At 64.8% G+C, this 57,671-nt stretch carries 53 protein-coding genes and 2 pseudogenes (2 of these 55 running past the window's edge); 25 read left to right on the top strand and 30 right to left on the bottom strand.

Features of this window, described 5'->3' with window-relative positions:
• On the top strand, nt 1-469 hold the 3' end of the coding sequence (locus CH293_RS17650; protein ID WP_094720950.1) for a carboxyl transferase domain-containing protein. 5,000 nt of this gene lie to the left of the window's left edge; 469 of the gene's 5,469 nt are visible here — the last part of the coding sequence; its start codon lies beyond the left edge, outside the window; its stop codon occupies nt 467-469.
• Nucleotides 470-686: 217 nt separating this feature from the next.
• Here CH293_RS17650 and CH293_RS17645 read toward each other — a convergent pair whose 3' ends face one another.
• The 9 genes and pseudogenes from CH293_RS17645 to CH293_RS17605 all read right to left on the bottom strand — a co-directional run.
• Complete coding sequence (locus CH293_RS17645) at nt 687-1,907, bottom strand: glycerate kinase (protein ID WP_094720949.1); 1,221 nt, start codon at nt 1,905-1,907, stop codon at nt 687-689.
• Between the two features lie 29 nt (nt 1,908-1,936).
• Nucleotides 1,937-3,436, bottom strand: a complete 1,500-nt coding sequence (locus tag CH293_RS17640; RefSeq protein WP_094720948.1) for an SLC13 family permease — start codon at nt 3,434-3,436, stop codon at nt 1,937-1,939.
• Nucleotides 3,433-4,092 (bottom strand): response regulator transcription factor, encoded by a 660-nt coding sequence (locus CH293_RS17635; protein ID WP_037110440.1) that lies wholly within the window; start codon nt 4,090-4,092, stop codon nt 3,433-3,435. The genes CH293_RS17640 and CH293_RS17635 overlap by 4 nt, the downstream gene beginning before the upstream one ends.
• Nucleotides 4,089-5,567: an ATP-binding protein gene (locus tag CH293_RS17630; protein WP_094720947.1), complete on the bottom strand. Its 1,479-nt coding sequence runs from the start codon at nt 5,565-5,567 to the stop codon at nt 4,089-4,091. The genes CH293_RS17635 and CH293_RS17630 overlap by 4 nt, the downstream gene beginning before the upstream one ends.
• Nucleotides 5,568-5,652: 85 nt before the next feature.
• A complete protein-coding gene (locus CH293_RS17625) occupies nt 5,653-6,015 on the bottom strand; it encodes a hypothetical protein (protein WP_094720946.1) in 363 nt (120 codons plus the stop codon).
• Nucleotides 6,016-6,110: 95 nt separating this feature from the next.
• Complete coding sequence (locus CH293_RS17620; protein ID WP_094720945.1) at nt 6,111-7,007, bottom strand: pseudouridine synthase; 897 nt, start codon at nt 7,005-7,007, stop codon at nt 6,111-6,113.
• Complete coding sequence (locus CH293_RS17615) at nt 7,000-7,842, bottom strand: rhodanese-related sulfurtransferase (protein WP_037110894.1); 843 nt, start codon at nt 7,840-7,842, stop codon at nt 7,000-7,002. Before CH293_RS17615 ends, CH293_RS17620 begins: the two co-directional genes overlap by 8 nt.
• A gap of 94 nt (nt 7,843-7,936) precedes the next feature.
• Complete coding sequence (locus CH293_RS17610; protein ID WP_094720944.1) at nt 7,937-9,607, bottom strand: alkaline phosphatase; 1,671 nt, start codon at nt 9,605-9,607, stop codon at nt 7,937-7,939.
• A 146-nt stretch (nt 9,608-9,753) separates the two neighbouring features.
• Nucleotides 9,754-9,933, bottom strand: a pseudogene (locus CH293_RS17605) (ParA family protein); the annotation flags it as partial.
• A gap of 84 nt (nt 9,934-10,017) precedes the next feature.
• Between CH293_RS17605 and CH293_RS17600 the strand changes: the two are divergent.
• A complete protein-coding gene (locus tag CH293_RS17600) occupies nt 10,018-11,496 on the top strand; it encodes a cryptochrome/photolyase family protein (RefSeq protein ID WP_094720943.1) in 1,479 nt (492 codons plus the stop codon).
• Between the two features lie 35 nt (nt 11,497-11,531).
• On the top strand, nt 11,532-11,999 hold the full coding sequence (locus CH293_RS17595; RefSeq protein WP_037110891.1) for a GbsR/MarR family transcriptional regulator: 468 nt from the start codon (nt 11,532-11,534) through the stop codon (nt 11,997-11,999).
• A 5-nt stretch (nt 12,000-12,004) separates the two neighbouring features.
• Here CH293_RS17595 and CH293_RS17590 read toward each other — a convergent pair whose 3' ends face one another.
• Nucleotides 12,005-13,027: an iron-siderophore ABC transporter substrate-binding protein gene (locus CH293_RS17590; protein WP_094720942.1), complete on the bottom strand. Its 1,023-nt coding sequence runs from the start codon at nt 13,025-13,027 to the stop codon at nt 12,005-12,007.
• 72 nt (nt 13,028-13,099) lie between these two features.
• Between CH293_RS17590 and CH293_RS17585 the strand changes: the two genes are divergently transcribed.
• The gene (locus CH293_RS17585; RefSeq protein ID WP_094720964.1) at nt 13,100-13,921 is read left to right on the top strand and encodes an SDR family oxidoreductase; all 822 of its coding nucleotides are present in this window, start codon (nt 13,100-13,102) and stop codon (nt 13,919-13,921) included.
• On the top strand, nt 13,918-14,418 hold the full coding sequence (locus tag CH293_RS17580; protein ID WP_094720941.1) for an SRPBCC family protein: 501 nt from the start codon (nt 13,918-13,920) through the stop codon (nt 14,416-14,418). The genes CH293_RS17585 and CH293_RS17580 overlap by 4 nt, the downstream gene beginning before the upstream one ends.
• A gap of 29 nt (nt 14,419-14,447) precedes the next feature.
• Here CH293_RS17580 and CH293_RS17575 read toward each other — a convergent pair whose 3' ends face one another.
• A complete protein-coding gene (locus CH293_RS17575) occupies nt 14,448-14,954 on the bottom strand; it encodes a DUF664 domain-containing protein (protein ID WP_170945276.1) in 507 nt (168 codons plus the stop codon).
• Between the two features lie 39 nt (nt 14,955-14,993).
• Between CH293_RS17575 and CH293_RS17570 the strand changes: the two genes are divergently transcribed.
• Nucleotides 14,994-16,058 (top strand): NADPH:quinone reductase, encoded by a 1,065-nt coding sequence (locus CH293_RS17570; RefSeq protein WP_094720963.1) that lies wholly within the window; start codon nt 14,994-14,996, stop codon nt 16,056-16,058.
• Nucleotides 16,059-16,098: 40 nt separating this feature from the next.
• On the opposite strand, the gene CH293_RS17565 is transcribed toward CH293_RS17570, so the two are convergent.
• Nucleotides 16,099-16,578 (bottom strand): phosphoribosyltransferase, encoded by a 480-nt coding sequence (locus CH293_RS17565; protein ID WP_094720940.1) that lies wholly within the window; start codon nt 16,576-16,578, stop codon nt 16,099-16,101.
• An 85-nt stretch (nt 16,579-16,663) separates the two neighbouring features.
• Between CH293_RS17565 and CH293_RS17560 the strand changes: the two genes are divergently transcribed.
• The 3 genes from CH293_RS17560 to CH293_RS17550 all read left to right on the top strand — a co-directional run bounded on the left by CH293_RS17560 (nt 16,664) and on the right by CH293_RS17550 (nt 19,326).
• Nucleotides 16,664-17,296 carry a trans-aconitate 2-methyltransferase gene (locus tag CH293_RS17560; protein WP_094720939.1) on the top strand — a complete coding sequence of 211 codons (633 nt, stop codon included), beginning with the start codon at nt 16,664-16,666 and terminating at the stop codon, nt 17,294-17,296.
• A 10-nt stretch (nt 17,297-17,306) separates the two neighbouring features.
• Nucleotides 17,307-17,666: a VanZ family protein gene (locus CH293_RS17555; protein ID WP_094713714.1), complete on the top strand. Its 360-nt coding sequence runs from the start codon at nt 17,307-17,309 to the stop codon at nt 17,664-17,666.
• Nucleotides 17,667-17,895: 229 nt separating this feature from the next.
• On the top strand, nt 17,896-19,326 hold the full coding sequence (locus CH293_RS17550; protein WP_094720938.1) for a stealth family protein: 1,431 nt from the start codon (nt 17,896-17,898) through the stop codon (nt 19,324-19,326).
• A 1-nt stretch (nt 19,327) separates the two neighbouring features.
• On the opposite strand, the gene CH293_RS17545 is transcribed toward CH293_RS17550, so the two are convergent.
• On the bottom strand, nt 19,328-20,233 hold the full coding sequence (locus tag CH293_RS17545) for a phosphodiesterase (RefSeq protein WP_094653401.1): 906 nt from the start codon (nt 20,231-20,233) through the stop codon (nt 19,328-19,330).
• Nucleotides 20,234-20,423: 190 nt separating this feature from the next.
• On the opposite strand from CH293_RS17545, the gene CH293_RS17540 reads away from it, so the two are divergent.
• On the top strand, nt 20,424-21,218 hold the full coding sequence (locus tag CH293_RS17540; protein ID WP_037106295.1) for an alpha/beta fold hydrolase: 795 nt from the start codon (nt 20,424-20,426) through the stop codon (nt 21,216-21,218).
• Nucleotides 21,219-21,272: 54 nt separating this feature from the next.
• On the opposite strand, the gene CH293_RS17535 is transcribed toward CH293_RS17540, so the two are convergent.
• Nucleotides 21,273-22,370 (bottom strand): acyl-CoA dehydrogenase family protein, encoded by a 1,098-nt coding sequence (locus tag CH293_RS17535; RefSeq protein WP_094720937.1) that lies wholly within the window; start codon nt 22,368-22,370, stop codon nt 21,273-21,275.
• 10 nt (nt 22,371-22,380) lie between these two features.
• Entirely contained in the window at nt 22,381-23,556 is a 1,176-nt protein-coding gene (locus CH293_RS17530) for an acyl-CoA dehydrogenase family protein (RefSeq protein WP_094720936.1), read from the bottom strand.
• Between the two features lie 76 nt (nt 23,557-23,632).
• Between CH293_RS17530 and CH293_RS17525 the strand changes: the two genes are divergently transcribed.
• From CH293_RS17525 to CH293_RS17510, 4 genes are read left to right on the top strand one after another with little or no spacing between them, the layout of a single operon-like run.
• Complete coding sequence (locus tag CH293_RS17525; RefSeq protein ID WP_037106286.1) at nt 23,633-24,199, top strand: histidine phosphatase family protein; 567 nt, start codon at nt 23,633-23,635, stop codon at nt 24,197-24,199.
• Between the two features lies 1 nt (nt 24,200).
• On the top strand, nt 24,201-24,683 hold the full coding sequence (locus tag CH293_RS17520; RefSeq protein WP_094720935.1) for a RidA family protein: 483 nt from the start codon (nt 24,201-24,203) through the stop codon (nt 24,681-24,683).
• Nucleotides 24,684-24,692: 9 nt separating this feature from the next.
• Entirely contained in the window at nt 24,693-26,177 is a 1,485-nt protein-coding gene (locus CH293_RS17515) for an ABC transporter permease subunit (protein WP_094720934.1), read from the top strand.
• Nucleotides 26,174-26,920, top strand: a complete 747-nt coding sequence (locus CH293_RS17510) for an amino acid ABC transporter ATP-binding protein (protein ID WP_094720933.1) — start codon at nt 26,174-26,176, stop codon at nt 26,918-26,920. The genes CH293_RS17515 and CH293_RS17510 overlap by 4 nt, the downstream gene beginning before the upstream one ends.
• Here the strand turns inward: CH293_RS17510 and CH293_RS17505 are convergent, their stop codons facing one another.
• The 5 genes from CH293_RS17505 to CH293_RS17485 form a co-directional block, all read right to left on the bottom strand.
• Complete coding sequence (locus CH293_RS17505) at nt 26,921-28,972, bottom strand: xanthine dehydrogenase family protein molybdopterin-binding subunit (protein ID WP_094720932.1); 2,052 nt, start codon at nt 28,970-28,972, stop codon at nt 26,921-26,923.
• Nucleotides 28,969-29,964: a xanthine dehydrogenase family protein subunit M gene (locus CH293_RS17500; RefSeq protein WP_037106276.1), complete on the bottom strand. Its 996-nt coding sequence runs from the start codon at nt 29,962-29,964 to the stop codon at nt 28,969-28,971. The genes CH293_RS17505 and CH293_RS17500 overlap by 4 nt, the downstream gene beginning before the upstream one ends.
• On the bottom strand, nt 29,961-30,455 hold the full coding sequence (locus CH293_RS17495) for a 2Fe-2S iron-sulfur cluster-binding protein (protein WP_037106272.1): 495 nt from the start codon (nt 30,453-30,455) through the stop codon (nt 29,961-29,963). Before CH293_RS17495 ends, CH293_RS17500 begins: the two co-directional genes overlap by 4 nt.
• A gap of 89 nt (nt 30,456-30,544) precedes the next feature.
• Complete coding sequence (locus CH293_RS17490; RefSeq protein ID WP_094720962.1) at nt 30,545-32,023, bottom strand: carboxylesterase/lipase family protein; 1,479 nt, start codon at nt 32,021-32,023, stop codon at nt 30,545-30,547.
• A 133-nt stretch (nt 32,024-32,156) separates the two neighbouring features.
• A complete protein-coding gene (locus CH293_RS17485; RefSeq protein WP_170945279.1) occupies nt 32,157-33,848 on the bottom strand; it encodes a DEAD/DEAH box helicase in 1,692 nt (563 codons plus the stop codon).
• Between the two features lie 442 nt (nt 33,849-34,290).
• Here CH293_RS17485 and CH293_RS17480 point away from each other — a divergent pair, with 442 nt between their 5' ends.
• Nucleotides 34,291-36,078 carry a long-chain fatty acid--CoA ligase gene (locus CH293_RS17480; protein WP_176460040.1) on the top strand — a complete coding sequence of 596 codons (1,788 nt, stop codon included), beginning with the start codon at nt 34,291-34,293 and terminating at the stop codon, nt 36,076-36,078.
• 43 nt (nt 36,079-36,121) lie between these two features.
• Here CH293_RS17480 and CH293_RS17475 read toward each other — a convergent pair whose 3' ends face one another.
• Nucleotides 36,122-36,736, bottom strand: a complete 615-nt coding sequence (locus tag CH293_RS17475) for an alpha/beta hydrolase (RefSeq protein ID WP_037106262.1) — start codon at nt 36,734-36,736, stop codon at nt 36,122-36,124.
• A gap of 56 nt (nt 36,737-36,792) precedes the next feature.
• Between CH293_RS17475 and CH293_RS17470 the strand changes: the two genes are divergently transcribed.
• Nucleotides 36,793-40,215 (top strand): bifunctional RecB family nuclease/DEAD/DEAH box helicase, encoded by a 3,423-nt coding sequence (locus CH293_RS17470; protein ID WP_094720930.1) that lies wholly within the window; start codon nt 36,793-36,795, stop codon nt 40,213-40,215.
• Between the two features lie 6 nt (nt 40,216-40,221).
• Here CH293_RS17470 and CH293_RS17465 read toward each other — a convergent pair whose 3' ends face one another.
• From CH293_RS17465 to CH293_RS17455, 3 genes are all read right to left on the bottom strand, one after another.
• Nucleotides 40,222-41,196: an ABC transporter substrate-binding protein gene (locus CH293_RS17465; protein WP_255122891.1), complete on the bottom strand. Its 975-nt coding sequence runs from the start codon at nt 41,194-41,196 to the stop codon at nt 40,222-40,224.
• A 135-nt stretch (nt 41,197-41,331) separates the two neighbouring features.
• Entirely contained in the window at nt 41,332-42,525 is a 1,194-nt protein-coding gene (locus CH293_RS17460; RefSeq protein WP_176460039.1) for an alanine racemase, read from the bottom strand.
• 46 nt (nt 42,526-42,571) lie between these two features.
• Complete coding sequence (locus CH293_RS17455) at nt 42,572-43,204, bottom strand: TetR/AcrR family transcriptional regulator (protein WP_094720927.1); 633 nt, start codon at nt 43,202-43,204, stop codon at nt 42,572-42,574.
• Nucleotides 43,205-43,270: 66 nt separating this feature from the next.
• On the opposite strand from CH293_RS17455, the gene CH293_RS17450 reads away from it, so the two are divergent.
• Both CH293_RS17450 and CH293_RS17445 read left to right on the top strand, forming a co-directional pair.
• Nucleotides 43,271-44,566, top strand: a complete 1,296-nt coding sequence (locus tag CH293_RS17450; RefSeq protein WP_094720926.1) for a D-arabinono-1,4-lactone oxidase — start codon at nt 43,271-43,273, stop codon at nt 44,564-44,566.
• A 20-nt stretch (nt 44,567-44,586) separates the two neighbouring features.
• Nucleotides 44,587-46,068 carry a molybdopterin-dependent oxidoreductase gene (locus CH293_RS17445; protein WP_094720961.1) on the top strand — a complete coding sequence of 494 codons (1,482 nt, stop codon included), beginning with the start codon at nt 44,587-44,589 and terminating at the stop codon, nt 46,066-46,068.
• On the opposite strand, the gene CH293_RS17440 is transcribed toward CH293_RS17445, so the two are convergent.
• Entirely contained in the window at nt 46,055-46,996 is a 942-nt protein-coding gene (locus CH293_RS17440; protein ID WP_037106243.1) for an adenosine deaminase, read from the bottom strand. The genes CH293_RS17445 and CH293_RS17440 overlap by 14 nt on opposite strands.
• Before the next feature lie 10 nt (nt 46,997-47,006).
• A complete protein-coding gene (locus CH293_RS17435) occupies nt 47,007-47,798 on the bottom strand; it encodes an enoyl-CoA hydratase/isomerase family protein (protein WP_037106240.1) in 792 nt (263 codons plus the stop codon).
• 87 nt (nt 47,799-47,885) lie between these two features.
• Between CH293_RS17435 and CH293_RS17430 the strand changes: the two genes are divergently transcribed.
• Nucleotides 47,886-49,031 carry an acyl-CoA dehydrogenase family protein gene (locus CH293_RS17430; RefSeq protein WP_037106106.1) on the top strand — a complete coding sequence of 382 codons (1,146 nt, stop codon included), beginning with the start codon at nt 47,886-47,888 and terminating at the stop codon, nt 49,029-49,031.
• A 76-nt stretch (nt 49,032-49,107) separates the two neighbouring features.
• Here CH293_RS17430 and CH293_RS17425 read toward each other — a convergent pair whose 3' ends face one another.
• Both CH293_RS17425 and CH293_RS17420 read right to left on the bottom strand, forming a co-directional pair.
• Nucleotides 49,108-50,556 carry a DHA2 family efflux MFS transporter permease subunit gene (locus tag CH293_RS17425; protein ID WP_094720960.1) on the bottom strand — a complete coding sequence of 483 codons (1,449 nt, stop codon included), beginning with the start codon at nt 50,554-50,556 and terminating at the stop codon, nt 49,108-49,110.
• 227 nt (nt 50,557-50,783) lie between these two features.
• A complete protein-coding gene (locus CH293_RS17420; RefSeq protein WP_019665340.1) occupies nt 50,784-50,987 on the bottom strand; it encodes a cold-shock protein in 204 nt (67 codons plus the stop codon).
• 148 nt (nt 50,988-51,135) lie between these two features.
• Between CH293_RS17420 and CH293_RS17415 the strand changes: the two genes are divergently transcribed.
• Both CH293_RS17415 and CH293_RS17410 read left to right on the top strand, forming a co-directional pair.
• Nucleotides 51,136-51,828 (top strand): GNAT family N-acetyltransferase, encoded by a 693-nt coding sequence (locus tag CH293_RS17415; RefSeq protein WP_094720925.1) that lies wholly within the window; start codon nt 51,136-51,138, stop codon nt 51,826-51,828.
• Nucleotides 51,829-51,832: 4 nt separating this feature from the next.
• Nucleotides 51,833-52,840, top strand: a complete 1,008-nt coding sequence (locus CH293_RS17410) for a glutathione S-transferase family protein (protein WP_094720924.1) — start codon at nt 51,833-51,835, stop codon at nt 52,838-52,840.
• Here the strand turns inward: CH293_RS17410 and CH293_RS17405 are convergent.
• A pseudogene (locus CH293_RS17405) lies at nt 52,822-53,241 on the bottom strand (VOC family protein); the annotation flags it as partial. The gene CH293_RS17410 and the pseudogene CH293_RS17405 sit on opposite strands and share 19 nt — an antisense overlap.
• A gap of 18 nt (nt 53,242-53,259) precedes the next feature.
• Entirely contained in the window at nt 53,260-54,075 is an 816-nt protein-coding gene (locus tag CH293_RS17400) for a helix-turn-helix domain-containing protein (RefSeq protein ID WP_241483641.1), read from the bottom strand.
• 83 nt (nt 54,076-54,158) lie between these two features.
• On the opposite strand from CH293_RS17400, the gene CH293_RS17395 reads away from it, so the two are divergent.
• The 4 genes from CH293_RS17395 to CH293_RS17380 all read left to right on the top strand — a co-directional run.
• Nucleotides 54,159-54,899, top strand: coding sequence for a membrane protein (locus CH293_RS17395; protein WP_037106091.1), 741 nt, complete (start codon nt 54,159-54,161; stop codon nt 54,897-54,899).
• Nucleotides 54,900-54,918: 19 nt separating this feature from the next.
• Nucleotides 54,919-55,788 (top strand): LLM class F420-dependent oxidoreductase, encoded by an 870-nt coding sequence (locus CH293_RS17390; protein ID WP_094720922.1) that lies wholly within the window; start codon nt 54,919-54,921, stop codon nt 55,786-55,788.
• A 98-nt stretch (nt 55,789-55,886) separates the two neighbouring features.
• Nucleotides 55,887-56,933, top strand: a complete 1,047-nt coding sequence (locus tag CH293_RS17385; RefSeq protein WP_094720921.1) for an ATP-binding cassette domain-containing protein — start codon at nt 55,887-55,889, stop codon at nt 56,931-56,933.
• Nucleotides 56,930-57,671, top strand: partial view of an ABC transporter permease gene (locus CH293_RS17380; protein ID WP_094720920.1) — the 5' portion only. Its footprint extends 23 nt past the window's final position; the window shows 742 of its 765 coding nt (coding positions 1-742); the start codon lies at nt 56,930-56,932; the stop codon falls past the right edge of the window. The genes CH293_RS17385 and CH293_RS17380 overlap by 4 nt, the downstream gene beginning before the upstream one ends.

The raw sequence follows: 57,671 nt of genomic DNA, 5'->3' as shown, positions 1-57,671 counted from the left end.
CGGAAGGGCCATCGTCAACTTCGACGGACCCATCGTGTTCTGTGTCGTCTCCCGCTACCACGGTGGCGCATTCGTGGTGTTCTCCGGAGCACTCAACGACAACATGGAAGTCCTGGCAGTCGAAGGCTCCTTCGCCTCCGTCCTCGGTGGTGCACCCGCAGCAGCCGTCGTCTTCACCCGCGACGTCAACGCCCGCACCGCAGCCGACGACGCAGTGAAGGAACTCGAAGCCCGGCTCACCGCAGCCGACACCGACGCCGAACGCGCACACCTACGCGTCGAACTGGCCTCGACCAAGGCCGACGTCCGCAACGCCAAACTCGGCGAAGTCGCGCAGGAATTCGAAGCGATCCACAACATCCAGCGTGCACAGCAAGTCGGATCCGTGGACCACATCGTCCCCGCCGCCGAACTGCGACCACAAATCATCGCAGCCATCGAACGAGGCATCGCCCGCGCACAGGCATAACCTCCAACCCCTGCGCCCCCTGACCAACGGTCAGGGGGCGCAGTCGTATCCGGGCTGCCCTCCATTTTCCGGGCTTTTACGGACCGAACGTGGAGTTCAGTCAGTCAGACTGACCGAACGACGCGTTCGCTCCACCGGGGAGGTGCTGCCAGTCTCACCGGGGAGGTGCTGCCAGTCTCACTGGGGACGTGCTGGCGGGCCCAGGGGTGCGCGGCGGCTAAGCGGCACCCTTGCGTCGTCTACTGCCCGTCCGTGCGGAGACTGCGCCGCCGAGGAGAATCATCCGCATCGTTCGCTCCGCTGCATCGGTGAGCAGGGACTCACCGTTGGCGACAGCTTCGGCCAGGGGCATGGGGACCGTGATGATCGATGCGATTGCAGCGATACCAACGTCGTGGACAGCCGGCGCACCCTGTCCCAGCGATCCTGCCAACGCGATGAGAGGTACGCCGAGTCGTTGGCAGCGTCGCGCCACTTCGGCGGGAACTTTGCCTTTCGGAGTCTGGAAGTCGATCGACCCTTCGGCGGTGATCACCAGGTCGGCCTTGCGAATGCGGCGGTCGAGGTCGATTCCGGACAGTCCCGAATCGAGAAGAGCGTCGAATCGGGACCGGAGGGTGGCTCCGACACCCGCTGCGAGACCCGCGCCCAGCCCGCCCGATGCTCCTGTGCCGAGGCCGGCCCGGATGTCGCCGTCGTGGACTCCGTCGCGTTCGAGGACGTCTGCCCAGTTGTCGAGCGCCTCGGACAAGTGCTCCACCTGCGTCGGCGAGGCGCCCTTCTGCGGACCGAACACACGTGCCACCCCGCCCGGTCCGCACAAGATGTTGTGCGGGTTGCAGGCCAACACCACTTCCACATCGGCGAGCCGCGGATGCAGTCCACTCCTGTCGATCGACACAGCTCGCTTCAGTTCGTTTCCCCCGTAACCGATCTCGATGCCCTCGGCGTCGAGGATCCGGGCACCGAGCGCCTGCAGGGCTCCAGCCCCACCGTCGCACGTACCGGAATCCCCACAGCCGACGAGAATCTGCTCGGCACCGGCGTCGAGCGCGGCCGCGATGAGCTGCCCGACGCCGTACGTCGTCGTCGACCCTGGATCACGCATGTCGGCCGGCACGAGCGAAAGCCCGGCTGCCGACGCCATTTCGACGACTGCGACGCCGGTCGCGGAGCCGCCGAGTGTCGCCCAGTGCGCGGTCACCGTCTGTCCGACGGGTCCCGTCACCACCGCGTCGTGCAATTGGCCTCGCGTCGCGGCGGCCAGAGTGCGTGCAGTGCCTTCCCCGCCGTCGGCGATCGGCGCAGTGTCGACGCGCACCCCGGGCAAGACGCGCCGCACACCTGCAGCGATGGCGGTCGCCACCGACTCCGCGCACAGGCTTTCCTTGAAACCACTGGGAGCGACGAGAATTCTCTGCGGGACGCGATTGGACATGGGGGTTCTCCTCTTGGGACGTGGAACGATCAGGAATGCAGGGACAGCCCGAGTGCAGGCCAGACCCACAACGAGCAGGCAAGGATCAGCGCCACCGATACCGGCGCCAAGGCAGCGGACATACGAAGCAGATGTGATCCGGAGTAGCCGGGGACGGTGTCCGAGGCTGCGAACATCGCAACAGGCTTGGCGGAGCTGGTGAGAGTCAGACAGAATCCTGCCGCGGCGGTCGACGCGAATGCCGCTGCAGCAGGGTCGATTCCGAAGGCAGGTGCGGTGGCGATCACGATGGGGACGAGCACCGCAGACCGAGCCGATCGCGATTGGATCACCAAGTGGGACACCAGTGAGACCAGAACGACGACCACCACGAACGACGTGGCTGCCGACCCGCCCATTCCCCGAACCGGGCCGAACGCAAGGTCGGCGAACCACTGGGCAGCACCGCTGGTGGTCAGGGCGACACCGAGACACAGCGTCGCCGCCATGAAGAGCAACAGCGACCACGGAATGGTCTTGAGCGCGACAGGCAGTGTGGTGGCACCCAGCCGCGGAGCCGCCGCCAGCAGCGCTCCGATCATCGCCACGATCGCCGGGTCGATGCCATGGAGCGGTTCACTCGACCACAGCACGATCACGGCGCCGAGCAACGCGACGAGTCGACGCTGCGGCCGGGTGAGGGGTGCAGCCGAACTCACACCGAATGCGTTCTTGCTCAGCGTGATCGGCTGCTCGCGCTCGGATCGATCGGTGAAAAGCGACAAAGCGATCTCGGCCGCGATATGAGACCACACGATCGCCAGTGGAAGACCCAGGAGCATCCACTGCAGAAACCCGATCCCCGAGCCCGTGGCGGTCCTCAGGATCTCGCTGGTGATCAAATGAGCTCCTGCGCCGAGCAGCGAGCCGACGGCCGAGAACAGGATCACCGACGGAAACACGACAGCCAGGGCCAGAACCAGTTTCGGTCGGTGTCGCAGGACAGCGGCCAACGCCAGGAACACCGGGAGTGCGAGAGCAGCCCGACCCGACGTCGCCGGAATCGCATACGTGGTGACGAGCAGAACGATGGTCACGAGGTGGACGAGCTGACGCGGAGTGTGAGCCGCGGACAACACCCGAGCGGCGACCCACGACGCCAAGCCGCTCGCCGTGACCGCAGCGGCGATGACGAAAGAACCGACCAACAGCCAGATCACGGTGTCGCCCAGCGTGCCGGTGAACGTCTCGGCGTCGACCGGACCGGTCAGGACGAGAGTGAGTGCCGCGCCGAGAGCGACGTACGTGTCGTCGACCGGCGCGAAGATCCACATCCACACAGCGACGAGGAAGACCAGCACCGTGACCGTTCCATCGAACGAGAGGTCTCCCGCCACACCGGCGAACACCACACGAACACAGAGCAGGAAGACGACGGCACCGCTGAGCGCAACGGGCAGCGTCGGCGCGGGGATCCGCAATTTCGGACGACTGGGCCCGGTACGGCCGAGCTTGATGGGCGGTGTTGTCGCGAAACGTGTCTCGGTCATCGCAATCGATATCCCATGCCGCGCACTGTCTCCACCCGCTCGGCACCGATCTTCGAGCGCAGCGCCCGAACGTAGACGTCGACGACGTTGGACGCAGGATCGAAATCGTAACCCCACACCTGACCCAGAATCTGCTCTCGCGAGAGCACCTGATCGGCGTGTCTGAGAAAGACCTCGAGCAGCGCGAACTCGCGTGCCGTCAGATCGACCACCCGCTCACCGATCTGCGCTCGGCGAGAACGTAGGTCCAAGCTCAGATCACGCAGCACCAGCGACGACTCTGCACCGATCGACACGTCGTCCTGCAATCTCAAGCGCACGCGTGCAAGCAATTCCGCGAACTGGAACGGCTTGGTCATGTAGTCGTTCGCGCCGCCTTCGAGGCCGGCGACTGTGTCTCGGACGCTGTCACGGGCCGTCAGGACCACCACCGGAGTGCTCACGCCCTCACCCCGCAGTTGACGAAGAACCGTGAACCCGTCCATCGACGGGAGCCCGATGTCCAGCACCACCATGTCGAACCCGCCCTCGCGGGCCATCATGAGCGCCGTTTCACCGTCGGCGACATGCTCGGTGCTGTATCCCGCGGCGCGCAGGCCCTTTCCGACGAACGACGCGATGTGCACGTCGTCCTCGGCAATGAGTATGCGGCTCATGAAATCTCCTTCGTGGCGGTGTCGTCGTACGGTTCGTCCGACATGACGGTGTGTCCCGGGCTCGGCAGATCGAGGCCGAAGGTCGCACCTTCGCCGTGCACACTGCGCACCCAGGCGGACCCGCCGTGCGCGTCGGCGATGGCTCTGACGATGGCCAAGCCGAGTCCCGCGCCGGAGCGCTGCTGAGGCGTCGTCCGATCGGCCGGAGACCCTCGCTGAAATCGTTCGAAGATCAGCGGCGCGTCCTCGGGCCGGACCCCGGGGCCGTCGTCGGTGATCCACAACGAGAAGACCCTGCCGTCACCGTCGCCGTCGAAACGCGACCCCAGCCGGATTCGAGACCCGACCGCCGTATGTCCCACTGCATTGGCGGCCATCTGCACCATCGCCTGCGTCACACGCTCCGCGTCGAGACTGCACGTTCCCTCCGCGACCTCCATCAGCAGCCAGTGCCGATCGCCGATCGTCTGCACTTTCGACTCGATGTCGAGGACCAACTGCGCGACGTCGACGGTCTTGCGGACGACGAAGTCCGGTTGTTCCGCCTTAGCCAGCATGAGCAGATCGCTGACGATCCGGCCCATTCGTCCCAGCTCGCTGTCCACCAACGCCAACGTCTTGCGTCGCTCCTCGGGATCGTCGGACATGAGCTCGAGATGCCCACGGACGATCGTGATGGGGGTCCGCAGTTCGTGGCCGGCGTCGTCGACGAACTGACGTTGTGTCGTGTAGGCGCTTTCGAGCCGATCCAGCATCGCGTTGAACGTCTCGGCGAGGTCGGCGATGTCGTCGCGACCGTGCACCGGCACCCGCGCGGTCAGATCCGTCTCACCGATCTCCGCGGCAACGGTACGCACTGTGCGAACCGGTGCAAGGATGCGGCCTGCCACCAGATACGCGACACCTGCCGTCAACGTCAGTCCGACGATTCCGACGAGAGCCATGGTCTGCATCGTGCGGTTGACGAGGGCGCGTCCGGATTCGGTGAACACAGCAACGAACAACGTTCCGCCCGTCCCGGCTACATCGTCGACATCGACTCGTCCCCAGCGCATCTGACCCGACACCGTCTCGACGACGCCTGCAGGCTGCGCCGAGTCGATCGACGTACGAACCAGACCTGGATCCTGCATCAACGCCTCAGGGACATCCCCACGAGGTTGTCCGACGACGTCGTTGCCGACGACACCGATCATGACCTCACCGAGACTGGGCGACTGCCGCGCCAGATAGACCTCGAGCAACCGCTCGACGGACACGAACGGGCGCGTCGTCGTCGGGTCGACGCCTTCCGCGGCGAACGTCCTGAACTCGTCGGCCTCCTGAACGATGTCGTCGTTGGCTCGCACGTCGACGTCACGCAGAAGCAGATTACGAGCCGTGACCAGAACGACGACCAGAAGCAGAAGCGTCGTCAACATGATCCAGGCCGTGATCTTCCAGCGAGCCGGAAGGGAGGATCCGCGCCTAGTCACTGCAGTCGAATCGGGAGCAGTCGAATCAGGAGCAGTCGAATTGGGAGCAGTCGAATTGGGAGCTGTCGAGTCTGGAGCTGTCGAATCAGTCGTCATCGTCGTCCCCACCGTCGTCGCCGTCGTCGTCCCAGTCGTCGTCGTACGGAATCACCGGTGCCTGAGGAGCTGGCGCAGGCGCCTGGGGCGCAGGTGCGGGAGCAGGCGGCGGTGGCGGCAGCTCGGTCGGCGGCTGCGGGGCCGGCTGGGTCGCCGTCGGCTGGGTCGCAGTCGGCTGGGTCGCAGTCGGCTGGGTCGCAGTCGGCTGGGTTGCAGTCGGTACGACGCTCACCACCACCGGCGCCGGATCCAACTCCGGATCAGGGGCGCGGGTGAGGAGAAAACTTGCCGCCAAGACGAACGCGACGGCTGCGAGTATCGCGCCGACGGCGAGCGGTCGGGAGGAGTGCATAGGTAGAACTATGCCGGGAATCCATGACGTACCCATGAGACGCACATGAAGGTTTCTTCATCTACGCCCTGTTCCTACGGCGGTGCGTATCCAGCTCAGCCCGCGAGGGTCCGCCGACTCTCGAATCTGCGACGCGCACCGGTGATGGGATCGTCGAACTCCACCGCACGGGCGAGCAGTTGCAGCGGCGAACCGAAATCGTCGGCGGCAGTCCGGGTGTAGATCGGATAGTACGGGTCGCCCTTGATGGGAATACCCAACGAGGACAGATGAATCCGAAGCTGATGAGTACGGCCGGTGTGCGGGAAGAGCCGGTAGCGAGCAGTGTCACCGAACCGTTCGACGAGTTCGATGCGGGTCTCGCTGTTGGGCTCCCCCGGTTCCTCGCGGGCGACCATCACACCGTGATCCTTCAGAATCCGGCTGCGCACCACCCGGGGGAATTCGAGAGACGGATCGAATCCAGCGACGGCTTCGTACTCCTTGAGCACTGCCCGCGAGGAAAACAGTTCCTGGTACGGACGCCGAAGCTCCCGCGAGCGGGTGAAGATCAACACTCCTGCCGTCGCTCTGTCGAGGCGATGAGCGGGCGTCAGGTCCTCGCAACCGAGGAGGCGACGCAGTCTGACGGTCGCGGTCTCGGTGACGTGCATTCCGCGAGGAATCGTCGCGAGGAAATGAGGCTTGTCGACGACGACGATGCCCTCCGCGTCGTACAGAACATCCAGCTCGAACGGCACCGCGGTCTCGTGTGCCGGCACGCGATGGAAGTGGACGAACCTTCCTGGTGCATAACGACTCTCGACGGTCCATGGCCGAGCTTTCTCGTCGACCACCTCGCCGGCGGTCAACATCGTCACCCAGTCGTCACCGGGATGCTCACGCTGCAGGTAGTCGAGAAGAAGTACGGACGAGTCGTCGTGCGGAAGGCGGATTCTCAGCGGCGCGAGACCGTCCCGATACGGCAGAGGAGGCTGTGAATGCTCAGGCACAGTCCACGCATACCAAGCGAAGGCCCCGCCCGTCGTCGCCGTCGAAATCCTGATATCTCGAGGTCGGGTTGCTGCATACCGTGCATCTCCCGATCACCTCGGTGTGGTCGGAGAAGTTCACCGTCATCCGCTTGTCGAACACGTACAACGACCCTTCCCACAACGCATCGTCGCCGAAAGTCTCCGCGTACCGGACGATTCCACCGTCGATCTGGTAGACCTCCTCGAATCCGCGGGAGCGCATGAGTGACGACAGCACCTCGCAGCGGACGCCGCCCGTGCAATACGTGACCACCGGGCTGGACTTCAGGTGATCGAACTCGCCCGAGTCCAGTTGCGCGACGAAATCCCGGGTTGTCTCCACATCCGGGACGACGGCATTCTTGAACTTGCCGATCTGCGCTTCGAACGCATTGCGGCCGTCGAAGAACACGACGTCATCGCCGCGCTCGGCAACCAGATCGTTGACCTGCTGCGGACTGAGGTGCACTCCCCCGCCCACCACGCCGTTCTCGTCGACCTTCAACTCCTCCGGCGCCCCGAACGTGACGATCTCCGGCCGAACCTTCACCGACAGGCGCGGAAAATCCTCCCCCAGCCCCTCCGACCACTTGATGTCGGCTGTCTTGAACGGCGCATAGCTTCGGGTGCCGCGGACATACCTCTTGACGTCCTCCACATCACCGCCGACCGTCGCATTGATGCCGTGTTCCGAAATCAGAATGCGCCCGGTGAGGTTGTTCGACGCCGCCAGGGTGTGCTGCCACAGCCGAATCGCCTCGGGATCCGGCAGCGGAGTGAACACGTAGAACAGCACGATCTTCGGTACAGCCATGGTGCAAGTATGCCGCCCGTGGTGACCGAACGGCACATTCGCTCACTCAGAGTGACCGAACGGTACGTTCGGTCCGAAAAGGGGCCGGGGTCGGCTAGCGGACGGGGAGTGGAGCGGGATCTACGCGGGCGATGCCGTCGCCGACCGTGAAGCCTGCCGCCCAGGACACTCCGGTGAGCGGGTCCTCCTTGGCGTCGAGGAACCAATGGTCCATCTGGACGCCCGACGGTGTGACGTCGAAGACTCCGAAGCCGTGGCTGTCCAGTTCGACGTATCGGATGTGTCGGTTCAAGGTGGTCAGCGCGGCCTCTGCGACTCGGCCCAGAGTGTGCGGCGGGGTCTTGGTGAGGTCGTCGACGTTGGCCGAGGACACGGAGGTGACGACGAGCTCTGTCGCGACGCCGCCTGTTTCGAAGTATCGAGCGGCGTCCTGCGGGATGTCGCATGCCCAGGCCGAATGGATGTCACCGGTGACGAAGACGGTGTTGCTGACGCCGTTGTCCGCAATGGCGGCGAGCAGCTTCTTGCGGTCGGCGGTGTAGCCGTCCCAGGGGTCGGCCATGTAGGGCACTCCGCCTTCGGGGATGCCGAGCAGTCCGGTCAGCGCCCGCGCAGCCTCGCTCTCGAGCGGCGGGACCAGCACCGGGGTGATCATGACGGGATTGCCGACGATCTTCCATCGGGTCGGCGAGCTGATCAGGCCGTCGGTGAGCCACTGCATCTGATCGGCGCCGGTGATGGTGCGGTTCGGTGAATCGACCTCGGCTCCCGCCGTCGGCGAAACCTGTTTGGATCGGTAGGTCCGCAGGTCGAGCATCGACAACTCGAGTAGATTGCCGAAGCGCAGTCGGCGGTACAGGTGCCGATTCTGCGGTGTTCCCGCCGCTCGTACCGGCATCCACTCGTAGTAGGCCTGAACCGAGTTGGCCTTGCGGACGTTCCAAGGCCCTTCGGTCTCCGGCTGGTGGTTCTGGGCTCCGCCGTCGTAGGCGTCGTTCGCGCTTTCGTGGTCGTCCCAGGTGCAGATCCACGGCACCCCCAGATGCGCGGCCTGCAGGTCGGGGTCGCTCTTGTACTGGCCGTGCCTGGTCCGGTAGTCCGCGAGACTCACGATCTCGTGCACCGGATCGTGCACGCGGATGACGCCGTTCTTTCCGGCGAACTCACCGGTGCGGTACTCGTAGATGTAGTCGCCCAGGTGAATGATCGCGTCCAGATCGGTCCGCGTCGACAGATGTCGGTAGGCACCGAAGTACCCGGACTCCCAGTTGGAGCAGGACACGACACCGAACCTGATCCGCTCGACGTCCGCGTCGTTCGCCGGAGCCGTCGACGTCGTACCCACGACCGACTGCACACCCGCGGCGTCACCGTCGGCAATCTCGAAGCTGTAGTAATACGTCGTCGACGCCGTCAGCCCGTCGACGTCCACCTTGACGGTGTGATCGACCCCGGCGTCGGTCGTCACAGCGCCGCTGCGGACGAGGTTCGTCAACTGAGGGTCCGTGGCCACGCGCCAGCGCACGATCGTAGCCGGGCCGAGGCCCGAGCCCGGGGTTGCACCCGGCTGCGGAGTGACACGAGTCCACAGAATCACCGCATCCGGCGTCGGATCCCCCGAGGCGACGCCGTGCTGGAACGGTACGAAATCCTCACCCTGAGCGTGCGCCACAGCAGGCAACGCCGACGCTGCCCCCGCAGCTGCGAGCGCAACCGTCGACGATCGAAGAAACCCTCGCCTGGACACGCCCTCGTTCACGATCACCGAGCCAGTTCATGCGAACTTCGGGTCCCGGTCAAGTCAGGCTGGCCACAGCGGCGGAAAATTCATCGATCCGTTGCCGTCGTGCATGCCCGAGTGTCATCCGAGCGGATGATGGAAGGGGGCCTCACCGCGGTCGCGCCCTGGTCGTTGACCTCCTGCCAGCGCTCCTCACCGATCGACATCGTCGTCAGATTCGACTGGGGATCGAGATCCACGACGAGCACCCGCAGGCCGAACTCGGCGGACATGAACTCGGCTACAGCGGCAGTCGTCGTGGACTTCCCGACGCCGCCCTTCAGGTCGATCGTCGCGATGACAGTCGCCATTGCAGGCCACCTCCCTGTATCGCGCGCAGTTCAGCACACAGCGAGCGGGTTTGTAGGCCTGTGGATGGGAGCATTCTGCCGTCCATGAACTCCCCGCTCTGGCTGTTCGGCGATCAACTCGGTCCGCATTTCCATTCCACGCCGGACCTCCGTGACCGCAAGGTTTTGCTGATCGAAAGTGCCCGCGTGCTCCGACGGCGGCCGTTCCACCGACAGAAACTCCACCTGGTGCTGTCCGGGATGAGGCATCTGGCCGACGAGCTGGGAGACCGCGCGACCTATCTCAGAACCGAGACCTATCGGGAGGCGCTCGAACAGTTCGGCAAACCCGTCGTGGTCTTCGAGCCGACATCGCACGCGGCCGAGGCCTTCGTCGACGGGTTGTTCCAGGAAGGTCTCGTCGACGACGTGTTGCCGACGCCGATGTTCGCGCTGAGTCGAGCCGATTTCGCGGAGTGGGCAGGTAATCGTCACCAGTTCCGAATGGAGACCTTCTATCGCGATCAGAGGCGACGCTTCGAGATCCTGATGTCCGGTGACGAACCGGTGCAGGGTGTCTGGAATCTCGACGAGGAGAACCGTGAGCCACCGCCGAAGAAGCAGGCGACGCTCGGCGTCGACCCGCCGTGGTGGCCGACCGAGGACGACATCGACGAGCAGGTACGCGCGGATCTGGACGCGATGGAGCTGGACACCGTCGGCAACGACGGCCCCCGACTGTTCGCGGTGACTGCAGCCGAGGCTCGAAAGGCTTTGGAGCACTTCGTGTCCTATCGACTGCAGGACTTCGGCAAGTACGAGGATGCCGTGATGACGCAGGACTGGACGATGGCGCACTCGTTGTTGTCGGTGCCGCTGAACATGGGATTGCTCGAGCCGCTCGACGTGACGGAGGCCGCCGAGAAGGCGTGGCGCGACGGCGACGCGTCGCTGGCGTCGGTTGAGGGGTTCGTCCGGCAGATACTCGGATGGCGTGAGTACGTGTGGCATCTGTACTGGCACTTCGGACCCGAATACATCGATCGGAACGAACTCGATGCTCACGTCCCGCTGCCGAAGTGGTTCACCGACCTCGACGGTGACGAGCCGATCGCCGCCTGCCTGGCGCACACGCTCTCCGAACTCCGCGACCGCGGCTGGGTGCATCACATCCCGAGGTTGATGATTCTGGGCAACTTCGCGCTGCAACGCGGTTACGACCCTCGCGCACTCACCGAGTGGTTCGCCACCGCGTTCGTCGACGGGTTCGCGTGGGTCATGCCCGTAAACGTCATCGGCATGAGCCAGCATGCCGACGGCGGTCTCATCGCCACGAAACCGTACGCATCCGGCGGCGCCTATCTGAACCGAATGACCGATCACTGCGGTGGATGCGAGTACAACCCGAAGAAGCGGCTCGGGCGCGACGCGTGCCCGTTCACGGCAGGGTACTGGGCGTTCGTCCACCGCCATCGAGATCGGTTGTCCCACAACCACCGAACCGCACGCCAGGTGTCCTCGATGAACAGGTTGTCCGACCTCGACCAGGTCCTCGAGCAGGAGGCACAGCGAGAGGTATTCTGACACAATCGTTCCGTGCTGGAACGAGAGAATCATCGATGAACGACGGTCGATTCCCCGAGTGGTTCGTCGAGCGCTTCGCCGACTACTGGCAGTCCGGCGGGGCGTCGCGCATCGAGGGCAGGATCATGGGATATCTGCTGATCGACGAGACACCGGGTGTCAGTGCTGCGGAACTCGCCGAGGCTCTGAGCACCTCACGCGGATCGGTATCGAACTACATCCGACGCCTCATCACGCGAGGATTCGTCAAACAGGTTCGGCGACCGAAGGATCGGACGCACTACTACGTCATGGACGCGGACGTCTGGGGCGGATTCCTCGAAACCGAACATGCCTACCTCGAAAATCAGCGCGCACTGGCCACCGAAGCACTGAAATACGCCGACCCGAGCGGGCCGGCGTATCTCCGTGTGCTCAACATGCGTGACTACATGGGGTGGATCATCGACAACCGAATGCTGCGCAGCGAGTGGAATCGGTTCAAGGAAGAACGGGACTCCTAGCTCGGTCACCCCCGAGCGGGCAGCTTCGCGATGGCCTCGTCGATCATCGGGACGTACCGCTCGAGCGCCCACGGAACGGTCAAGGGGTTGATGATCGAGGAGCCCGTGACGAACGGCTGCTCGGTCGGCGCCACGACCGATCCGCGATTCACCGCGGGGATCTGGTTGTACGCCGGCTGCGCCTCGGTGTCGCTGCGGTTCTGCGCGTCCGAGTAGAACGTGAAGATCAAGTCCGAATCGTTCAGCAGGTTGGCGTTCTCGAGCCCGATGACAGCGGAATCGGTGCCTTCGGTCTCGTCGAGGGTGTAGACCACGGGATCGACCTCGAGTCCGAGTGCACGGACCATCGCGACCCGCTGCTCCTCCGCGAGGAACACACCGAGCGTGCCCGGGCCGGTGTTGTAGATGTAGGAGAACGAGACGTCCTCGTACTCCGGATGCGAGGCGGTGGCGTCGGCGAACTGGCTCTTGATCTTGTCGATCTCCTCCGCCGCGCGCTCCTGCTCACCCATGGCCTTGCCGATCACGGAGATCTGGTCTTCCCAGGTGATGGTCCACGGCTGCTCCTCGTATGCGACCACGGGGGCGAAGCCGTTGAGTGCGTCGAACTGCTGCTGCGTGATTCCCGACCACGGCGCCAGGATCAGATCCGGGTCGAGTGCGAGGATCGCCTCGATGTTCAGCTCGGTTCCGCCGGTGAACTGCTGTGGCAACCGGTCGTCGTCCAGCGCCTCGTCGATCCAGGGCAGATACCCGGAATCGTCACTTCCCCAGGGGTATTCCTCGACTCCGACGGGAACGGTGCCCAGTGCGATCGCCGTCTCGGCCGATCCCATTCCGAGTGTCACGATGCGTTCCGGTTTCTCGGTGATGACGGCTTGGCCGAGCGCGGAATCGATCGTGACGGCGGCGAAATCGCCCGAGGTGTCCGACTCCGCGGATTCGGTCGACCCACATCCAGCCAGAACCAACGCAGTAGCGACGAGTCCGGACAGCGCCGCAGCGCGCCGGCGAGAGGCGATTATCATCAATTGACCATAGGCTAACCTATCTCGAATTTTCAAATCGAATGAAAGTTCACAGACGCTACGGTGGTGCACATGAGCCTTCCCCGTCCCGCCCCGGACCGCACTGCCGTCGTCACCGGCGCCTCGTCGGGCATCGGCGAAGCCATCGCACGCGAACTCGCGTCGCGGGGCCACGGCGTCGCCCTCGTCGCGAGGCGAGCCGAGAAGTTACGCGAGCTGGCGAACGAACTGAGTGCCCGAGTGCGCGTGGAGGTACTGCCTGCCGATCTGTCGGTCAGAGCGGACCGGGCAGACCTACTGCCGCGGATCGAGGCGCTAGGCCTTGTTCCGGACATCCTCGTCAACAACGCAGGCCTGTCCACCCTCGGCCCCGTAGCCGACTCGGACCCCGACGCGGAGCTGAACATGATCGAGGTCGACGTCGCATCAGTCGCCGATCTGTGCAGTCGGTTTCTACCCGGAATGACCGCTCGCCGACGCGGGGCCGTCCTCAACGTCGCCTCCACCGCGGCCTTTCAGCCACTCCCGGGACAAGCGGGATACGGCGCCTGCAAGGCTTTCGTGCTCTCCTACACCCAGAGCCTCAGTGGTGAACTGAAAGGCACAGGAGTCACGGCGACAGCGCTGTGCCCCGGCCCCGTCGACACCGGTTTCGGCGAAGCCGCCGGATTCGCCAAGGAGGACGCCGAAGCGGCATTGCCGCCCATCATGTGGGTGCCGGCGGACGTCGTCGCGAAAACGGCCGTCGACGGAATGGCCAAGGGCCAGATGGTGGCGATCCCGGGACTGATCAACCGCGTCGCGTCCATCTTCGCTGCGGTCGCACCACGAACACTGTTGGTACCCGTCCTCGCCCGTAGCCACCCGGGCCTTCGTAAGGGAAAGTCTTCATGACGCGCGAGTTCACGGTTTCCGACAGCATCGTCGTCGACGCCACCGCCGAGGACCTGTACGACGCGATCAGCGACCCCACGCACATGGGGTCGTGGAGTCCCGAGAACCTCGGCGCCGTCGTGCTCGACCCGCGCGACTCCGCCTACGTGGGAATGCAATTCGACGGCCGCAACAAGCGGGGCCGGGCGCAGTGGGTGACACGCTCGACGGTGACCGTCGCCGACCCCGGAAAGACGTTCGAGTTTCGAGTCTTCGCGATCGGCGTGAAATCTCCTCGCTTGAAGGGCGCGAACGCGACGTGGCGGTACGATTTCGAGCCCACTCCTCAGGGGACGAAAGTCACCGAAACCTGGACCGACGATCGTCGAAAATGGCCCGGTGCAGTGGCATTCGTGTTCGACAAGATCGTCACGAGCGGCAAGACCTTCCCCGAGTTCCAGCGTCGTAACATCCGGAAGACGTTGGAGAATCTGCAGACTCACTTCGCTGCCAAGTAACCGCCGAGCAGAAGTTCGACGGCTGCCGATCAGGCTCTGTCCGCCAGCCCCCGAACGTAGGCAGCCTGGCCTGCGTGCTGAAGATCGTCGGACACAACCGAAACGAGACGAACACCGAGGGTCACCGGCGGATCCCAATTGTCGTCGACCACCCGATCGAGATCCTCGACGGACAGAGACTGCACGTACGCAACGGTTTTCGCATGGACGGCGTCGTGGTAGTCGCGCAGCAGATCAGCACTGCTCGTGACCGCTGCGACATCGTCGGACGACTGTCCGTAGCCGATCGCACCGTCGTCGAACGGCAGCGCGAACCGGTCGCTCCACCCATCGGCGGTCCATACCTGCTCGGAACCGGCCACTCCAGCTACATGGTCGTCCTGCACGCGCGTCAGATGCCAGATCAACCAGGCGACCGTGTTGGCCTCGGAGTCGGCACGGAACGTCAGAGCATGCTCCGGGATGTCGTCGAGGGTGTCGTGCACGACACCCTTGACGCGTTCGAAAGCGTCCACCAGTACTTCGGCGTGATTCACGAGCATCCTTTCGTCGGCACATCTCATGCATACCCCACGATGAATTCTGTCGCCGGAATTTCCGTCACCCGTGCGCCCGTTGCACCGAGCATGAAGGCAATCAGGTACACCCGGACCGGCGACTCATCCGTACTCACCCTCGAGGACCGCGACATCCCCGAACCCGGACCAGGCGAAGTGCGCGTCAAGGTCGCCGTCTCCGGCGTCAACCCCACCGACTGGAAGAACCGAAGCGGCGCGACGGGTGAACTCGCTTTCGACGAGGTCTCCCCCAACCAAGACGGAGCAGGCACCATCGACGCCACCGGACCGGGTGTGGAGGGCCTCGCGAACGGCGACCGCGTCTGGCTCTACCTCTCCCAGTACCAACGGCCCTCCGGCACCGCCCAGGAGTACACCGTCGTGTCCGCCGAACACGTCGTCCGGTTGCCCGAGAACGTCTCCTTCGACGTCGGCGCATCCCTCGGCGTACCCGCGATGACCGCTCACCGCGCCTTGACGGTCTCCGAGGACGGACCGACACGACTGCACCCCTCCGCCCTGGACGGCAAAACGGTCCTCGTGGCCGGCGGCGCCGGAGCCGTCGGGCACGCGGCGATCCAGCTGGCCCGATGGGCAGGAGCAACCGTCGTGACCACCGTCAGCGGACCCGAGAAGGCCGCCCTCGCGACAGCCGCGGGAGCCCACCACGTCGTCAACTACAAGACCGGCGACGCCGCCTCTGAAATCCGCGCGATCGCACCGAACGGAGTGGACCTGATCGTCGAGGTCGCGCCAGCGCAGAACGCGAAGCTGAACGCCGCCGTCGCAGCGAACCGCGCATCGATCGCGATATACGCCAACAACGGCGGCGACAGCTTCACCCTCGACATTCGGCCGAACATGGTGACCAACGCCCGCTATCAGTTCGTGCTGCTCTACACCGTCGGTGACGACGCACTGAAAGCCGCCGAAGAGGACGTCACCAACGCTGCCGCAGCCGGCGTCCTCGAGGTGGGCGAGGACGCGGGCCTACCGCTGCACCGCTTCTCCCTGGCGGACACCGCAGCAGCCCACGATGCCGTGGAAAGCGGCACCGTCGGAAAGGTGTTGATAGACCTCTGAGCCTATGTGAGTGGAATGTAGGCCAGGGCCTACATTCCACTCACGTAGGGGTGATGACGGGCAACGAGCTCCACGGAAAATTGATCCACAGGTCCGTCTCGCGCCAGGAGAAATCCGGCGCGATGATCGACTGCGGCTTGGTGTAGATCACCGCGGACTTCACCTCGTCCGTGTGCTTCTTCAGCAGCTCGACGACGAGTGCGAGAGTGCGACCGGAATCCGCGACGTCGTCGACCACGAGCAATCGCTTGCCGACGATGGCATCGGTGTCCAACAGCGGCTCCAGAACCACCGGGTCCGGCAGCGTCTCCTCGACGTCGGAGTAGAACTCCACGTTCAGCGTGCCCGCGGCCTTGACGCCCATCGCGTACGCGATGGCGCCTGCAGGGATCAAACCGCCGCGAGCGATCGCGATCACGATCTCGGGCTCGAACCCGCTGTCCACGATCGACTGCGTCAGCTCGCGAGATGCGGTTCCGAACGTCTCCCAGGTCAGGACTTCGCGTCCTCCGTCTGTCATGTACGAAGCCTAGGCGGATCGACATAGCATTGCCGAAATAGCAAACAATATTGCGAAATGACAAGGAGGCTTGCATCCTGGACCCATGCACACACATGACGAGCCCGTGTTCGATCAGGCCTTCTGGGACAACCTGTACACCGAGCAGGCACAGCGTTGGAGCGGAAATGCCAACCCTGTCCTGATCACCGAGGCCTCCAAGCTCACCCCGGGGACCGCACTCGACATCGGCAGCGGCGAAGGCGGCGACGCGCGCTGGCTGGCCGACAACGGGTGGACGACGACCGGCGCCGACATCTCCGAGGTTGCCATCGAGCGCGCCCGGAAAACACAAGGCGACCGCGACATCACGTGGCTGCACCGCGATTTGCTGACCTGGCAGCCCGAGGAACGGTACGACCTCGTCACCGCGCACTTCTTCCAACTGCCTCCCCACCAGGTCGGCCCCGCGTTCCAGCGGTTCGGTTCCGCAGTGGCCGCCGGTGGGTACCTGCTGATCGTCGGACACAGCCCGAACGACCATCTCGCATCGCACCACCAGCACGCGCAGATGCTGTTCGACGTCGACACCATCACCGCGCTCTTCGACGGCGACCAGTGGACGACTGTTGTCGCCGAGGACCGGACCCGCCCGGGACAGGACCCGGACGGCACGCCCGCCGAGCGCACCGACACGGTGGTGCTGCTGCGACGCTCCCAGCCGACGGAACGCACCTAGACTCGATCGAATGCCGCTGAAGTACATGTCGCTGAAGTACTACGCCCCGCTGGCCGTGTCGCTGGTCGCAGCGCTGATCATCTTGTTCACGCCGGCGTCCGGTGTACCCAGCGGTTTCCAGCACAGCGACAAGATCATTCACTTTCTGTTGTTCGCGGCGCTGGCGTACTCGTCACGATTCGCCGGCATGACCACGCACGTGACCCTCGCCTGGACGGTCGGGTTCGCGGTGGTGTCGGAGATCCTCCAAGCTCTGCTTCCACTGGGGCGCAGCGGGTCGGCACTCGACGCGGTGTTCGACATCCTCGGCGTCGGCGCAGGCCTGCTGATCGCCGTCCGCGTCCTTCCGGCCCGGTCGGCTATACACTGAGCACACTGCTCCGGGGGTCCTCGGCTCGCACGCCACCTCCGGAAGGTTCACCATCACCTCGACGTCCGCTCCGCACGATATCTACCTCGTTCCTCCCGAGCAGGACTCGGACGAACCCGTCCTCGGCGCGTCGGCCGATACGACTGCACGCCTCACCGGCCGCGCGGACATCGTTCCGTTCGGCGGTCGTTTCGCACTGAAGATCACCTCGACGACGCCACACCAGGCGATGGTCGAGGATCTCCTGTTCGTTCGGGCCGTGCTCGACGACGCCGCGATCCCGTACCTCCTGGTGCGAGGAAACGACGAACGTCCGGTCATCGCCATCGACGATTCGCGTCGCGCTGCTCTTCGGGACGCTCTGGTGGCGGCATGCACCGCCGAGCCGTTCTACTGCAAGACCGTCGACGTCAAACGCGGCAAGGCGATGCTCGTCGCCGACGGAGGACTCGACGATTCGCCCAACGCACGGATCTTTCGGTTGTTCCGACCCCGCGCGGAACCGACGAGCGGGTTGAACTACGGCGCGTCCACCGCGGTACAGATCGAACTGTGGGACATATCTGCGTCGGAAATAGTTCTCCCGGTCGAGAACTCCCTGACCCGCCGAACGATCAAGCCCGAGGAAGCAGTACGCGGCACCGTCGACCGATTCGGCAAGACGTGGCCGACCATCGAGAACATGTTCGCCGACCACGCGTCCGACATCAATTTCGACATCGACATCGTGTTCTCCTGGGTCGACGGTTCGTCGGCGGAATTCCAGGCTCAACGCGCGAGGCGGATGCAGAACTACGTCGTCGGCGAGGGCGACGCGTCCGCCGCACGCTTCCGCCAGATCGACGAGTTGAAGTACGCCCTCCGGTCCATCCACATGTACGCGCCGTGGATCAGACGGATCTTCGTCGCGACGGACTCCGACAGGCCCTCCTGGCTCGCCGACGATCCACGCGTCACGTTCGTACCGAGCGAGGCATTCTTCGTCGACACCTCGGTGCTGCCCACGCACAATTCACAAGCCGTCGAATGCCAGTTGCACCACATCCCCGGGCTGTCCGAGCACTTCCTCTACTCCAACGACGACATGTTCTTCGGCCGACCCGTCGGCCCCCAGATGTTCTTCTCCCCCGGCGGCATCAGCATGTTCATCGAAGCCCCCATCCGAATCGGATTGGGCTACAACGACGCCGACCGGAGCGGATTCGAGAACGCCGCCCGCGTCAACCGTCGGCTCCTGCAGGACCGATTCGGCATGACGACCACCCGCCACCTCGAACACGCAGCGACCCCGTTGCGCAAGAGCGTCATGCAGGAGATGGAAAACGAGTTTCCCGACGAGTTCGCGTCCACCGCGGCCAGCGTGTTCCGTGCGAGCACCAACATCTCGGTGACGAACTCGCTCTACCACTACTACGCCCTGATGAGCGGCCGGGCCGTCGTGCAGCGCGACGCGAAAGTCACCTATATCGACACCACGGCCTACGCCGGTCTCCATCGGATGGAGTCGATGCTGCCCAAACGCGCTGTCGACTTCTTCTGTCTCAACGACGGCAGCTTCCCCGAGGTGGACCTCGAGGTTCGCACCCACCGCGTCACCGAGTTCCTCGACCGCTACTTCCCCATCGTCGCGCCGTGGGAGAGTTCGGCGCGGGCCGAGTGAACTAGACGTCCACTCGCGAGTGGCGGGTGGAGTCGGCAATCGTCACGCCCGCGCGGTCGAGCCGTCGTGCGACCTCGTCGGCCGAGACGTACTCGCCGACCGTGTCGTATGAGCCGATCGGCACCACCGAATGCACGACGGTGTCGTCGTAGACGTGCACCAGGTTGAACGCTTGCGCCCCGTCGCGGCCACGGATCGCGCCCGGCTCCACACTCAAGTCCTGGGTGTAACACGTCGCCGACGCCACCGACACCGGAATTCCGGCGAACGTCGCCGTCGTCGAATAATGCAGATGCCCGGCGATGATGGACCGAACATCGCTGCCGCGGACCACGTCGGCCAGCCTGTGCTGATCGAGCAGCTCGACGAGCACCGCCAGATCCAGCACCGTCGGCACCGGCGGGTGATGCATCGCGAGGATCGTCCCGAACTCGGCGGGAGTGGCGAGAACATCGGCGAGCCAATCCAACTGCGCGGCCGTCACTTCGCCGTGATGCGCGCCGGGCACCGTCGAATCGAGCGTGATCACGCGAAGGCCGTCGATGTCGTGGACACGATCGACCGACCCCGACGCGTGCTCCTGATCGAGCAGCCGCGATCGGAACGTCGCGCGGTCGTCGTGGTTTCCCATCGCCCACACGACCGTCGCACCCAAGGCGTCGGCGACGGGTTCGACGAGGCGGCGCAAGGTGTCGTACGCCCCCGGCTCCCCTCTGTCGGTCAGATCCCCCGTGAAGACGAACGCGTCGGGGCGAACACCGGACGCCTCGACGTCGGCGAGAAGGCGGGTCAACCTGGCAGTGCTGTCCACTGCGCCGTACAGATCTCCGTCGGCAACCAGATGGGTATCGCTGACGTGCAACAAGCAGTGATTCGGGCGTGGATACTCCGCCGTCCGAGCCTTCATCGGTAACTCGCTTCCGATCGGCCGTGGTGGGCACGCTGATCGCGTGGTCCTCTTCCTCAACCCTAGCCAAGACTCCGGAGGAAAATAGCGCGGGTACGTCACACCAACATGGAACGAACATCTGCCGGAAGTTCCGGCACCGGCGCAGTGGCCTAGATTTGGGTCCACTCCCTACGAGAGGATCCCGCCCATGAAGTTCACTCGATCCAAAGTCGCCGCTGCCACCGCGGCACTGGCAGCAAGCCTGCTGCTCGGCACAGGAACCGCAGCTGCGCAGGACCTGCCCACCGTCGTACTCGTCCACGGCGCCTTCGCCGACACCTCCAGCTGGGACGGCGTCGCAGCAGACCTACGCGCTCGGGGATACGACGTCGTCGTTCCGGACAACCCGCTCCGTGGGCCCGGCTACGACTCCGCAGCCGTCGAGAAGGTCGTGCAGGGCATCGACGGGCCCGTAGTGCTCGTCGGGCATTCCTATGGCGGCTCGGTCATCACCAACGTGCACGCGTCGAACGTGGAATCCCTGGTCTACGTCGCGGCCTTCGCACCCGCCGCGGGCGAACCCGCCGCGCTGGCACTCGACCCGTTCCGCTTCGGCCTGACATCGCTGCTGCCTCCCGTGCTCGGCCTCGGCATCGTCGACGACTCGACCAACATCCTCGGCAAGAACGTCGACGGCTACATCTCGCCGAATCTGTTCAAGCAGTACTTCGCTCCCGACGTCAGCGACGAGCAGGCGGCGAAGATGATCGCGAGCCAGAAGTCGATCGCGGCCACCGCGCTGATCGAACCGAGCGAACCGCCGTCCTGGGCGAACACCAAGAGCTACGCACTGATCCCTCAGCAGGACCAGATCATTCCGCCGGCCTCGGAGAAGTTCATGGCCGAGCGCGCAGGCGCGGAGATCACCGAGGTCCCGGGCTCGCACGCGATCCTCGTGTCCAACCCGGGTGCAGTCGTCGACCTGGTAGTGGACGCGTCCTGATTCCGCTGTGCGCGGAAATGTAGGCCAGGGCCTGCATTTCCGCGCACGTAGGGATCAGCGAGACAGAATGCGCAGGTGCTCGTCCGCACCGCCGAAAGTGTGCTCGATCGCCGTCAACCGCGACACGTAATGACCCACCGGGTACTCGGCGGTGACGCCGATACCACCGTGCAATTGGATCGCTTCCTGCCCGATCTTGCGCGACGACCGCGAGATCTGCAGCTTCGTGCGCGACGCCACCGTCTGATCGACCACGTCGTCGGCGAGGTTCATCGTCGCGTACAACGACATGCTGCGCGCCAGTTCGAGCAGCACATACATGTCCGCGGCGCGGAACGTGAGCGCCTGGAACTTGGCGAGCGGAACGCCGAACTGCTTGCGCTGCTTCAGATAATCGGTTGTCAGACGAAGCGCTTCCTCCATCGCGCCGACAGCCTCCGCTGCCAGTGCAGCCTGCGCCTTGACCTCGGCCGCGACGATCGCAGCACTCGCATCCGATCCGTCACCCAACGGTTCGGCCGCGACGTCGGTGAAGGACAGCTGCGCCGCCCTGCCACCGTCGTGAGTCACGTAACTCTTCCGCTCGAGTCCCGTTGCGTCGCCGTCGACCAGAAACAGTCCGGTCCCCCCACCCGGCAGCGCCGCGCTGACCACCACGACGTTTGCCGAACCGCCGTGCGGAACCGGATTCTTGACACCACTCAAGGACCAGGATCCACCGTCCTCCGTCGCTGCAACCTTCACCTCGACGTGTGGCCACCGACTTCCGGTTTCGTTGTGCGCGAACGCAAGCAACGTCGAACCTTCGGCAACTCCGGGTAACACACGCGTACGCTGATCGGCCGAACCGACCGCGGAGATCAGCCCACCGGGAAGGAGGACAGCGTCGAGAATCGGCTCCGGGGCGAGGCGTCGACCCACCTCGGTCATGACGGCCATGATCTCCACCGGACCCGCGTCCATGCCGCCGTCGTCCTCGCTGAAGCTCAGCCCGAGCAACCCGACCTCGGCCAACTGCTTCCACACGTTCGTCGACCAGCCCGGATCGGCCGCCACGATCTTGTTGCGCTTCTCGGTGTCGTACGCGCGGGTGAGGACCTCACGCGTGGTGTCGCGGAGAAGTTTCTGCTCTTCGTTCAGTTCGAAATCCATTGCCCTACCCTCACAGTCCGAGAATCGTCGACGCGATGATCTGCCGCTGAACTTCGTTGGAGCCACCGTAGATCGAGACCTTGCGGTAGTTCAGATACGTCGGAACCGCACGTTGTGCCCATCCGGGGCTCTCGATGCCATCGCCTGCCTCGTAGGGCAGCGAATCCGGCCCGGCAACGTCCATCAGCACCTCCGTCGCGGACTGCTGCAACTCCGAACCGCGTAGCTTCAGAATCGACGAGGCCGGATTCGGCTTGCCGTCAGCGGAACTCGACACCAACCGCAGCTGAGTCAGCTCCAATGCCAGAACCTCGTTTTCGAGCTCGGCGAACCGCGCCGCGAACAGCGGATCCTCGAGCAGCGTGCCGTCACCGACCTTCGTGTCCGCCGCGTACTCCTTCGCGCGCTCGAGCCGAACCTTGGTGTGCCCGACGCGCGCAACACCGGTCCGCTCGTTGCCGAGCAGGAACTTCGCGTAGCTCCAGCCCTGGTTCTCCTCGCCCACAAGGTTTTCCGCAGGAACGCGCACGTTCTCGAAGAACACTTCGTTCACCTCGACGCTGCCGTCGATCAGCTTGATCGGACGCACCGTGATGCCCGGCGTCTTCAGATCGATCAGCAGGAAGGAAATACCTGCCTGCTTCTTAGGGGCATCTGGATTGGTCCGCACCAGAGCGAAGATCCAATCGGCGTACTGCCCCAGCGTCGTCCACGTCTTCTGACCGTTGACGATGTAGTCGTCACCGTCACGCAGCGCCGTCGTCCGCAACGACGCGAGATCCGAACCTGCCTCCGGCTCGGAGAATCCCTGACACCACCAGATGTCGAGATTTGCAGTCTTCGGAAGGAACTTCTCCTTCTGCTCCTGCGAACCGAACGTCGCGATGACCGGCCCGACCATCGACGCATTGAAAGCGAGCGGCTCCGGGACCGATGCCAACTGCATCTCGTCGAGCCAGATGTGACGCTGTACTGCCGTCCAATCCCTGCCACCGAACTCGCTGGGCCAATGTGGAACCGCGAGCCCGTTGGCGTTCAGAATTTGCATCGTCGTCACCATGTCCTCACGGCTCAGTTCGATGCCCACCCTGTTCTTCTCGCGGATCTCCGCGGGAATCTCGGTGGTGAAGAACGTCCGCATCTCGTCGCGAAATGCGGCTTCCTCCTCTGTCAGGGCAAGATTCATAGGGGTGCCTCCGATATCGACCACGTCTGTCCTCTTCGACGGTACTCTGCGGTAACTGCGATAATCTCCCTTCACTATGACTTTTCTGGCGTTGGTCCGACACGGAGAAACCGACTGGAATCTTCACGGCCGTCTCCAGGGCAGTTCCGACATCCCGCTCAACGACACCGGGCGCGCACAGGCCCGCGAAGCCGTGTACGAACTGTCCGATCGTTCCTGGGACCTGCTGGTCTCCTCGCCTCTCTCACGTGCAGCAGAAACAGCCGACATCATCGGCTCACACCTGGGCATGTCCCGCACGGCGACCTACCCCGATCTCGCCGAGCGCCACTTCGGCGCCGCAGAAGGGTTCACCGACTACGACGCGTACTCCCACTGGCCGCACGGTATGTACCCCGGCCTCGAGCCACGACGCGACATGATCGTCCGAGGAGTGCGCGCCGTCGACGAGATCGCCGCCACACATCCCGAGTCGTCGGTCATCGCCGTCGCGCACGGCGGAGTCATCCGCGGCATTCTCGACGCCATCCGCGGCGTCACGTCCCCACGGATCCTCAACGCGGGCGTCTCGACGCTCGTGCACGACGGATCCGGATGGACCGTCGAGACTATCAACGGTGTCCCGACGACGAGGCTGTGGTGACATGCACATCGAGAAACGCATCGAAGAACTCGGATTCGTCCTCCCCGCCGAGGCGCAGGCACCTCCCGGATTCGAATTCAGCTTCGACTGGGCCAGAGTCCGCGGCAACCGCGTGTACGTATCCGGTCACTCACCGCAGCGTCCCGACGGCTCCCTCGCCGGCCCGTTCGGCGCGGTCCCGTCGGACATCTCCCTCGACGCGGCCACGGACGCGGCGCGAGACGCGGCTCTCGCGGTGTTGGCCAGCGTCCGTCGCGCTATCGGTGACCTCGACCGCGTCTCGGCCTGGCTGACCGTCTCCGGGATGGTGAACGCGGACCACGGCTTCACACAGACCACCACCGTGATCAACGGTTTCTCCGACGTCGTCCTGCAGGTGTTCGGCCCGGAGACCGGGGCACACGCCCGCAGCGCGATCGGCGTGGCCGCGCTACCGATGAACAATGCCGTGGTTGTCTCGGCGGAATTGGAAATCGACGGGTAGGTTTTTCCAGTGCACCGAAAAGCGCTCGCTCTACTGGCCGCGATAGTCGCTCTGCTCGCCGTGGCCGGCTGCGGATCGTCCGGTTCGGTTCTGGACAAGATCCGCGACGACGGCGTGATCGTTGTCGGCACCGAAGGGACCTACAGTCCGTTCAGCTTCCAAGGTTCCGACGGCCAACTGACCGGGTACGACATCGACGTCGTCAATGCCGTCGCCGGCGAACTCGGGGTCAGCGTCGAATTCGTGCAGACACCGTTCGATTCCATCTTCGCCGGCCTCGAATCGCAGCGCTTCGACCTGATCGCCAACCAGGTCACCATCAATCCCGAACGGCAGAGCGCGTACGACCTCTCCAAGCCGTACACCGTCTCCGAAGGCGAGATCCTCACCGCGGCGAACAACGCCTCCATCACCTCCGTCGCGGACCTCGCGGGCAAGACCACGGCCCAGTCGTCGACGAGCAACTGGGCCGAGGTGGCCGCCGACGCCGGTGCCGACGTGGAAGCCGTCGAAGGGTTCGTCCAAGCGGTCACCCTGGTGAAGGACGGCCGGGTCGACGCCACCGTCAACGACAGTCTCGCCGTCGCCGAATATCTGAAAGAGACCGGCGACACCGGTGTGAAGGTCGCCGCGCAGACCGGAGACACCAGCTACCAGGCGTTCGCCGCCCGCAAGGACAGCGGGTTGATGGACGACATCGACGCAGCGATCGACACCCTTCAAGCCGACGGCACACTCGACCGGATCTCCGAGAAGTACTTCGGCTCAGCCGTCGCAGCACCCACCGCGGACACGCAGGCACCGACCTCCGACGGCGCTGCGAGCGAACAGCAGTCGAAGTTCGATCTGATCCTCGACAACCTCTGGCCGATGCTGAAGGCCACCGTCACCATGACGATTCCGCTCACCGCCATCAGTTTCGTCGTCGGCCTCGTCATCGCCCTCGGCGTAGCGCTGGCGCGGATCTCGTCGAACAGGGCACTCTCGTCGGCCGCCCGGTTCTACGTCTCCATCATTCGCGGCACTCCCCTGCTGCTGCAACTGTTCATCGTGTTCTACGCGCTACCTCAGTTCGGCGTCGTGATCGATCCGTTCCCCGCCGCAGTGATCGCCTTCTCCCTCAACGTCGGCGGATACGCCGCGGAAGTCATCCGAGCCGCTATCCTCAGCGTTCCCAAGGGCCAGTGGGAAGCGTCGCAGACCATCGGCATGGGCTACCGGACCACGCTGCAGCGCATCATCCTTCCCCAAGCTCTGCGCACCGCGGTCCCCCCGCTGTCGAACACTCTGATCTCGCTGGTGAAGGACACCTCCCTGGCGTCGACGATCCTCGTGACCGAACTTCTGCGCGTCGCCCAGCTCGCCGCCGCACCCACCTTCGACTTCTTCGCCCTCTACAGCGTCGCCGCGCTCTACTACTGGGTGATCTGCATGATTCTCTCGTTCTTCCAAGGCAAACTCGAAGTCCGACTCGACAGGTACGTGGCCAAATGACAGATCTACTCGAAGTCGATTCTCTGCGAAAGTCGTTCGGTCCGGTCGACGTACTCAGCGACGTGTCCTTCTCGGTGCCGTCGGGAACGGTCACCGTCATCATCGGCCCGTCGGGCTCCGGCAAGACCACCGTATTGCGTGCACTGAACGCTCTCGATCCAGCGGACGCAGGCGTCGTCCGCATCGGTGAGGTGTCCGTGGATTTCGGTGCGCACCCCTCCGCGGCGGCACTGCGGGCATATCGCGCCCAGAGCGGAATGGTGTTCCAGCAACACAACCTCTTCCCACACAAGACGGTGCTGCAGAACATCATCGAAGGTCCGGTGATCGTGCAGAAACGCCCCCGCGCGGACGCCGAAGCCGACGCACACCGCCTGCTCGCGCAAGTCGGCCTCGACGCCAAATCCGACCAGTACCCGTTCCAGCTCTCCGGTGGCCAGCAGCAACGCGTCGGCATCGCGCGGGCGCTGGCCCTGAAACCGAAGCTGATGCTGTTCGACGAACCGACGTCGGCGCTGGACCCCGAACTCGTCGGCGAAGTCCTCACCGTCATCAAACAACTCGCGTCCGAGGGCTGGACGATGGTCATCGTGACCCACGAGATCCGGTTCGCCGAGCAGGTCGCCGACGAAGTGCTGTTCATCGAAGGCGGCGTCGTCGTCGAACGCGGAGCCCCGGCGGACGTACTGAAGAATCCCGCCGAGGCGCGAACAAGGCAGTTCCTCAGCCGCCTCCTTCTGTGACTAGAGGTGCGGAAGGACCTTGTCCAGAGTGATGGGAAGGTCGCGGACCCGCACACCCGTGGCGTGGAACACGGCGTTACCGATCGCTGCGGGTGACCCGACCGTACCGATCTCGCCGATCCCCTTGCCTCCCATGGGACTGAGCTCGTCGTCGTGCTCCTCGACCCAGGTCGCCTCGATATCGACGGGAATGTCCGCGCACACCGGAACGTGATACTCGGCGAAGTCGTGGTTGGAGAATCCGCCGAACTCCCGATCGGTGTTTCCGGCTTCCATCAACGCCATGCCGATCCCGAAGGTCATGCCGCCGAGAAGCTGTGACCGCGCGAGTCGCGGATTCATGACACGCCCGATCCCGAAGACGCCGAGCATTCGCCGGACCCGCACCTCACCGGTGTCGACGTCCACCTCGACCTCGGCGAACTGCGCACCGAACGCCATGCGCGCGAAGTCCTTTTGCGCTTCCAGGTCATCGGAAGTGTCGACGGTGACTTCGGCCGGGCCGGTCTTCGAGGCGAGTTCCGTGCACGCCTTCGTCACCGCCCACCCCCAGGATGACGTGCCCGACGACCCGCCCGCACCAGGGGCTTTCGGTAGCGCACTGTCACCCAGCTTCAGTTCCACGAGATCCGCCGACACACCGAGTGCGTCGGCGGCAATCTGTCGCAACACGGTTCGAGCGCCGGTACCGATGTCCGAAGCCGCGACGGACACCGTGACGGAGCCGTCCTCGGCCCGCGTCGCCGACGCCGTCGACGGGCTGATCAGCACCGGGTAACTCGCCGTGGCGACACCGCTACCGATGAGCTTGCGGCCTTCCCTGCGATGCCCCGGCCGCGGATCGCGCTCGGCCCACCCGAACCTCTCGGCTCCCTCACGGAGGCATTCGACGACGCTGCGCGAGGAGAACGGGTTGCCGCTCGCCGGGTCGACCTTCGGTTCGTTCAGAATTCTCAACTCGATCGGATCGATCCCGACCTCGTACGACAACTCGTCGATCGCCGTTTCCACTGCGAACATCCCAGGCGCTTCACCGGGTGCGCGCATCCAGCGCGGCGTCGGAACATCCAACACCGCGAGTCGGTGCGTGGTGCGACGGTTGGGTGAGGCGTAGATGTGCCGCGACGACTCCGCAGTCTGCTCGCAGAATTCGAAGATCTGCGACGTCTGTTGGAACGTGTCGTGCGCCAACGCCGCGAGAGTGCCGTCGGCGGATGCGCCGAGTTGCACATGGTTGATCGTCGGCGTGCGGTAGCCGACGAGATCGAACAGCGCCTGCCTCGGAAGAGCGAGCTTGACCGTTCGACCGGTGGCGCGCGCCGCCATGGCGGCCAGCACCGCATTCGGTCGGGTGCTGCCCTTGGCGCCGAACCCGCCACCGACGTTCTCGGCGACGACCCGAACATTCGACGGATCCAGACCGAACACCGTCGCGAGATCACCCTGGACTCCGGAAGGAGCCTGCGTCGAATCCCACACCGTCAGGACACCATCCGACCACTGCGCTGTCGTCGCGTGCGGTTCCATCGGACTGTTGTGCATGGGAGCCGTCGTGTACCAGCGGTCGACGACGTGGGCCGCGGACGCCAACGCCGAGTCCGGATCGCCCACGGTCACGTCGGTCGGAAACCCCGCGTTGACCGTCTCCGGTGCGTAGATGGACTCGTGGTCCGTCGTCAGCTCGTTGTCGGGCCGCGACTCGTCCGCGTACGTCACCCGAACTTGTGCGGCGGCGTCGCGTGCGGCCTCCAACGAGTCGGCCACCACGGCGGCGACGATCTGCCCGCGGTAGGCGACTCGATCGGACTGCAGCACAGCCAGTTCGGTATCCTCGATCTCGTCCAGCTTTTCGGCGTTTCCGTGCCACAACAGCGTGACGCCGTCCGGCGCGGTCACCTGGGTGACGCGACCCGTGGGAACCTCCGCCGGGACGTACCAGCAGTAGGCCGGAGCCGTCTCCGCCCGCTGCTCGACGGCGTACCGTGCCCGCCCGGTCACCTTGGCGACACTTTCCGTCCGCGGGATCGACTGCCCTACCGATGTAGTTGTCATTCCTGCACACTCCTGGCTGCCAGATCGGTCAGAGCCTCGGTCACGAGATTGCGTACCAACGGAATCTTGAAGCCGTTGTCACGCAGCGGCACCGCAGCCTTCAATTCCAAGTCGATCGCTTCACGGAACGCCTCGTGCTTCGCCGATCTGCCCAGTAGTTCACCCTCGGCGGTGATCGCACGCCACGGCTTGTGGGCGACTCCTCCGAGGGCGACGCGCGCCTCGGTGACCTGACCGTCCTCCACTCGAAGGACCGCGGCCACCGATGCGAGAGCGAATGCGTAGGACGCGCGGTCACGCACCTTGCGATACAACGACACCGTGCCGTCCGGCAACGCAGGAATGTCGATGGAGGTGACGATCTCGTCGTGGCCGATGGTCGTGTCCAGATCGGGATCGTGCCCGGGTAGCCGGTACAGCTCCCCGATCGGCACACGATGGGCCCCGTGCGGGCCGTGAATGTTCACCACCGCATCCAGCGCGGTCAAGGCCACTGCCATGTCCGACGGATGCGTCGCGACGCAGTGATCCGACGCCCCCAGGATGGCGAGATTACGATGATCACCCGCGATTGCCGGGCAGCCGGAACCGGGGTCGCGTTTGTTGCACGGCTTGGAGGTGTCCATGAAGTAGACACACCTCGTGCGCTGGAACAGATTGCCTCCGACGGTGGCCATGTTGCGGAGCTGACCGGACGCGCCGGACAGCACTGCGCGCGACAACACGGGATAGCGCGAGCGAACCACAGGATGCACGGCAAGATCACTGTTGCTCACCGCAGCCCCGACTCGAAGTGAACCATCGTCCTGGATGTCGATCTCGCCGAGCGGCAGCCTCGTCACGTCGATGAGCGACGACGGCTGCGCCGCACCGAGTTTCATGAGATCGACCAGATTGGTTCCGCCACCGAGAAGCGCGGAGTCCGGGTCCGACGCGAGCCGATTCACCGCGTCCGCGACGTCGGTGGCGACGTCGTACGTGAACGTCTTCATTCGCTTGCCTCCATGACTGCGGGCACGATGTTGGCGTAGGCACCGCAGCGGCACAGATTGCCGGACATCCGTTCGCGGACTTCCTCGCGGGTCAGGCGCGGGTGATCGTCCTCGGTGACCGCGCTCGGCCAGCCTTGCTTCGCTTCCTCGATGACAGCGACGGCAGAACAGATCTGCCCGGACGTGCAATATCCGCACTGGAAGGCATCGTTGTCGACGAAGGCCTGCTGTACGGGATGAAGAGTGTCGCCGTCGGCGAGGCCCTCCACCGTCACCACGTCGCGGCCCTGGTAGCCGACCGCGAGGGCGAGGCAACTGTTGATACGGCGGCCGTCGACGAGCACGGTGCACGCACCGCACTGGCCGTGATCGCACCCCTTCTTCGCGCCGATGAGGTCGAGGTGTTCTCGGAGCGCGTCGAGCAGAGTCGTCCGCACGTCGCAGTCGAATTCGTGGTCGGTGCCGTTCACGCGCAGCGTCACTCTGGTCATGCGTTCGCAATTACCCGCGACCGTAGAACTCTCAAACATAGTGCCGCACAAGGAAGGCCAGGCTAACCTCCCTCTCTATGTGAGTAGATCTATGTGAACCCGAGAATCTCCTCACCCCACGCTCGACGAAGTTCGCGATCGGGATCGTCGACCTCCGTGTCGTGCTTGTCGATCAACAGGGTCGTCCGGGTCGCCTCGTCGTACGGAGCCCACGGATCGCGCCCGTACGCGAAATCGACCCAGCGGCGCCGGACACGCTCGCCTACCTCCTCCGCGGTGCGTCGGCCACCCAGCTTGAACGTCGGATCCTTGGGAACGACGCCGAAGTTGCCGAACACGTAGGGCACCTCGGTGCCGTGCATCGCGCCCAGCCTGGTGATCTTCAGGAACGGAGTCGCCTGATCGAAGCGGTACAGGAACGTGCGCGCTCGACGACTGTGCGCCTCCGCGACCCAGAGAGTCGGCATCCGGAACGCGGCATCGCGCGAGATCTCCAGCGCCGACTTCTTCTTGGGATGACCCGGGTAGGCCGACGCAACCTCCACTTCCTCGTCGGCCCTCATCTCAGGATGATCCGCGGCGATGGCCAGGAACATCTCGTGCACCTTGTCCGGGGTGATCGGCATCAGCGGCGACTTCATCAGCTTGAACATCGACGACTCGTCGTGATTGGTCCCGATCAGCAATGGGACCGCATGCTGGTAGCCCTTCTGAAAAGCCGCGACCGGGTAGTGCGGAACCAGATCCCTGTCGACGACAGGAGCAAGCGCCAACGTTCCCGGCACTTTCGCCGGGATCTCCTGCACCAACTCGCCCGTCGCTCGCACGATGTCCCCGACATCGAGCCCCCGTAGTCCCGACGCCTCCACCCCCACGAGTTCCAGGAAACGCTCCGCGATGGACGACGCCCTCTGCGCCCCGTACACCGATGTCGCCGGGGAACTCTCCGCGATCACCCGGTGGAACAGTCCGGCAGCCGCAGGCGAGACCATCAAAGTGGTGACCGACCCACCGCCCGCCGACTCCCCGAACAACGTCACCTGCGACGGATCACCGCCGAAGCCCGCAATGTTGTCCCGCACCCATTCCAGAGCCGCGATCTGATCACGCAGACCGACGTTGGAATCGAAATCCCCGAACGCCGAGAAATCCAGAAACCCCAGCGCACCGAGACGGTAACCCACCGTCACCAGCACCACCTGCCCCTCGGTGACCAGCTTTCTGCCGTCGTACACCCGTTGCGCGGAATTGCCCAGGTAGTACGCGCCGCCGTGAATCCACACCATCACCGGCAAGCCTCGGGCGCCGGCCGGGCTCCACACGTTCAGCGTCAGGCAGTCCTCGCCGACGGTCAGGCCCGGGTCGATCGGCAGGGGGCCGTGCTGGGTCTGCGGCGCGATGTGCCCGAACTCGGTCGCGTCACGCACGCCCGCCCACGCCGCAGGCCTGCGCGGTGCCCGCAGCCGCAGGTCCCCCACTGGAGGTGCCGCATACGGCACGCCCTTCCACACCGCCACACCGTCGTCGACGATTCCCTGCACCTGCCCATACAGCGTCTGCGCGATCACCGACTCATGATCCCCCGCCGACGGTTCGTAGTCCCGGCAAGTCCATCGAATTCCCTCGGTCGGGACCATCTGCCGGTGCACACGAGAAAACCCCCACCCGACGTTCGGGTGGGGGTTTTGTCATGTGCTCGTGTCAGTCCCGGGGACGACGGCCCTTGAACTTGCCGCCGCCGCGGGGACCACCGCGACCGCCGGGAGGGCCCGAGTCCGGCTGAAGCTGGATCAGCACACCGCTGATCCTGGTGCGCCGCAACGCTTCGACCGTCTCGTCGGCGAGGTCGGCCGGCAGTTCGACGAGCGAGTGATCGGGACGGATGCTGATGTGCCCGAAGTCCGAGCGCCGGAGCCCACCCTCGTTGGCGATGGCTCCGACGATGGCGCCGGGAGCAACATGATGACGCTTACCGACGGCGATGCGGTACGTCGCCATAGCCTGGCCGGTCTTGCGGTGGTGCGAGCTCGCGGCATCGTCGTCGAACGTCCGCGCCGGCCGCGGTTCACGCTTCTCGCGAGGTGCGCGCGGCGGCGCCGGTGGCTCGGGCTTGAGCAGGAACTCCTCGCCGTCACGGGACTGAACGGCCAGAGCCGCTGCGATGTCGGCCAACGGGACGTCGTGCTCCCGCTCGTAATCCTCGATGAGCTTGCGGAACAAACTCAGGTTCGGCGAGTTCAGGCTCTCGGTGATGGAGTCGCCGAACTTGGTGACACGTTGGGCGTTGACGTCGTCGACGCTCGGCAACTGGATCTCGGTGATCGGCTGACGCGTCGCGCGTTCGATCGCCTTGAGCAGGTGACGCTCCCGCGGTGCGACGAACAGCAGTGCCTCGCCCGCACGTCCCGCTCGCCCGGTACGACCGATGCGGTGCACGTAGGACTCGGTGTCGTGCGGGATGTCGTAGTTGATGACGTGCGAGATTCGATCGACGTCCAGTCCGCGGGCCGCGACATCGGTAGCGACCAGAACGTCGATGGTGCCGTTCTTGAGCTGACCGATGGTGCGTTCACGCTGAGCCTGAACGATGTCGCCGTTGATGGCCGCCGCCGAGAAGCCCCTGGCCCGCAGTTTCTCCGCGAGTTCCTCGGTGGCCTGCTTGGTGCGGACGAACATGATCATCGCCTCGAACTCCTCGACCTCGAAGATCCGAGTGAGTGCCTCGAGCTTGCGCTGGTGCGCCACCTGGACGTACCGCTGCGTGATGTTCGGTGCCGTCGACGTCTTGGTCTTGACGGTGATCTCGACCGGGTCGTGCAGATACTGCTTGGAGATCTTGCGAATGGCGGGCGGCATCGTCGCGGAGAACAGCGCGACCTGCTTGTACTCGGGAGTGTCCGAGAGAATCCGCTCGACGTCCTCCTGGAATCCCATCTTGAGCATCTCGTCGGCCTCGTCGAGCACCAGGTACTCGAGATGCGACAGATCCAGGGTGCCCTTCTCCAGGTGGTCGATGACACGACCGGGAGTTCCGACGATGATCTGCGCGCCCTTGCGCAACCCGGACAGCTGGATCCCGTAGGCCTGGCCGCCGTAGATCGGAAGAATGTGCAGACCGGGAATGTTGGCCGCGTACTTGCCGAACGCCTCGGCCACCTGCAACGCCAGCTCACGCGTCGGGGCCAGGACGAGCGCCTGCGGAACACGACGCTCGACATCGAGGCGCGACAGGATCGGCACGGCGAACGCAGCTGTCTTGCCGGTGCCGGTCTGCGCGAGTCCGACGACGTCGCTGCCGTTCATCAGCGGCGGAATCGTCGCCGCCTGAATCGGCGACGGGCTCTCGTAACCCACGGCATGCAGAGCCTTCAGCACACGTTCGTCGATGCCCAGATCAGCGAACGTAGTGGTGGGAGACTCGGAAGAAGGGGACTCGGCGGAGGGGGTCGCTTCTGAGGACGCCGATGCCGACGCGCTCGAAGTGGACTCGTCAGTCGTCACAGCGGCATCCTGATTCGGCAGTGTTGAACAAGTACTCGATTGTGCTCATATACAGCCGAGCTTAGTCCCTGTCACGGACTCGGACGGACGAGTGCCGCAAATCAGCGGTCGACCCCGAGGTTCCTGCCACCGGTATCACCAGTGCGGTGGTGACCGAGGCGACACTCGCTGTCGAAATCGACGGCCGCAACAGTTATTGTGCACTGCGAGTCACACCTAACTCCACACGACTGGTCGGAAAAATTCGCAAACCGGACACCCTCGGTAGTGCAACACGGCCCCGAATGTGATGAAATGCACACCTGTTACGTCATTTTCCCGGAGGGGTCCTACAGTGCGCGAATATTCTGTGCCGGCGTCATTCACCATTCCCGACGATGCTTCGATGGCCGATACCGTTTTCCGGTACGAGAAGGAGTCCCCGAACCTCGTACCGTTCCAGCGTCTCGTCGGCGGAACCTGGACCGATGTCACCGCAGCGCAGTTCGCCAAGGAGGTCAAAGCCGTCGCCAAGGGCCTGATCGCCTCCGGCGTCGAGTTGGGTGACCGCGTCGCGATCCTGTCGGCAACCCGCTACGAGTGGGTCGTCCTCGACTACGCCATCTGGACCGCAGGCGGCTGCACCGTCGCGATCTACGAAACCTCCTCCGCCGACCAGGCCCAGTGGATTCTCGAGGACTCGGCAACCAAATTGTTGATCCTCGAGACTCCCGCGCACGCCGAGGCGCTGAAAGAGGTCACCGAAGGCGCTGCCGAACTGCGCGAGGTGCTGCAGATCGACGCAGGCGCCATCGACGAGCTGAGCACCCGCGGTGCGGGCGTCAGCGACGAGGATCTGGACACCAGGCGCCACCAGGTGAAAGCGTCGGCTCCCGCAACGCTGATCTACACCTCCGGCACGACCGGGCGACCCAAGGGTGTTCAGCTCACCCACGCCAACTTCTACGCCGAGGTGCAGGCCACGCAACTGGCCCTGCACGATTCGATGAAGGAGGGCAACCGAACACTGATGTTCATCCCGATGGCGCACGTGTTCGCGCGTGCCGTGTCCTTCGGCGCCTTCGAGTCGAAGGCGACCGTCGGGCACACCTCGGACATCTCGACACTTCTGGATCAGTTCGCCGAGTTCAAGCCGGACTTCATCCTGTCCGTCCCTCGCGTGTTCGAGAAGGTCTACAACTCGGCCAAGCAGAAGGCACACGACGGCGGCAAGGGCGGCATCTTCGACAAGGCTGCGGCCACCGCCATCGAGTGGAGCGAAGCCAAGGACAAGGGCGGCGCAGGACTGCTCCTGAACATCAAGCACACCGTGTTCGACAAGCTCGTCTACTCCAAGCTGCGCGCAGCACTCGGAGGCAACTGCGACCGCGCGATCTCCGGCGGCGCTCCCCTCGGCGCACGCCTCGGTCACTTCTTCCGCGGCGTGGGCATCCCCGTCTACGAGGGCTACGGCCTCACCGAGACCAGCGCGGCCATCACCGTCAACACCACCGCCGAGCAGCGCATCGGTAGTGTCGGCAAGCCGCTGAACGGACACGCCGCCAAGATCGCCGAGGACGGCGAACTGCTGCTCAAGGGCCCGGTGGTCTTCGGTGGCTACTGGCACAACGAGAAGGCGACAGCGGAATCGATCGTCGACGGGTGGTTCCACACCGGCGACCTCGGCGCCATCGACCAGGACGGATACGTCTCCATCACCGGCCGCAAGAAGGAAATCATCGTCACGGCCGGCGGCAAGAACGTCGCACCTGCCGTGCTCGAAGATGCTCTGCGCGCGCACGCGCTGATCAGCCAGACCCTCGTCGTCGGAGACGCCAAGCCGTTCATCGGCGCGCTTCTCACCCTCGACCCCGAAGCCCTGCCCGGGTGGAAGGAACGGCACAACCTCACCGACATCTCGTTCGAGGACCTGAAGAAGCACCCCGATTTGGTCGCCGAGATCGACAAGGCCGTCGCCGACGCCAACAAGAAGGTGTCCAACGCCGAGCAGATCAAGAAGTACAAGATTCTCGAGCACGACTTCACCGTCGAATCGGGAGAACTCACCCCGACGATGAAGCTCAAGCGCAACATCATCCACCAGGAGCGCGGATCGGAGATCGAGTCGATCTACGCCAAGTAGACAGTTGCTGCGTGTGGCGGGCGGACCCGGACCGGGCCGCCCGTCACACGTGTGTCAGGAGGAATTCCGCGGCTTCGAGCGAGACCGTCCGGTGAACCTTCTCGTGCAGTAGATCGTGGCCCGCGTCCTCGAATTCACGAAGGCGGGCGCCCGGCACGTTCGGGATCCACGACCGGACTGCGTCGATGGGCGCCATGCGGTCGTCGACACCGTGCATCGCCAGCAGCGGCAAGGTGGAGTCACTCAGATCGGTCGGCTTACCCGTCGTCGACTTGGGAGTTCCGCACAGCACGACCGACGCGAAACCGTCCGAATTCTTTCCGAGTGCAGAGATCGCCGTCGCAGCACCGAGCGAGTGCCCCATCAACGCGACGGGAACACCCGAACGCTCCGAGCGGGCGATGTCCGCGAGCTGCAGAGCATTGTCGGCGAGACCGGTGATCTGCGACGCGTCCGACAGCTCGCCCTCGGTCAGCCCGTGACCGACATGATCGACCGCCCACACGTCGATGCTCTCGGTGTTCATGACGCGCGCGAACCGATGATAATTGCCGCTGTTCTGGCCCAAGCCGTGCAGAAACACCAGTACGAGACGGGGATGCGGCGTGGTCCAAGACCGATAGTGCACGGCCCCGGTGACTCCTTCGAAGAACGGCATTCGACTATTTTGCCTTCTCCGCGGACCTGTCGCTGCATTCACCTACAGTTGGGCGCGTGTTCGTACTCGGTGATCAGGTCATCTACAGCGCCAGCGACCTGTCGGCCGCAGCCGAATGCGAATACGCGTTGCTGCGCACCCTCGACGCCAAGCTCGGCCGCATACAGACGATCCCCACCGCACCCGACCCGATGCTGGAACGCACGTCGGAACTCGGATTCGCCCACGAACGACGCCAACTCGACGCGTTCCAGACACGGTTCGGCGCGGGCGTGTCCATCATGCCGCGCCCCGAACGAACCATGCAGGGCCTCGCCGACGCGCACGCCGCCACCATCGAAACCGCACTGTGGGGGTACGACGTCCTCTACCAGGCGACATTCTTCGACGGCCGGTTTCTCGGGTTCTGCGACTTCCTCGTCAGAGAGGACGCCGGATACTCGGTGTACGACACCAAGCTGTCTCGCCACGCCCGCGTCCCGGCGCTACTCCAGCTCGCCGCCTACGCCGACGCACTCGGATCGAGCGGAATCGACGTCGCCCACAACCTGCACCTCATGCTGGGAGACGGGACGACGACCGACCACGCCAAGCGGAACCTACTCCCGATCTACCGTCGTCAACGCGCTCACCTCGAAGACATCCTCGACGAACACGTCCGTGACGGTGACGCCGTCGACTGGGCCGACCCTCGCTTCACCAAGTGCGGGCGCTGCGAGATGTGCGACGAGCAAGTCGTCGCACGGGACGACCTCCTCCTCGTCGCCGGATTGAGCGGAGGCCACCGGGCGCATCTGCACGACGCCGACGTCACCACGTCGGTCCAACTTGCCTCCGGCGACGGCCCGATCGACGGCATCTCTGCTCGCATCCTCGGTAACCTGCGCGCGCAAGCAGGTCTCCAGATCGCGCAGACTGCAAGCGGCAGAACAGAATACGAAATTTTCGACGCCGACGCGCTCGGCGCCATCCCCGAACCGAATTCCGGCGACATCTTCTTCGACTTCGAAGGCGACCCGCTCTGGGCAGAACCAACCTCGGGGGCCGATCCGCGGGCTGCACTCCCGGCAGGATCGACCGAGTGGGGCCTGGAATATCTGTTCGGGATTCTCGACACCGACGGGGAGTTTCTTCCGTTGTGGGCGCACGACCGCGCACAGGAACGCCAGGCCCTGATCGACTTCCTCGACTACGTCGTCGAACGACGGAAACAATTTCCCGGCATGCACGTGTACCACTACGCCGCCTACGAGAAGACCGCACTGCTCAGACTCGCCGGGCGATACGGCGTCGGCGAGGAAATCGTCGACGACCTCCTGCGCGACAACGTGCTCGTCGACCTGTACCCCGTCGTACGAGCATCCCTACGCATCGGCGAACGTTCCTACAGCATCAAGAAGCTCGAACCGCTCTACATGCCCGCGGGACGCGACGGCGACGTCACCAACGCCGCGGCGTCGATCGTCGAATACGCCAACTGGTGCGACCTGCGAGACGAGGGCAGGACCGAAGAAGCCGATTCGCTGCTCGGCGAGATCGCCGAATACAACCGCTACGACTGCGATTCGACTCTGAGACTACGAAACTGGCTGCTGAAGAGGGCTTCCGACGCAGGAATCTCACCCCGCCACGCGGCGGACGTCGGCGCCGACACCGAAGAAGAAGCCACCCCGCTGGAAGAATCGCTCCGCGAATTCGCCGGACTCACCGGCCACAGGTCCGATCTCCAGCAAGCCGTCGCACTTTACGGCGGATCCATCGGATACCACCGCCGCGAACGAAAGCCGTTCTGGTGGGCACACTTCGACCGGCTGCAGAGCCCGGTCGACGAGTGGGCCGATGCCCCGGGAGTGTTCACCGTCGACTCCGCAGAGGCGACAAGCGAGTGGGCGAAGACGACACCGCGACAGAAGTTGCTCCGACGGCAACTGCGGCTGACGGGCTCGGGAAGCGTCGAGAAGTCGGTTCGGTTGCTCTACGACACCCCTGCACCCGACGGCCTGGAGCAACCTCACCCGTCGTACCGGGCGTGCAGCCGAGGCGACGTGATCGAGGCCGAGGACGGCGTTGTCGTGATCGAGGAAAAACTGGCGGCAGGCGCGGACCCGTGGTCGACGCTGCCGATGGCCGCCGCGCCGGTCTCACCCATCCCCACCGTCAGCATCGAAGCGGCGATCATCACCGCCGCCGACGAACTCGCAGCCTCGTTGCCCGACCTCCCGGCGACAGCAGTCGCCGATCTGACGTCACGATCTGCGCCGCGCACGAGGTCCGGTGCAGGGCTTCCCACCGTCGCCGGCAGCGACTACATCGGCGCGATCCTCGGCGCACTGACCGATCTCGACAATTCCTATCTCGCCGTCCAAGGACCACCGGGGACCGGTAAGACCTACACCGCGGCCGCTGTGATCACCTCACTCGTCCGGGATCACCACTGGCGTATCGGTGTTGTCGCACAATCACATTCGGTCGTGGACAATCTACTCGACGGAATAGTCCGCGCCGGAGTCCCCGAGCAGCTCGTCGGCAAGAAGAAGGCGCCCGACGGCGTGACCGAGCTCAAGGAGGCCGAATACCCGTCGTTCGTGGGCGGCGCCGCGGAGGGATGCGTCGTCGGCGGAACCGCCTGGGATTTTTCGCATTCCACGCGCGTCGTCCCCGGATCGCTCGACCTACTCGTCGTCGACGAAGCCGGACAGTTCTCCCTGGCCAACACCATTGCCGTTGCCCAGTCGGCCCGAAATCTGTTGCTGCTGGGCGACCCTCAACAACTCCCCCAGGTCAGCCAAGGTACACATCCGGAACCTGTCGACGAGTCGGCGCTCGGATGGCTCGCCGCCGGGCACGGTGCACTTCCCGCCGACCGCGGATACTTCCTCAGCCGCACCTGGCGCATGCACCCCGACCTGTGCGCACCGGTCTCCGCGTTGTCCTACGAGAACAGGCTGTTCTCCAACGAGGACGCCACGTCCCGACGCGCACTGGACGGCCTGCGCCCCGGACTGCACACGGTGACGATCGACCACGAGGCCAGAACCACGGAATCACCCGAAGAGGCAGAAGAAGTCCGTCGACAGATCGAGAAGATGGTCGGCCTACCGTGGACCAACCCCGACACGCACTCCGGATGCCGCCCACTCGAGCCGACCGACTTCATCGTCGTCGCCCCGTACAACGCCCAGGTCGCCTGCATACGGGAAGCATTGGACCACGCCGGCCTGGCCGACGTCCTCGTCGGAACCGTCGACAAGTTCCAAGGCAGGCAAGCCGCCGTCGCCGTCCTGTCGATGACCGCATCCAACCTCGGTGACTCACCTCGCGGGGCAGGGTTTCTGCTGTCCCGAAACCGGTTGAACGTAGCTCTCTCCCGAGGGCAATGGGCAGCGTTGATCATCCAGTCCCGAACCCTCACCCACTATCTCCCCGCCACCCCCGACGGCTTGGATTCCCTCGGGGCGTTCATGGCGTTGACCGGGTAGCTGCCGCTACGACGCCCTCGTCCAGGAGCCGATCGAACCGGCGATCGTGTCGGCAATGGCCGACGCGGTGATGACCAGTCCATTGTTCAATCGAGGATCGAGCACAGCGGCTCTGCCCTCGGCGACGGCAGGCAGTGCCTGCCACGTTCCCGCCGCACCGACGACCGCAGGGTCCGTCGTCTGGTGGAAGATGTAGTCCGCATCCGCTAACGAGGACAGGTTCTCGAGCGAAAGCTGCTGATTGCCTTTCTCGTCCGTGGGGTCGAAGTACAGCACCTCCAACCCGAGATCGCGCGCCACTGTGGTGCCGATCTGATTGGTCCACAGGTTGACGTAGCCCTTCGCGGCAGGTTCGCTCGTGACCAACGCAATCCTTCTGCCCACCAACGCGTCTCCGAGGTCGGAGCGTGCATCGGCGACGATCGCATCGTAGGCGTCGAGCAGAACCGTTGCGTCCGAACCCCGCCCGACAGCGTCGAACTGGCTCGACATCTGCGCTCGAAAATCCGGCTCGTTCACCTCGACCGGCAGCACGGGAGCAACCTGTGACAACAGCTCGTTGCCGTACCAATCCAGCCGCCACCCGTTGGCGCGCATCACGATGAGATCGGGAGCGAGCGCTGTGACTTCCTCGATGCTGGGACCGTCCGGACCGCCGATGGACTGCACGTCCGCACCGATCCGTCCGTCGTACTGTCCGCCAGGAAGAGTGCCCGGCGCTGCCGTGTTGCCCGTTGCGACGAGCGGATACCCGGCGAGCAGAGCGAACTCGAGGTCACCACGACCCTCCATCACGACGACACGAGCAGGGTCTCGCGGAATTGTCGACTCGAATCCGTCACCTCGAACGGTCACCGTCACCGCGGACTCCGAATTCTCCTGCGCGACCGACGATTCTGCGCGAGCGCACGCCGCCAAGCCCAGCAGGGACACACTACCGACCATGAACGATCGACGAGACAACCCACTCTTCAGATGCATTAGGCAATGCTAAGCTAACGCCCTCCCGCGCCCGGACTTGCGTACATATAGTTCGAGGCGACCCGGCTCCACAATCCGCGGCGACCCGGCTCCACAATTCGAGGCGACCCGCCCACACAATCCGAGGCGACCCGCCTACCCGAAGTTCTTGCCCTCACCGCGATACGTCGGGACCACGCTGACGCTGCCGTCGGGCTCGACGACATGCAGAGAATCGACCCGCTCACACGGCTCTCCGGCCTTTGCATTGCGGAACCAGATGCGATCGCCGATACGTGCGCCGCTGGTGGCGACGGGAGTCTGGACTTCACCGGCGCCTTCGTTGCGCAGAAGTTTCAGCCCTCCCCGCAGGATTCCCTGCGCAGTTCGGGAGAGCGCCACTGGCGTGGGGAGCCGCGACTTCGATACCTGACCCGACGCGACGTACCCCCCACCGAACACCGTCGCGATCGTCGGCGTCGGTGTTCGAACGACAGGCAAGACGAAGTACAGCGCAGGCTGCGGCGTGAATGCCCGATAGCGGTCGAACAGCGTCGGCGCGAACAACCCCGACCCGGCCGTCACCTCGGTGACCGACGACGCCGAAGAGCTGACTTCGAGCGACCCGGTGCCGCCGCTGTTGACCAGTTCCAGCGAGCCGACGGCATCGACGACCGCGCCGACAACCGTCGCCCGGCGGGTCTGCAACTCTGCAGCCGACGCCTTCTTCATCAACTCGACCACCGCATTGGAGTCCGGCAGTCCCGCGATCTGCGCCTCGTAAAACATGACACCGACAACCCTGAACCCTCGGTCCTTGGCCGTCCTTGCGAACGACGCCACCTGCGCAGGCTCCCGCAGCGGTGACCGTCGGACACCGAGGTGGATCGGACCCAGACGAAGCGAGGCGTCGACATCGATGCACACACGCGGCCGGGCCCGATCCGAACCGGCTGCCTCGCGAATCACCTCGAGATGGGCGGGATCGTCGACCATCAGCGTGATGCGCCCGGACAGCACCCGGTCTCGGGTGATCTCGGCCAACGAGCCCCTGTCCACCGTCGGATACCCGAGCAGAACGTCTTCCGCACCCGCCCTCGCCAACCAGATCGCCTCGGCCGGCGAGTACGCCATGATCCCCTCGAACTGCTGTGCTGCAGTGAGATTCGGACCCAGCACTCGTTCGAGAACCGCCCGGGAACGGACAGACTTGCTGGCCACACGAATAGGCGTCGACCCCGCCCGGCGGCGAAGATCGGCAGCGTTCGCGTCCAGAGCACCCGCGTCGACGACGGCGAAGGGCGGCTCGAGATGCGCGGTGGCGTCGGCGAGAAGATTCAAAGAGGGCATACGGTCGGTCGGCACCCGGTCAGCTAACCACCGATCGCCCGCCCCGTCAGATTTCGACGGCCTTGCCTGCAACGAGGCCGGACAGATCGTCGAGCGCAGTGATCACTGCCATGTCGTCCCTGTCGACCAGCCACCGCAGAATCAGCCCGTCGACCGTCGCCATACCGAAGTGCGCCACGGCCGACGTCGGCTCGAGCCAGCGGGTGCCGGTGATCTGCGCACATCTGTCGAGGAACTCGAACGTGTCGGTGTCGCGGATTCGATACTGACCGGACGCGATGGTCGCGGCGACCTCCGAGCCGAGCGCGCGGTGCCGAAGCAGATACGTCTTGATCTCGTAGGACAGCAACTGCCGATCGGCCGTCTCCTCCACGAGCGGCCAGATCGCGGTGAGACCGCTGTGCACCAACATCCGCAGCCCACGCACCCCACCGACGTGACTCGGATGCTCGAACGCGGTGAACAGCGCCGTCGTGACGTCGACCACCAGACCCTCACCCATAGCGATGACCAGGTCTTCCTTGGATTCGAAGCAGTAGTAGACGGCTCCACGAGGAACCGACGCCTCCTCGGCCACGGCACGGACCGTCAACGCGTCCACACCGACCCGTTCGGCTAGGTTCAACGCCGCGTGGACCAGGTGTGCACGCCGAGCATCGACGGGCAGCCGGGTCTGCATGCGTCCGATAGTAGGCCCGCGTGTCGAACCCGGTGGTCGGATTCCCTCGAGTGCAATAGTGGGTCGATGACGGGGCGCGAGTGGCGTAATTGGGCAGGCAACCAAGTCGCACATCCGGCGGATGTAGTGCGGCCGAGATCGGTGCAGGACGTGATGCAGACACTGCAGCGCGGGGTGACGGTGAAGTGCGTCGGCGCCGGGCACTCGTTCACGTCCATCGCGGTCACCGACGGTGTGCAGATGAGCCTGGACCTTATGCAGGGCATCGAGTCCGTACACCCCCTGCCCGACGGTTGTTCCGCCGTCACCGTCCTCGCGGGCACTCGCCTGCGCGCATTGTCGGCTGCATTGTGGGATCTGGGCCTGGCGATGACGAACCTCGGCGACATCGACGAACAATCGATCGCCGGCGCACTCTCGACCGGTACGCACGGGACGGGACAACGCTTCGGTGGCATCTCGACCCAGGTTCTCGCGCTGGAACTGGTGACAGCCGACGGCAGCATCGTGCACTGCTCCCGGGAGACCGAACCCGACGTGTTCGATGCCGCACGCGTCGGGCTCGGAGCTCTCGGAATCATCACGACGGTGACGTTGCGATGCGAGCCCGCATACCTGCTGCACGCCGCCGAATCACCCGCGACGCTCGGTGGAACACTCGACTCTCTGGCGTGGAACGACGCCGACCACTTCGAGTTCTACTGGTTCCCGCACACCGACCGAGTGCTCACCAAAACGAACACGCGCCTGCCGGGTGACACCACCAAGCCCCTCTCCCGCCTGCGGGCGTTCATCGACGACGACTTGCTCGCCAACCGAGCATTCGAGGTGGTCAACCGTGCCGTGACGCGATTCCCCGCCGCCATTCCGCGCGTCAACGCGCTGTCGTCCCGTGCGCTGTCCGGCCGCGAGTTCACCGATCGCAGCTACCGGGTGTTCGCGTCGACGCGCACGGTCAAATTCCGCGAGATGGAGTACGCGGTCCCCGCGGACACGGTGGCGTCGGTGATCAGGGAAATCGAGCGGTGGCTTCGATCGTCGGGATTCGTCGTCGCATTTCCCGTCGAGGTTCGCTTCGCGGCGTCCGACGACATCTGGCTCTCCACCGCCTACGGGCGGGCGACCGCCTACATCGCTGTGCATCAGTACCACCGCCGTGATCATCGCGACTACTTCGACGCCGTCGAATCCATCGCCCGCAGCGTCGGGGGACGTCCGCATTGGGGCAAGTTGCACTCGATGCGCGCGGACGACTTCGCCGAGATGTATCCGCGGTTCGAGGACTTCGTCGCAGTGCGCAACAGAGTGGACCCGGACCATATCTTCGGGAACGAGTATCTGCGCACCACCCTCCCTACGTGAGTGGCGCCTATCTTGGAGTGATGATCCAGAAGCCACTCGCCGGGATCATCGCTGCCGGAGTTGTTCTCGGCGTCGGTGAACTCGTCGCCGTACCGTTCGGGCCGAATGCATCGCCCTTCTTCGCCGTCGGATCGGCCGTCGTCGACAACACCCCCGAAGCCGTACGCGAATGGGCCATCGACACGTTCGGCACAGCCGACAAGACCGCCCTCTTCATCGGAATGGCACTGGTCATCGCCGCAATTGCAGCCGGAGCGGGCATGCTGCGTCGCCCACTCGGTGCCGTGCTCTTCGGTGTCCTCGGCGTGATCGGCGTGCTCGCCGCGATCACTCGCTCGACCGCGACCCCGCTCACCGCGCTGCCGACGATCCTCGGCGTCGCAGCCGGCATCGTCGTCCTGAACGCCCTCCTGAAAACGAAGGACCCCGTCGCAGGTGGTGTATCCCGACGCAGCTTTCTCGGCCTCGCGCTCGCCGCAGGTGTGGTTGCCGTGGCCGCGGGAACAGCAGGTCGGTTGATCGGCCACGCACGCGATGTCACGGCCAACCGGCTCGGATTCAAGCTCCCGGTACCGACTCCGCAGACCCCGATTCCCGACGGCGCCGACCTGCGGATCGACGGCTTGGCGTCCTACATCACCCCGAACGAGGACTTCTACCGCATCGACACTGCACTGGTGGTGCCGCAGGTGTCGTCCGAGGACTGGTCACTGCGCATCCACGGAATGGTCGAGCGAGAAATCGAGATCACGTTCGAGGACTTGATGTCGAGGCAAGCGGTGGAGCGGACGGTCACGCTGACGTGCGTGTCCAACATCGTCGGCGGCGACCTCGTCGGCAACGCGACGTGGATCGGCTACCCGCTGCGAGACTTCCTGGAGGAAGCAGGCATTCAGGACGACGCCGACATGGTGCTGTCCTCCAGCCACGACGCCTTCACCGCCGGAACGCCGTTGGACGTGCTGCTCGACGGTAGGGACGCACTGCTCGCCGTCGGCATGAACGGTCAACCCTTGCCGGTGGAACACGGATACCCGGCTCGCCTCGTCGTGCCCGGGCTGTACGGCTACGTCTCCGCGACCAAATGGGTGACCGACCTCGAGATCACTCGATTCGACAAGGCGAGCGCCTACTGGACGGACCGCGGCTGGGGTGAGCGTGGACCCATCAAGACCGCATCACGTATCGACACCCCGCGCTCGGGTGCGGCGGTCGACGCCGGCACCGTCGTGATCGCCGGAGTCGCCTGGCGTCAACACACCGGCATCTCCGGCGTCGACGTTCAGATCGACGACGGGGACTGGGTCGCTGCGACACTGTCCGAGGAATACTCGACGGACACCTGGCGCCAGTGGACGTACCAGTGGGACGCGGCACCAGGCGACCACACCATCCGGGCACGAGCCACCGACGCCGACGGCGACATTCAGACCTCGATGACGGCCGACACCGTTCCCGACGGCGCCACCGGCTACCCGAAGGCGTTCGTCACCGTCCGATGAAGGACGCCCTGATCGAGTTGTCGTACAAGATCTCTCGTTCGCGCTCGGTGAGACCCACCTGCTCGGTGAGCGCCGCGAAATTGTCGTCCACGTAACCGCCGAAGTACGCCGGATCGTCGGAGTTGACGGTGACCACCAGACCACGCTCGATCATCTGCCGAATCGGATGGTCCTTCAGGTCGGGAATCACCTTGAGCCGAACGTTCGACAGCGGGCACACCGTCAACGGAACCTCCTCGTCCACCAGACGATTCACCAACGCATCGTCCTCGAGGCACCGCACACCGTGATCGATCCGCTCGACCTTCAGCAGATCCAGAGCCTCCCAGATGTACTCCGCCGGACCTTCCTCACCCGCATGCGCGACGACGTGCAGCCCCTCGGCTCTGGCCTTGGCGAACACGTCCACGAACAGCGACGGCGGGAACCCGGCCTCTGCAGAATCCAGGCCGAGACCGATGATCGGCGCCTTCATCGCCAGCAGATCATCCAACAGCTTGTTCGCGTGCAACACCGGCTTGTCCCGCAGAATCGACGCGATCAACCCACTCGTGACGCCGAACTCCCGCTCACTCGACGCCGACGCCTCGGCCAACCCCTCGACGACAGCCTCCAACGGCACACCCCGATCCGTGTGCGCCTGCGGATCGAAGAAAATCTCCGCCCGCGTCACACCACCCGCCGCGGCCCGACGAAAGTACGCCCGCGCAAGATCGGCGAAATCCTCCGCCGTCCGCAACACCGACATGTTCGCGTAGTACAGATTCAGGAACGACTGCAGATCCGTGAACTCGTACAGCGCCTCCAACTCACCGATATCGCTGTACGGCAACGCAATACCGTTCCGCTCGGCCAACTCGAAGATCTGCGGAGGCTCCAAGGACCCTTCGATGTGCATGTGCAATTCCGCGAGGGGCAACGTGGTCATTGGATCCAGCTTACTTGCCTGTATACGTCGCCTTACCCGGGCCGTTCTCGAGAAAACTCTTGACCGCCCCACGAAGATCATCGGTCTCGAACAACGCCCCCGACACGTCCGACGTCACCTCGTCCGCATGAGCGACACCACCCGAACGCCACGCTGCCACGATCTTTTTGGTGGCAGCGTGAGCCACCGTCGGACCGGCGGCCAACCGCTCCACCAGGGAACGGGCAGAGGCGTCGACATCGTCGTGGATGCTGTTGACGACGCCCCATTCCTTCAGGGTGGCCGCGTCGTAGAGATCACCGGTCATCACGAGCTCGCGCGCGCGTCCGGAACCGGCGCGCTCGGCGAGACGTTGCGGGCCGCCCATGGACGGTGTGAGTCCGACAACGGTCTCGACCAGACCGAACTTCGCCTTCGGCGACGCGACGATGATGTCGCAGGCAAGGGAGATCTCGAAGGCCGCGGTGAGAGTCAGGCCGTGCGCGGCGTACACGACCGGGCACGGCAACGCCTCGAGCGGATGCGCGATCTGCGCGAACAACGTGCGCCACAGGTCGGCACCCTGCTGGGCGGACAGACCGTCGAAGACATGCACGTCCACCCCGGCGGAGTTGACCTTGCCCTCCGAGCGCAGCAGGACAGCGCGAGGCGGATCGGCGACGAGTGCGGCGACATCGGCCGCCACGGCGTCGAACATCGCTTGATCGAACAGGTTGAGGGGGCCGTGGTCGAAGGTCAGCACCGCGACGTCGGCGCCGGCGTCGGTGGTGTACCGAACGAGAGATGTGGGTTGGTCAGCCATGCCTGTCAGAGTGCCATACGCTGCCGAAGGCGAAGTTACCGGCGAGTATTGTGCAGACGAGAATTACCGTTACCGGAAGGAACACACATGAAGCGCTCCCTGTTCGAGGACGACCACGACGCGTTCCGCGAATCCGCCCGCGAATTCGTCACCCGCACGATCGCGCCCCGAGAAGAGAAGCTCATCGAGCAGCGCTTCATCGACCGTGACATCTGGCTCGAAGCCGGACGCAACGGCTTCCTCGGCCTCGAAGTACCGGAAGAATACGGCGGCAGCGGCGCCGACGACTACCGCTTCAACGCGGTCCTCGGAGAGGAACTCGCGCGCTCGAGCGCGGCAGTCGCGTCGTGCTTCGGGATCCACTACGACATCGTCGCGCCGTACCTCGTCAAGCTGACCACCGAGGAACAGAAGAAGCGCTGGCTCCCCGGATTCTGCAGCGGCGAAATTCTCACCGCCATCGCGATGACGGAACCGTCCGGCGGATCGGACCTCGCCGCACTGAAGACCACCGCCGTCAAGGACGGCGACGACTTCATCATCAACGGCTCCAAGACGTTCATCACCAACGGCAACAGCGCCGACCTCGTCATCGTCGCCACCCGCACGACGCCCGAGAAGAAGGCCAAGGGCATCACGCTCTTCGCCGTCGAGAACGGCACCGAAGGGTTCTCCCGCGGCCGCAAACTCGACAAGGTCGGCCAACCGGAATCCGACACCGCGGAACTCTTCTTCGAGAACGTGCGCGTGCCGTCGTCGAACATGATCGGCGAATTCGACGGTGGATTCATCCACATGATGCAGCTGCTGCCGCAGGAGCGCATCAGCTGCGCCGTGGCCAACCTCGGGCAGACACGGCCGATCCTGGAGGAAACCATCCAGTACGCCAAGGACCGCAAGGCATTCGGTCAGCCCATCGGATCGCTGCAGTGGAACAAATTCCTGCTCGCCGAGCTGGTCACCAAACTCGATGTCGCACAGGCATTCGTGGACAACTGCATCGTCGCACACGGCAAGGGCGAGCTCACCGCCATCGACGCCGCCAAGGCCAAGTGGTGGACGTCCCAGGTGCAGAACGAAATCCTGGACCACTGCGTGCAGCTGCACGGCGGCTACGGCTTCATGAACGAGTACCGCGCCGCCCGGGCATGGAAGGACGCCCGCGTCAGCAAGATCTGGGCCGGGTCCAACGAAATCATGAAAGAGCTCATCGGCCGCGATCTCGGGCTCTGACCTGTGTGAGTCGAAATGCTTGTGTGAGTGGAAATGTGGGCGGTCTCGAGCCGTAGGCCAGGGCCTACATTTCCACTCACCTGGCTTTGAACGCAGGCCTGGCGTAGAACGACACCGCCACCACGCCGAGCAAGAGCACCACGGCAGGCAGAATCAACGACTGGGCCATGGCCGTGGAGAACCCGTCACGCAGCATTTCCGGTACACGACCGCTGAACTCGTTGGCACCTGCCGCGTCGGAACCGGGGATTTCCGCAGCCAACCGAGACTGGATGAGGGCGCCGATACCTGCACTGCCCAAGACCGATCCGATCATTCTCGTCGTGTTGTAGACACCGGCGCCTGCGCCTGCCTGGGACAGCGGGAGATTACGAGTCGCCGTGGCCGCCAACGGCGACCAGATCAACGCATTCGCCACACCCATCAGCGCGATGGGGATCAGAAGCTTCCAGATGGCCGTGGTCGGTGTCATCAGCACGGCCAATGCCAGTAGCGATATCGCCAGCAACAACAAACCGGTGCCCGCGATGTAGCGGGGATGGGTTCGGTCCACGAGCTTTCCGACGTTCGGCGCCAGAGCCCCCGTCAGCACGGCCATCGGAACGAACAGGATGGCAGAGCGCGTCGGGCTCAGTCCGGTCACACTCTGTGCATAGAACATGAACGGCAACATCATTCCGGCCGTCGCGAAACCCATTGCGGCGATACCGATGTTGGACAGCGAGAAATTACGATCCTTGAACAGCGCGAGCGGAACCAGCGGCTCGTTGCGGTTCTTGGCCTGCCAGTACACGAACACCGCGAAGACCACTGTCCCGGCGGCGATCAACGACCAGACGCGGCCGTCCCAGTCGAACCGCTGCCCCTCCTGAATCCCGAACACGATGGCGAACAACGCCACCGCGCTGAGCACCACACCGAGGATGTCGAACTTGTGCTCGTTGGTCGGCAACACCGGAACGAACCTCAGCGCCAACACGATGGCGACGACCCCCACCGGCACGTTGATGAAGAAAATCCACTCCCACCCGAGCGAATCGACGAGCACGCCGCCGAGAATCGGCCCGACGAGCGTCGCGACCCCGGCCACCGCGCCCCACGCACCCATCGCCGTTCCGCGCTTGTCCGCGGGGAAGATTCGCGTGATGACCGCCATGGTCTGCGGGGTGATCATCGCTGCGCCCACACCCTGCACCGCACGAGCCGCGATCAACATCTCGATCGAACCCGACAAACCACACCACACCGACGCCAGGGTGAACACCACAAGACCCGCGATGTAGAGATTCCGAGGTCCGAACCGGTCCCCGAGCCGACCGGTCACCAAAAGCGGTACCGCATAAGCCAACAGGTACGCACTGGTCACCCAGATGACATTGTTGATATCGGTCTGCAAACCGTCGAGAATCGCCGGCTGCGCCACCGCGACAATCGTCGTGTCGACGAGAATCATGAAGAACCCGAGACACAGAGCCCACAGCGCAGGCCACGGCTTGATCTCGGGTGGCGCACTCTGCGTCGTCATCGTCTCCCCCATCGGTTCATCGCCTGAGGTGACCGAACGTGACGTTCGGTCACTTGGAGTGACCGAACGGTTCATTCGGTCCCCGATGACAATGCCACCACAGCGAGGTCGGCACGCAAAGAGGCCGGGCACTCGGAGCGAACTCCGTGTGCCCGGCCTCTTCGGGTACCTGAACTGAAGACAGCGTCAAGCCGTCAGCAATTTCGGGTGGCGATCCTTTGAGGGGATCAGATAGCGCGAACGCCCGTTGCCTGAGGACCCTTCTGGCCCTGTCCAACCTCGAACTCCACGCGCTGACCCTCGTCGAGCGTCTTGAAGCCAGATCCCTGGATCTCCGAGTAGTGAACGAACACGTCAGGTCCGCCACCATCCTGCTCGATGAAGCCGAAGCCCTTTTCGCCGTTGAACCACTTAACACTGCCCTGCGTCATACCGTAAACCTTCTGTAAGCGAGCTAGCCCTTCACGTCGAAGCACTAATCTCACTGGCGATACTGCCATTGATCACGCGATTGCGAAACAGCGGGGCAGAAAAAGTCCAATAGCTTGATTTTCCCGAGCACCCGATAGCCTCGATTCGGTGGATTCACATCATCACGACATCATCCGACTCGCGTGGTCCAGGCGCTTCGACCTCGGCGATTCCGAGTTCCGCCCCGGTGTCCGCCACGTGCACGTCGACGAAAATGCGACCTCCGTCACATTCGTTCGTCTCGGCGACTCCAGCGCACTGATCGGGCCTGAGTCGGCCCTCGGCGCGGCATCGGAGATGTCCGACGACGATCTGGCCGGCGGACGCATAAAGGAACTCGGCTCCGGCCGTACAACCGGCCCGATCGTGTTGTCGTACGCCGACGATGCCGGCACCACCATCGACCGCCACGATCCCCTGATCTCCCACGATCGCGCACACGTGAACGAACTCGAATCCGCCTGCGCGCCCGACGACGTGATCGCCGCCGGCCTCACGCACAAGGGGTCGTGGTTCACCCTTCTCGCCGACGACGCACCTGCCGACGCAGCCGCGCCGCTCGCGAGTGCCGGCTACGCGGAATGGCAAGGACTTCTCGCCGACGTCGGGGTGCTCACCGCCCCTGATGCCCGCCGCCAGGGCAACGGCCAGGTCGTGTCGCGCCTCGCCACCAACGAAGCCTTCGACGACGGAATGATCCCGCAGTGGCGGTGCCACGCCGACAACGTCGTTGCCCGACGACTCGGCGCGAGACTGGGTTTCGAAGAGTGGGGTGTGCTGGTCTCGATCGAAGTAGGTTGAAGGTATGAGTTATGTGGAGAACGGCAAGGAATTCACCCGCGACACCAACTACATCGAAACCCGCATCACCGCGGACGGCCGCGACGGGTACCCGGTCGAGCCGGGCCGGTACCGACTGGTCGCCGCCCGCGCGTGCCCGTGGGCCCACCGCTCGATCATCGTCCGTCGACTTCTCGGCCTCGAAGACGTGCTGTCGCTCGGTATTCCAGGCCCGACGCACGATCCACGTAGCTGGAACTTCGACGAGGAGCCCGGAGGCGTCGACCCGGTCCTGAACATCCCCCGACTGCAGGACGCCTACTTCGCGCGGTTCCCCGATTACCCGCGCGGCATCACCGTCCCGGCGATCGTCGAGATCGCCACAGGACAGGTCGTCACCAACAACTTCCCGCAGATCACCCTCGACCTCGAGACCGAATGGACGCAGTACCACCGTGACGGCGCCCCCGACCTGTACCCGCAGGCGCTTCGATCCGAGATCGACGAGGTTTCCAAGCGCGTGTTCACCGAGGTCAACAACGGCGTCTACCGCTGCGGATTCGCCGGGTCGCAGGAGGCGTACAACGATGCGTACGACAGGCTGTTCACTGCACTGGATTGGTTGACCGGGCGGCTGAGCGAGCAGCGCTACCTCGTCGGCGACACCATCACCGAGGCCGACGTCCGCCTGTTCACCACACTCGTGCGCTTCGACGCCGTCTACCACGGCCACTTCAAGTGCAATCGCAGCAAGCTCACCGAGATCCCGGTGCTCTGGAACTACGCCCGGGATCTGTTCCAGACCGCGGGATTCGGTGACACCGTCGACTTCGATCACATCAAGAGGCACTACTACGTGGTGCACACCGACATCAATCCCACGTCGATCGTCCCGAAGGGACCCGATCTGCACGGCTGGCTCGAACCGCACGGCCGTGAATCACTCGGTGGACGCCCCTTCGGTGACGGAACCCCGCCTCCCCCGCCTCGCACGGAGGAACTCGTTCCCACCGATCACTGGGTTCCGGCGTAGGTTCCGAAACTCCACAGCACACCTTCGGGGTCGCGGCACGTGAAGCCGCGGCTTCCGTAGTCCTCCTCTCGGAGCCCGTGGACGACGATGCCACCTGCCGCCACGACGCGATCGTGAATCTCGTCGGGGTGGTCGGTGACGACGTAGGCAGAGCCCACACCAGCAGGTAGATCGGAAAGCGCACTGTCCGGTCGGGCCTGGAGTGGAGCCTGCGGAATGACCCGACTTGCACTCCCGAGCATCACGCCGCCGCCTTCCGGCCAGCGGAGTTCGGCGTGTTCGACGACGTCGCCGTCGCCGTACACGGCGGCCTCGGTGAACCCGAGTACGTCGACGAGGAAACCGATTGCCGCGCGGGCGTCCCGGTAGCGGAAACAAGGCCAGACTGTCGTGGAGGTCATGGCTTCAGCATGCTCGGATCAGACGTCGTCATCTTGTACGAATGCGAACTTCTCTTCCCGACGCCACCGCGACGGCGCCATCCCGGCGAACTCGCGCCACTCCCGTGCCATGTGTGCCTGGTCGTAGTACCCGCACTGTGCGGCGATGTCGGCGAGGGGAGGAATCGCCTCGCGTCGCAGAAGTCGATGAGACGCATCGAAACGCGCGATCCGCGCCGCGTCCTTCGGCCCGACGCCGAACTCCGCCGTGAACCGGTTGATCAGGTGCCGTCGACTCCACCCGATTTCCCGGGCCACATCCCCGACCCGCGCCGATCCGCCGTTCTCCACCAGCAGACGCCAGGCTTCGGTCAACGTCGGATCGATCTCGGTTGCCACCAGCGCACGGCCCAGGATCTCGTCGAGCACATCGAAGCGTCGATCCCAGTCCGACTCGGCGGACACACGGTCGACCATCTCGGCGGCCTGCGGCAGAACCTCCGGCAGATCCACCATCCACTCCCCCAACGCCGACGTCGGCACTCCGAACAGCGCCCTCGACCCCGCAGGCGTCAACGACAACTGGATTCCGTGCTGATTACCGTCGTGCGCAATCGTCACGGGCTCGGCGGATATCCCACTGGCCAACGTCTCGAACGCGCACGCACCCTGCCTCGGAGAATCCGAGATCTCCAGCTTCGACTCGATCGACACGATGACCGTCAACGCCGGACTCGGCATGCCCACATGCTCGCCCGGATCGAAACCGGCAAGCCGATATCCGTCGTACGACGAGACGTACGGCCGAAGCCGGGCAGCAGGACGCCGTCGCGCACCATCGGAAACGCAGCCCATTCACGCAGGGTAGAACCGTAAGCGAACGGGTAGCAATGGGTCGGGGCCGGAAAACCGGTACGACGAGCAGAGCGGGAGCGCCGGTGGCGAAGAAGAGCAACGACCAGGTCGACACCATCAAGGAAGGCGGGCGTCTCGAGAAATCGCTCGTCAAGATCCTCGACAACGCATCCCGCCTACAGGGGCCTGCGGTCGAGAAGTACGTCGCTCACATGCGTCGGGCACACCCGGACGACACCCCTGCACAGCTGATCGAACGTCTGGAGAACCGGTTCCTCCTCGCCGTCACCGGCAGTGGCAGCGCCGTCGGCGGAGCGGCCGCGGTACCGGGCGTCGGCACCGTCGCGTCGATCGCAGCAGTGGGCGCCGAGACCGCGTTCTTCATCGAATCCTCCGCTCTGCTGACATTGTCGGTCGCGTCGGTACACGGGATTCCGGTGCACGATCACCAACAACGCCGCGCGCTCGTCCTGTCGGTAGCGCTGGGTGAATCCGGCATGCAGATCGTCCAGAAGACCGTCGGCAGCTCCGCGAAGAATTGGGGCCCGCTCGTCACGTCACGCATTCCCGGTGGCGCGATGACGAACATGAACAAGTCCCTCGTCAAGAAATTCGTCCAGAAGTACTTGGCCAAGCGCAGTGCACTGCTGTTCGGCAAACTTCTGCCCGCAGGAATCGGCGCCGTGATCGGCGGCGCAGGAAACCGCGTCATCGGCAAGGGCGTCATCCGCAACGCCCGCGAAGCATTCGGCCCGGCACCGAAAATGTGGCCCGAAGGCGCCATCATCGACGCCGACCCGATCGACGGAATTCTCGAGCAGTGACTCGGCGTTGGGACACCATATGACCACCGACACACCTGAGCAGCGCACATCTGATCTGGGCACACCCGATCTGGGCACACTCGGAATCTGGCGACACTACGCCGGCATCCCGCCGGAACTGGCCCGTCTCATCGAATCCAGCGGCTACGGCACGATCTGGCTCGGTGGCTCACCGCCGGCAGACCTGACCTCGGCCGAGGAGATCCTCGACGCCACCGAGTCCATCGTCGTCGCCACCGGCATCGTCAACATCTGGTCCGCCGCCGCCCCCGACGTGGCCGAGTCCTACCACCGCATCGAGAAGAAGCATCCCGGTCGATTCCTCCTCGGCATCGGAGCCGGGCATCCCGAAGCGACGCAGGAGTACCAGAAGCCGTACGACGCCCTGGTGAACTACCTCGACGCCCTCGACGAGGGCGGCGTCCCCGAGTCCCGACGCGTACTCGCCGCCCTCGGTCCGAAGGTGCTGAAACTGTCGGCCGATCGAAGCGCAGGCGCTCACCCGTACCTGACGACGCCCGAGCACACCGCCGAAGCCCGCGAGATCCTCGGCCCGGACAAGATCCTGGCGCCCGAGCACAAGGCCGTACTCGAATCCGATGCGGAGAAGGCTCGCGAGATCGGGCGCCCACCCGTCAACAATCCCTACCTGCACCTGGTGAATTACGTGAACAATCTGAAGCGCCTCGGGTACTCCGCGGAGGAGATCGGCGACGGTGGCAGCGACCGCCTCATCGACGCCCTGGTCGCGCACGGAGACGCGGACGCCATCGCCACCAGGCTTCGTCAGCACCTCGACGCGGGCGCCTCGCACGTCACTCTGCACTCGCTACCCGACGACGGCGACCCGTCGGTGATCTACCGGGAAGTGGCCGCGGCATTTCTGTGATGCACGCGCTCCCCTGACCGACGTGTGAACCCGTAACCTCGTACCGGGCCGGATATTCCGGCCCGGTACTTCACGTCGGCCCCGGGGGACACGCACACATGACGTACGGCTTCGGCAACGCACTGGAAGCGCACGGACTGACCAAGAACTTCGGTACCGTCCGCGCAGTGTCGGATCTGTCCTTCGCCGTGCCCCGCGGCTCCATCACCGGCTTCCTCGGCCCCAACGGATCCGGTAAGACCACCACCCTTCGATTGCTGCTCGGTCTCGCGAAACCGACCACAGGAATCGGACTCGTCACCGGTGTGCCGTTCTCCGAGCTCGTCGACCCGGCCCGTACCGTCGGCGCGGTCCTCGACTCGCGCAGCCTGCATCCCAAGCGCACCGCCATCGGTCACCTCGGCATCTTCGCGTCCGCGATCGGTGTCCCCGACTCACGTGCCGCGGACGTCCTCCACCTCGTCGGACTCAGCGACGCCGCGAAACGCCAGGTCGGCGGCTTCTCGTTGGGAATGCGGCAACGACTGGCCCTGGCAACCGCGCTGCTCGGCGACCCCGAGATCCTCGTACTCGACGAGCCGGCCAACGGACTCGACCCCGAAGGCATCGCCTGGCTCCGCGACTTCCTGAAGTCCTACGCGGCCGGAGGCAGGACCGTACTGATCTCCAGCCATCTCCTGCGCGAGGTCGAGGCCACCGTCGACAACCTCGTCATCGTCAGTGCAGGCTCGCTCGTCTACCAGGGCAGCATCGAACAACTGCGCTCCTCACGGCCCAACCGGATCCTCGTGGCGGTGTCCGATCCCGCAGCCCTCGCACTCGCTCTCGCGTCGAACGGCATCACCAACACACAACTGCTTCCCGACGGCCGACTCGGAGTCGCCGGCGCCGACGCCGACACCGTGCGCCGTACCGCCGTGACGGCCGAGGTCACGATCTTCGGAACCAGCAGCGAACACGTCGACCTCGAGCAGGTCTTCCTCTCCATGACGGCCGGTCAGTACGCGGCAGCGCCGGGCCACCCACCACAGCACGCGGGATACCCGCCACCCGGTTACGGCCCACCGCCACCTGGATACGGACCGCCACCTGGTTACTGGCCGCCTGCTGCACCACCGTCGCCGTGGGAAGGTGACCGACGATGAGCACTGTCCTCACCTCGGAAATTCGCAAGGTCACCACCCTTAAGTTCTGGTGGGCCCTGGCGCTACCACCGGTATTCGTCGGCATCTGCGCCACCGCCATCTCCTCGGCGGTCGGTAAGGGGATGAGCGACATCACCGGCAGCGAGATGAACGAAGTGGTCCTCGCAGGACTCTTCGTCGCCCTCGGTGCGGCAACGCTGTTCGGCGCCGTGTTCTCGGCGGTCAACGCCGGAACGGAGTTTCGACACGACACCATCACGACGTCGTTTCTGTCCTCGCGTGGACGCGATCGGGTCATCGGCGCCAAGGTGCTCGTGACGGCACTCTTCGCGTTGGGTTACGGGCTCGTGGTTTCCATCCTGACCATTCTGTGCATGCTCGCGTTCACCGCGGGAGACTTCACGCTGGACGGCAGTGTCTTCGGTTACATCGCAGCGGGACTGTTCGTCGTCGTGATGTGGTCGCTCATCGGGTCCGGTCTTGGGTTGCTGTTCGGTTCGCCCACCTGGCCGTCGATCGCCATCGTCGCCTGGTTCCCTGTCGGTGAACTGGTTGTCCTCGGCATTCTCTCCGGCCTCGGCCTCGGTGGGTTCTGGCAGATCGCACCCGGATCCCTGACGTTGTCCACCGTCGTCGCGTGGAACCTCGACGACGGCAACGGCTTGGCAGAGTGGCCGTGGGCGCCCATCGGCCTGGCGCTGTGGGCCGCACTTGTCGTCGTTGCCGGTTGGCTGCGGA

Origin of the sequence: Rhodococcus sp. 14-2470-1b, from assembly GCF_002259415.1 — a bacterium.
GTDB lineage: Bacteria > Actinomycetota > Actinomycetes > Mycobacteriales > Mycobacteriaceae > Rhodococcoides.
The sequence above is the reverse complement of the archived record's forward strand: the minus strand, read 5'-3'. Positions and strand labels throughout refer to the sequence as shown.

Excerpts from the sequence above, each read along its gene's own strand:
- CH293_RS17590 (WP_094720942.1), bottom strand. The coding sequence starts at position 13,027 with ATGATAATCGCCTCTCGCCGGCGCGCTGCGGCGCTGTCCGGACTCGTC.
- CH293_RS17475 (WP_037106262.1), bottom strand. The coding sequence starts at position 36,736 with ATGCCGTTCTTCGAAGGAGTCACCGGGGCCGTGCACTATCGGTCTTGG.
- CH293_RS17645 (WP_094720949.1), bottom strand. The coding sequence starts at position 1,907 with ATGTCCAATCGCGTCCCGCAGAGAATTCTCGTCGCTCCCAGTGGTTTC.
- CH293_RS17555 (WP_094713714.1), top strand. The coding sequence starts at position 17,307 with ATGCCGCTGAAGTACATGTCGCTGAAGTACTACGCCCCGCTGGCCGTG.
- CH293_RS17580 (WP_094720941.1), top strand. The coding sequence starts at position 13,918 with ATGACGCGCGAGTTCACGGTTTCCGACAGCATCGTCGTCGACGCCACC.
- CH293_RS17640 (WP_094720948.1), bottom strand. The coding sequence starts at position 3,436 with ATGACCGAGACACGTTTCGCGACAACACCGCCCATCAAGCTCGGCCGT.
- CH293_RS17505 (WP_094720932.1), bottom strand. The coding sequence starts at position 28,972 with ATGACAACTACATCGGTAGGGCAGTCGATCCCGCGGACGGAAAGTGTC.
- CH293_RS17635 (WP_037110440.1), bottom strand. The coding sequence starts at position 4,092 with ATGAGCCGCATACTCATTGCCGAGGACGACGTGCACATCGCGTCGTTC.
- CH293_RS17500 (WP_037106276.1), bottom strand. The coding sequence starts at position 29,964 with ATGAAGACGTTCACGTACGACGTCGCCACCGACGTCGCGGACGCGGTG.
- CH293_RS17385 (WP_094720921.1), top strand. The coding sequence starts at position 55,887 with ATGACGTACGGCTTCGGCAACGCACTGGAAGCGCACGGACTGACCAAG.
- CH293_RS17540 (WP_037106295.1), top strand. The coding sequence starts at position 20,424 with ATGAAGTTCACTCGATCCAAAGTCGCCGCTGCCACCGCGGCACTGGCA.
- CH293_RS17520 (WP_094720935.1), top strand. The coding sequence starts at position 24,201 with ATGCACATCGAGAAACGCATCGAAGAACTCGGATTCGTCCTCCCCGCC.
- CH293_RS17545 (WP_094653401.1), bottom strand. The coding sequence starts at position 20,233 with ATGAAGGCTCGGACGGCGGAGTATCCACGCCCGAATCACTGCTTGTTG.
- CH293_RS17425 (WP_094720960.1), bottom strand. The coding sequence starts at position 50,556 with ATGACGACGCAGAGTGCGCCACCCGAGATCAAGCCGTGGCCTGCGCTG.
- CH293_RS17565 (WP_094720940.1), bottom strand. The coding sequence starts at position 16,578 with ATGACAGACGGAGGACGCGAAGTCCTGACCTGGGAGACGTTCGGAACC.
- CH293_RS17570 (WP_094720963.1), top strand. The coding sequence starts at position 14,994 with ATGAATTCTGTCGCCGGAATTTCCGTCACCCGTGCGCCCGTTGCACCG.
- CH293_RS17585 (WP_094720964.1), top strand. The coding sequence starts at position 13,100 with ATGAGCCTTCCCCGTCCCGCCCCGGACCGCACTGCCGTCGTCACCGGC.
- CH293_RS17450 (WP_094720926.1), top strand. The coding sequence starts at position 43,271 with ATGACGGGGCGCGAGTGGCGTAATTGGGCAGGCAACCAAGTCGCACAT.
- CH293_RS17400 (WP_241483641.1), bottom strand. The coding sequence starts at position 54,075 with ATGGGCTGCGTTTCCGATGGTGCGCGACGGCGTCCTGCTGCCCGGCTT.
- CH293_RS17455 (WP_094720927.1), bottom strand. The coding sequence starts at position 43,204 with ATGCAGACCCGGCTGCCCGTCGATGCTCGGCGTGCACACCTGGTCCAC.
- CH293_RS17615 (WP_037110894.1), bottom strand. The coding sequence starts at position 7,842 with ATGGCTGTACCGAAGATCGTGCTGTTCTACGTGTTCACTCCGCTGCCG.
- CH293_RS17410 (WP_094720924.1), top strand. The coding sequence starts at position 51,833 with ATGAGTTATGTGGAGAACGGCAAGGAATTCACCCGCGACACCAACTAC.
- CH293_RS17445 (WP_094720961.1), top strand. The coding sequence starts at position 44,587 with ATGATCCAGAAGCCACTCGCCGGGATCATCGCTGCCGGAGTTGTTCTC.
- CH293_RS17525 (WP_037106286.1), top strand. The coding sequence starts at position 23,633 with ATGACTTTTCTGGCGTTGGTCCGACACGGAGAAACCGACTGGAATCTT.
- CH293_RS17530 (WP_094720936.1), bottom strand. The coding sequence starts at position 23,556 with ATGAATCTTGCCCTGACAGAGGAGGAAGCCGCATTTCGCGACGAGATG.
- CH293_RS17440 (WP_037106243.1), bottom strand. The coding sequence starts at position 46,996 with ATGACCACGTTGCCCCTCGCGGAATTGCACATGCACATCGAAGGGTCC.
- CH293_RS17550 (WP_094720938.1), top strand. The coding sequence starts at position 17,896 with ATGGTCGAGGATCTCCTGTTCGTTCGGGCCGTGCTCGACGACGCCGCG.
- CH293_RS17390 (WP_094720922.1), top strand. The coding sequence starts at position 54,919 with ATGACCACCGACACACCTGAGCAGCGCACATCTGATCTGGGCACACCC.
- CH293_RS17560 (WP_094720939.1), top strand. The coding sequence starts at position 16,664 with ATGCACACACATGACGAGCCCGTGTTCGATCAGGCCTTCTGGGACAAC.
- CH293_RS17625 (WP_094720946.1), bottom strand. The coding sequence starts at position 6,015 with ATGCACTCCTCCCGACCGCTCGCCGTCGGCGCGATACTCGCAGCCGTC.
- CH293_RS17435 (WP_037106240.1), bottom strand. The coding sequence starts at position 47,798 with ATGGCTGACCAACCCACATCTCTCGTTCGGTACACCACCGACGCCGGC.
- CH293_RS17430 (WP_037106106.1), top strand. The coding sequence starts at position 47,886 with ATGAAGCGCTCCCTGTTCGAGGACGACCACGACGCGTTCCGCGAATCC.
- CH293_RS17595 (WP_037110891.1), top strand. The coding sequence starts at position 11,532 with ATGAACGACGGTCGATTCCCCGAGTGGTTCGTCGAGCGCTTCGCCGAC.
- CH293_RS17510 (WP_094720933.1), top strand. The coding sequence starts at position 26,174 with ATGACAGATCTACTCGAAGTCGATTCTCTGCGAAAGTCGTTCGGTCCG.
- CH293_RS17495 (WP_037106272.1), bottom strand. The coding sequence starts at position 30,455 with ATGACCAGAGTGACGCTGCGCGTGAACGGCACCGACCACGAATTCGAC.
- CH293_RS17600 (WP_094720943.1), top strand. The coding sequence starts at position 10,018 with ATGAACTCCCCGCTCTGGCTGTTCGGCGATCAACTCGGTCCGCATTTC.
- CH293_RS17420 (WP_019665340.1), bottom strand. The coding sequence starts at position 50,987 with ATGACGCAGGGCAGTGTTAAGTGGTTCAACGGCGAAAAGGGCTTCGGC.
- CH293_RS17535 (WP_094720937.1), bottom strand. The coding sequence starts at position 22,370 with ATGGATTTCGAACTGAACGAAGAGCAGAAACTTCTCCGCGACACCACG.
- CH293_RS17465 (WP_255122891.1), bottom strand. The coding sequence starts at position 41,196 with ATGCATCTGAAGAGTGGGTTGTCTCGTCGATCGTTCATGGTCGGTAGT.
- CH293_RS17460 (WP_176460039.1), bottom strand. The coding sequence starts at position 42,525 with ATGCCCTCTTTGAATCTTCTCGCCGACGCCACCGCGCATCTCGAGCCG.